The organism is Tardiphaga sp. vice154, from assembly GCF_007018645.1.
In the GTDB taxonomy this organism is placed as follows: domain Bacteria; phylum Pseudomonadota; class Alphaproteobacteria; order Rhizobiales; family Xanthobacteraceae; genus Tardiphaga.
Genome location: NZ_CP041399.1, coordinates 1,502,223 through 1,558,275, shown reverse-complemented (window position 1 = coordinate 1,558,275; position 56,053 = coordinate 1,502,223). Strand labels below are relative to the sequence as shown.

Below are 56,053 nucleotides of genomic sequence, written 5' to 3'. Positions count from 1 at the left end.
TGAACCCGCGGCGAAGCCTGACGCCTTCGACGAAGTCGGCATCGCCGAATAGAAACTCGATCCCCTTGCCTTCAAGCGCTTCCCGGATTGCCTTGAGTACGTTTCGCCGCCGCTCATCCGGGCGTCCGGGTGCATCGGTTTCGATCTTGGAAATCGTACGTCGGGACAACTTGGGCAACAGACACTCGCCGAGAGCGGTCTGGGAGAGGTTCAACAGCCCCCGCGCAGCGCGGATCATGGCTGCCGAAATGAAGGTGTCTGGCGGTATCGAAGGTTCGTTCATGTGTCCGTTCTAAAGCGAAACGTTAAGGTTAGCAAAAATTATCCTTCCCATTTTGAGAAGATTAAATTGACTGCCCGCCTACGAGAGGGCATGTTGATCCTCGACGAAAGGGACCAACATGACCTACCGCGAGTACATCCAGAGCAACGCTTGGCGGACCAATCCCGCCCGGCTCCGTGAATTCCAGGCTGCGCGGTTCGAGTGCCGCCTCTGCCCAGCGAAGGCCGACGAAGGTGCCACACTGGAATCGCATCACCGCGTCTACGACCGTCTCGGGTGCGAGCGTGACGGTGACCTGACGACGCTGTGCTCCGCCTGCCACCGCGAAGTGACGTCGTTCTTGCGAGCCCGCCACTACGCGCTGCTCGAGCCGCTGCGTGCCGATGTGAGGCCGATCCGCATCGACGCTCCGCTGGTCGATCCGACGCGCATGGAGGTGGCGTGATGAACGCCGAGAAGGTCCACATGCGTCTGACCGGCACCCGCCCGCTTCTGATGCACTCCTCCCGCCTAGCCGATCCGCTCGACCCGATCCGAGCGCGGCTCACGAAGATCACGTCCAAGCGCAGCAAGACCACCGCCGATCATCTTGAGATTTCGCGGATCGAATGGCACGGCGGCTTGTGGCTGTACGAAGGCCGCCCGTGCATTCCGGCGGAAGCTCTCCTGAAGACGTTCCAGTTGGCCGCGAGGGCCAGCAACAAGGGGCAAGAGGCCTCGGCAGGCATCCAGATCGAACGGCCGGCCTTCCTGGAATACGAAGGTCCGCGTGACCTCGACGAACTCGGCTGCGACGACCGCTTCGTGTTCCGGACGACGGTACGGGTGGGACGCGCCCGCACGATTCGGACGCGCGCCCGCTTCGATACCTGGGCCGTCGAGTTCGACGTGCTCTTCCTCCCGACGCTCCTGAACCGCGCCGAGGTTCTCGACACCTTCATGACGGCGGGCTTCACGAAAGGTCTCGGGGACTGGAGACCGACCTTCGGCACATATCTCGCCGAAGAACGCAAGGAATAGAAATTTGCAGCTCGGCGGGGCGTGGCCCGGCGAGGCAGGGCATTGGCCCGGCTTGGCGAGGCACGGGGAGCGCTTCTGAGTAAGCGCTCCCTCCACCAACCAAACTGAACAATACGGCCTGGAACGGACACAGCGCGCCCTTCGGCGCGAACGGAGAGCTATGACCATGCGTACCGACGAGAAAAAAGCGAAACCCGCCCGCGGCATCGCCCGCGCTCTGGAGATGTCCAAACCGCGTTCGATCGATGCGCACTTTCTCGGCGAGAAGCCGTCTGACTGGGAACACGCTCATCTGTTGTGGCGCTCCGTGCCTGCACACCGCTTCCATCGGGATCACCGCGCCGCCGTCAACGAGTGCATGCGCCGCACCTCGTCCACCATGGAGATCTGGCGCCTCGCGATCGCTGGAGACCCGGCCAGCGCCATCAATTTGGCGCTCAACATGGACATCCCGGACCAGATCACGATCCGTACCGACCTCACGATGACGGTGCTTCTGCACAACGTGCTGCGCGGAAGCTCCGGCGCCGCGCTGGTACTCTCCAATCTCATCAGGCGGATGCCGATCGACCGCGTAGACCGCCGCCGCTTCGCCACGTCGTGGCTCGCGCACAATTTCCGCGACGCCTGGCCGGAGCTCGACGAGCGCCTCAGGCGCAGCCACGGCGACGGTGAGAATCTGACGTGAGGGTCCAGGTCATGTCTGGTCTCCATGCCCAGTTCTACAGCACCGCGGCCATGCCCGAGCTACCCGCGCGATAGCACTAGCCTCCACCCCGCCTTCGTCATGGAGATCGCCGATGACTGAGCCCACGAACCGCCTCGCCATACTCCTCACGTTCCAAGTGCATCCACCCTAGCGGGCCGTCACCACCGACATGACTACCACAACCACCACCACCACCATGGAAAGACCGATGCCCCGACCCACGAAGCCCTTCGCCATAGCCCGGGATCCGCAGGTGCATCCGCCCTAGCGACCGCCATCAGACAGGACTGTCCCCGTGAATAACAAGCAACCGAAGACGAAGAAGAATAAGGGCAAGGCCGCGCGCGGCGGCGGGTCGCGTGGTGCCCCGGCCGAACAGACCGCCGCGATGGACTTAGTCGGCACGTGCCCGGTCATGGGACCCGTCGAAGCCGAGGTCCACCGCCGCGCGGTCGATGCTTCCCGGGCCTATCGCAAGAACATGGCCACTGCGAAGGCGCTGCGAGGCGAGCAGCTCGATGCTCCGGTCGCCGCTCCGCCGGTGAAGGGATTCAACGGGCTGGCAGCGCTGCGACGGCGTTCACATGAGGACGACGACGACAGCTTTGACGCCGGCAAGAACGACAAGATCGAAGCAGTGACGGCGGTCGACATCGCGGTCCGGCTCCTCCTTGCCAGGCAGATTGATCGCCGGGACGGGCTCGCGGGCGCCATCCGGACCGCAGCGCCGGTCGTGATCATCGACGTGCCCGATCCCGACGTGCTCGGGCGAATCGAGCGGGTGTGGAAGGACGTAGTCCTCCCGCCGGCCGCGATCTGCGCGAAGTTCAGCGGGGGCGGAACGCTTCGTCACGGTCAATACGATGCCGTTTTCGTCGTCGCCAAGATGCCTGCGAAGCCGAAAGATGCCGACGACATGCGACGGACGGCGTTGGACGCCCTGTCCATCGCCGTGCCGGTGTTCGCCTTCTCGCCGCGCGCCGAAGCCCATCTGCCGGCCGAGCTTCTGCTCGCCGCCACCGACAGGATCGCGATTCCCTCGCTTGACGCGACTGCGATCGTCCGGACGATCGAAGTGGTCACGGCGACGAAGTGCCGAAGGACTCCCGACGCGGCGACCGTCGCGCACACCGGATTGAGCGAACTGGCGATTGCCGTCCGCTTCGACCGCAAGCCGGCCGACTGCCTGCTACGCTTGACCGATCTGGCCGCCGGAAAAACAGCGCCGCGCAAGTCGCGCGACCTGCGGCTCGACCAGCTGCACGGCATGGACGCCGCCGTTACCTGGGCGCACGCGGCCATCGCCGACATCGCGGCATGGAGGCGAAACGAAATTTCCTGGAGTCTGGCGACCACGTCCGCGGCGCTGAACGGCCCGGCCGGGACGGGGAAGACCACATTCGCCCTGGTCTTCTCCCAAGCGGCGAAGTTGCCTATCGTCACAGCCAGCCTGTCAGGTTGGCAAGCCTCGGGGGAGGGACACTTAGGGCACCTTCTGAGAGCTATGAGACAGGACTTCGAAAAAGCGAGGAACCTTGCAGCTACACACGGAGGCTGCATTCTCTTCATCGACGAATTTGATTCTTTTCCCAATCGTGGAAAGTTGACGCACTCGCATGCGGACTATCAAATTGAGGTGGTCAATGCGATGCTCGAGCTCATCGATGGTCTGGGCGAAAAGGAAGGACTCGTTTTCATCGCCGCCTGCAATGACATCCGTCGCTGCGACCCCGCCTTGGTGCGCGCCGGCCGTCTGAACCCCGTGATCGAGATCGGCCTTCCCGGCCTCTCCGACCTCGAGAAAATGTTTCGCGTGAGGCTCGGCGGCGATCTTGAAAACGCCGACCTGACCGAGATCTGTGAACTGTCACTCGGCGGCGTTGGGGCCGACGTCGAGCGCATCGTGGCCGATGCCCGCCGCGTGGCGCGCAACGACGGCGGCCGGCCGCTTTCACTGGGCGACCTAAGCGGCGTCGTCAAGGGCGCCGATGACAGGCCGGAGCTGCTTCGCCGCCGTGCTGCCGTCCACGAAGCCGGACACATCTTGCTCGACGTGCTCTTCAACGGGGCTGCCGGCATTCATGCGACCATCACGCCCTCACAAGGTACTGGCGGCAGGGTAACGAGGACCGAGCGTGCCGAAGTGGCAGGGACCTACGACGACTACTTCCGCCGTTTGCAGGTTCTTCTGGCCGGACGAACTGCAGAAGCCTTGCTGCTATCACAGGCTAGTCATGGCGCTGGTGGCGGGCCCGGATCCGACCTCGAAGTGGCCGGATCGGCCGCCGCCGCGATGGTTGGGTCGTTCGGATTGGCCGGGTCTCGCCCCCTGCTCTACTTGGCGTCGCGCGAGCGCACCGAGGAACTGCTGGCATACTCGGAGGTGCGGCTCGCGGCCAACGAGGTTCTGACAAAGGCGTCGGAGGCCTGCCACACTCTTCTCCGGAAACACCAGGACGCGCTGCAGGCGGTGTCGGAAGTCCTCCTTGTGAAAGGCAGGATCGGCGGTGCAGAAGTCGCGCGGCTGTTGGCGGAGTATGGACGGGCCGTCGACCGTGATGCTCGGACGTTGCCGCCGAGCAGCCTGCGATGAGACAGTATCCGTGCGACCGGATCTGCGGCCGGCTAGTGCCGTTCGGATGGAAGGGGCACACGAGCTGATGAGCCTCGTCACGACGGCCGCAGGATTTTAGCCGCCCGGCCGCTTACCACGGCGTCGCTACGAACGCCGGGACCGGCTGGCTCTCCCACCGTGTGGAGCTGGCTCCGAAGTGGGATAGAGGCTTGTCGGCTTCGTTACTGGACAATGACGAAGATTGATCTGGGGTCCCATCGCGCTAGGTGTGCATACTCCCCGTTCGGCAATCGCAGCCCGACTATTATCCGCTGGGAGCGCGGTTACCCCCGCGTCGTCGAGACCGACTATCACATCATCCATGGGATGGCCGTGGCCCTGCTGCTGAACCGCGACGCTGATCACAATGCCAGGCTGGCCTGCCGCGCGCTCGTGCCGAAGCAGATGCGCGAGGTAATAGGCGACGACCGTGTCTTCGTAGGTGAAGCCCGCACCGCCTGTCAGCTCGGTGGAGGCCGGTTTTTGTTTAAGTGTGTCGGTCAAGGCGCCCCGTCCCACGAATCGATTTTATGGATTGGTCATTGTGTGGCGCGAGCAAGATGGTGCGGGGGCTTTGAACGTGATGGCTGCGAAAACGGCGCAACCTCTTTTCTCACAATCCACGGCATCAGATTTATGGCCTGATGCTCGAGATGATCGGTGATCACGGGAAGCTTCATGATGAACTCGAATAGCGTATCGAGCTCATGGGCTTCGCAGTAGCGTTCGCTCGTTTCGCTGTTGCCACCGTGCCCCATCAGGTCTGCGCGATCCTCTTCCGTCAACATCTTCTTCTTTAGCTGAGCGTTGAAGAGGTGCCGCACGGCGTGAGCGCCCAACCCCTCTTCCGTGATACCGGCTGACGTGAGGATCGGTCTGAATTGCTTGTAAAAACGATTTCCCAGCGGAGAGCGGCTGCTGGGAGAAAATAAATCGGGGAACAGCAACTTATAGCCAAGCGCCTTGATCGTCCTGACGTAATCGAGGAAGCCCAATCGGACCAACTCAGGATGAAGGGGCAAGTGTCGTTCGGACTGGACATTCTTGATGCGTCGCTGGTCGTTGGCCGCGATGTAGATGTACGGACGGCATTCCTCACGATCAAGAATAACGTCGTCCACCATTGCGCCGCACAGCTCCTCTCGCCGAGCACCCAAGTAGTAGATCAGGATCGGAACGAAATACAACGCGCAGTGAAATATCTGGCTCGCGCCTGCTTCACCCGGCGCGTCGAGATCGTCCCAGCCGGCGCAATTGGTGAACGGTGGCGTGCGAAAAATCGCTCGTGCACTCTCAATCGGCAATTTGGCTCTGGCATTGCGGGCACGTTTTGCGTCCTTCTTTTGCGCTTTGCCACGAAGTTTTTTCAGATTGATCGAATCGAAGCTTTTGATGCCGCGCGCACTACCGTGGCCGAATATTTGATCAAGGAACGTCAGATGTCGGTTCAGCGTATCTGCCCCGATGCCGCGCTTTTCCTCTGCGACCGACTTTCCTTTGTCGCGAAGCTCCTGAATGGTCGCCCTCTCGTCGCGCACCGACTTGCCGTAATGGACATAGATGTCATGGCGCAGGAAGTCGACAAATGCACCGACATGCTTCTGGAGCAGCAAGTTCACGTCAAGAATGCACTGATCCTGCACGATGAACTTGACGAACAGGTTCGAGATGCTTTTCGCCTGCCTCTGGGTCTTTTCGTCCCAATGACTGTCATTGGAGTTCTGCGCGATGACGCTCTCCGCAAATTGCGTGAAATCGCTGAAAGGAACAAATTGAGGAACAGTCGAGGCACGATCCTCGGAAAGAGGGTCGGCGAGACGATCCACCACCGGAGCTGCGGCCGCCCAAGGCGCCTTTGGTGGATCGTTTCGGGCCGCCATCATGCGATCCACCAAACCTTGATCCTCGACCCGTACTCCCCCGTAGCGGCGATCGATCTCGGCCAATGCCAACGCTATCCCGCGCAGGTACGTCCCTTGCGCGACATCAATGTTCATCGCAGTCGGCCGCGCCGCCACGGCTTGCAGCATCCGCTGCAGGATGTGGTGCTTGGTCGGGATCATTTCATTGATGCGCAGCAGGGCCAGATGGTCAATGACCGCCTCGATGTCGGCTTCGGAGAGACCGTCCGCGGACATCCGCAAGCGATCCTCGTCTCTGACGACGGCGGTAACGCCCTGGGCGTCCAGCAACGTGTAGGTCCAGAATGCCCTCTTGTCGTCGCGCTTCGACCGTTCCAGATCGAACCCCGGCCCACTTTTGTCGGCCAGCGCCACCCGTTCCAATTTGACCAGATGCGCATCGACGACGGCATGGAGCATGGCGTCGATTTGAGACCGTGACAGATGAATTTCAGCGGCGTCTGCGAGCATCGCGGCGTCTTCCAGGACGAGATCGAGCTGGGCCGCCAAGCGACGGGCGGTGGCGCGGCTCGTGGTTTTCAGGCTTAGAAAAACATGCGGGCGAACCAGGCAATTGACAAGAACGGCAGGTGTCCGACGTCTCCAATAGTAGGTGGCTTGCCTCCGAAAGATGTGGAAACCCATTGAGCGCAACACCCGTGCAGCAGCGACGTGTCGCAGCGCTGTGCATCAGCGCCCCAGCCAGGCCGATTTCATCAATGATTTCATGTCAGCAGGGCGGCCTGGCTGGCGACGCAGTACTGATCGCACCCGTCTCCACTGAAATTCCCAGCTAACAGGGAATTTTACAGGGAAATTTGCGGTTCCGAGGCTCCAAGCGCCGAGTCTGGAGCACGAAACCACTGCGCCGCAGCGGATTCTCTCGCAATTCCCTACTCAAATTAACAGGCAACATATTTCAAAGAACAGGGAATTTCTATTCGATAACAGGGAATTTCATCTCCGAAAATGATTTATGCTCTAGCGGCAAATTTTCAGCCCTATCCAAGTACGATCCGCAGCCGATGGATCGCGCCGTCGTCAACTAAAGGTATCCCCTCCGGGCGCGGCTGTAAGGCGGCACCTTCAAGCTCCGCACGGACGACGCCCCGGCTGACGCCGGACGGATTTTCAATAAAAATGTCGTAGCGGGCGGTTCGGTATCGAAGCGTGATTTCAAACCGCGGCCAGATCTTCGGAATGCAAGGATCTAAGTGCAGCGAGGTCCCAATGATGCGCAAGCCAAGAATGCTCTCAATACCGGCACGCTGCATCCATCCCGCGGAGCCGGTGTACCATGTCCACCCGCCGCGCCCGACATGCGGCTCTACCGCGTAGACATCTGCTGCGACAACGTAGGGCTCGACCTTGTAGCGATGCGCAGCGGCTGGGGCGCGTGCGTGATTGATCGGATTGAGAAGCGAAAACAGACTCGCCGCCTTGTCGCCCTCGCCCAGTTTCGCCAAAGCCATGACGGACCAAAGCGCCGCGTGTGTGTATTGGCCGCCATTCTCGCGAATGCCCGGCGGATACCCCTTTATGTAACCCGGATCGAGCGAGGTCTTGTCAAACGGAGGCCTGAACAGCAGCGCGATGCCATCCCGCACACGGACCAACTCTCGCTCAACTGCCATCATCGCTCGCGCAGCACGTTCGGAATCGGCCGCGCCCGAGATGACTGCCCATGACTGGGCGATCGAATCGATCTGACATTCATCGCTCGCTGCCGATCCCAAAGGCGTGCCATCGTCGAACCAACCGCGCCGATACCAGTCGCCGTCCCATGCCTCACGTTCGAGCGATGACTGCAGGGCCATAGCATGGGCTCGCCAGACAGAGGCGCGGCCAGTTTCACCGCGGGCATCGGCCAAGGGAGCAAATGCATTCAACGTCGCATACAACAACCAGCCCAGCCAGACGCTCTCGCCCTTGCCTGCTTCACCGACGCGATTCATTCCGTCGTTCCAGTCGCCAGTTCCGATTAGCGGTAGGCCATGTCCACCCAGGGCAAGGCTCTGGTCGAGTGCACGGGCGCAGTGTTCAAAGACAGTGGCGACCTCATCCGAGACCGTTGGCAGAAAGAAGCTGTCGTGTTCACGTGCAGCGAGCGTCTGGCCTTCCAGGAAAGGCACCATCGCATCCAATACAGCGGTATCGCCGCTGCCTTCGACGTAGTGCGCGGTGATGTAAGCCAACCACGCACGGTCGTCGGAAATGCGGGTCCGCACGCCTTGGCCGGAATGGGGCAGCCACCAATGTTGGACGTCGCCTTCAACGAATTGTCGTGAGGCTGCGCGTAGTAAGTGTTCTCGCGTCATCGCAGGGCGTGCCGCGACGAGCGCGGTGCCATCCTGAAGCTGGTCACGAAACCCGTAAGCACCGCTGGATTGATAGAATGCCGATCGCGCCCAGATGCGGCAGGCAAGCGTTTGATAAAGAAGCCAGCCGTTCAGCATGATATCCATTGAGCGATCGGGCGTTTTGACTTGAACGGCGCCGAGGAAATCATCCCAATATTGGACAATTTCGGACTGCACGGCGTCCAGGTCGGCCACTCGGTAACGTTCGATCAGGGTTCGCGCATCCTCCGCACTCGCCGCCTGGCCGATAAAGGCGACGAGCTCGATACTTTCCCCCGGGGCAAGCTTGATCGTCGTGGTCAGCGCGCTGCACGGATCGAGCCCGGCTCCTGTGCTTTTGGACAATGGTGTTCCGACACGCAATCCAGCAGGATTAGCAAGCGTCCCGTTGCGACTGTGAAAGCCGGAGCAATACTGCCTCACTGAAGCGGCCGATTTGTTTGGCTGCGCCGGAGTAAAACTGCGGCAGTTAGAGTCCTTTGTCTGGAACGGCAGGGGGCGGGGGATGAAGACAGTGGAGCTTTACGCGCGGGTCCGGCACGCCGTTCTGATCGAGGGGATCAGCGAGCGCGCTGCGGCAGATCGGTTCGGCATCAACGCCAGGACGGTCTCGAAGATGCTGAAGTTTTCGGTGCCGCCCGGATACGTGCGCAGGAAGCCACCGTTGCGGCCGAAGCTCGACGAGTTCAGCGGTATTATTGATGCGATTTTGGCGACCGACAAGGACCGGCCGAAGAAGCAGCGGCATACGTCCAAGCGGATTTTCGAGCGGCTCTTCGACGAGCACGGATTTACGGGCAAAATCACGATCGTGAAGGACTACGTTGCCGGCTGGCGCCAGCGGACGCAGGAGATGTTCGTGCCGCTTGCACATCCGCCAGGGCATGCCCAGGCCGACTTCGGCGAAGCGATCGGCGTCATCGGCGGCGTCGAGTGCAAGATCCACTTCTTCGCGATGGATTTGCCGCACTCCGACGCGATCTTCGTGGTGGGCTATCCGGCGGAGACGACGGAAGCGTTCTGCGACGGGCACGTGCGAGCATTCGCGTTCTTCGACGGCGTGCCGCAGTCGATTCTCTATGACAACACCAGGATCGCGGTTGCCCGCATTCTCGGCGATGGCAAGCGTCAGCGCACGCGCGTGTTCAGCGAGCTGCAATCGCATTACCTGTTCACGGATCGGTTTGGCCGCCCTGGCAAGGGTAACGACAAGGGCAAGGTCGAGGGGCTTGTGGGGTATGCGCGGCGGAACTTCCTGGTGCCGATCCCCGTATTCGCTGACTTCGAGGCCTTGAACGGGCATCTTCTAATTGGGTGCCGGAAGCGCCTTGCGGACCGGCTGCGCGGCCATGACGGCACGATTGGCGAGCGGCTGCAGCACGATCTCGCCGCGTTCCAGAAGCCGCTGCCGGCACCCTACGACGCTTGCGACAAGAAGCCGGGCAGCGTCAACTCGCTCTCGCTGGTGCGCTATCGGCTGAATGACTACTCGGTGCCGACGGCCTATGGGCACCAGAAGGTTCTGGTCCGTGGCTACGTGCACGAGGTCATCATCGCCTGCGGAGCCGAGGTGATTGCGCGCCATCCCCGCTCCTACGCGCGCGAGGACTTCGTGTTCAATCCGCTGCACTACCTGGCGCTCATCGAGCAGAAAATCAATGCGCTCGACCAGGCAGCCCCGCTCGCCGATTGGAAGTTGCCCGAGGAGTTCGCGACGCTGCGCCGCCTGCTGGAGGCCCGTATGGGCAGGTCCGGCAAGCGCGAGTTTGTGCAGGTGCTGCGGCTGATGGAGGTGTTCAAGGTTGACGACGTGGCCGCCGCCGTGCGCGACGCCATCGCGCGCGGTGCGGTCGGCTTCGATGCCGTGAAGCATCTGGTGCTGTGCCGTATCGAGCGGCGTCCGCCACGCCTCGACATGACGATCTATCCGTATTTGCCCAAAGCGACGGTCGCGACAACATCGGCGCGGTCGTACATGGATCTGTTGGCCGGAGTGGCGACATGACCGACACACCGCAGATCCTGCTCGCCCACCATCTGAAGGCGTTGAAGCTGCCGACGTTCCTGCGAGAGTACGACAAGGTCGCCCGGCTGTGTGCGGCTGAAGGCGTCGACCATCCGCGTTACCTGATGCGGCTGGCCGAGATGGAGATGATTGATCGCGAGCGACGTATGGTGGAGCGCCGGATCAAGGTGGCGCGGTTCCCGACCGTTAAAAGCCTCGACAGCTTCGACTTCCTGGCGTTGCCATCGCTAAACAAGATGTTGGTGCTGGAACTGGCGCGCTCCGACTACGTCGAGCGGCGCGAAAACATCATTGCTGTCGGCAACAGCGGCACGGGCAAGAGCCACATCGCGCTCGGGCTCGGCTTGGCGGCCTGCCAGAAGGGTCTATCGGTTGGCTTCATCACGGCGTCGGCTCTGGTCCACGAACTGCTCGAAGCGCGCGACGAAAAACGGCTACTGCGTCTTCAGCGTCAGCTCGCCGGCTACAAGCTGCTGATCATCGACGAACTCGGCTATGTACCACTCTCTGTGACCGGGGCCGAGCTGCTGTTCGAGGTCTTCAGCCAGCGCTACGAGCGAGGCAGCACGTTGGTCACGAGCAATCTGCCGTTCGACGAGTGGACGTCCGTGTTCGGCTCAGAGCGGCTCACCGGCGCGCTCCTCGACCGCCTCACGCATCACGTCCATATTCTCGAGATGAACGGCGACAGCTTCAGGCTCGCCGACTCCAGACGCCGGTCACGCCGAGCGCGGTCAGAACCGCCGTCGGACGCAGCCCCTCAGGAATGAAACGCGACAAGCAAGAAGGCCCCCGATCGGGGGCCTTCTTGCTTGCGTCCGTGCTGCACTTTTACTCCGGCCAGCCGCTGTAAAATCTCTCCGGCGTTGACATGCGACCGATGAATTCGTGGCGATCGCCGGTCCAGCCTGTCTGCCGGCCGCCCAAGTCAGCGAAGGCGATCCGCGATCCGAAAGCAGCGATCCAGGGATTTCGCGCGAACATTGCGCCGGTCGCAACATCGATCTCCGTTGCGACAAATGCCGCAGACGCCTGGCGCGAGGGGCCAAGAACTCATTCCACATAGGCCGCAACACAGAGGTCTCGCGCGCGGCCCGATTGATTGTGAAGCTTGAGGCGCGAGATCTTGATCGGATCGACCAACGGCACGAATTGCACCAGATCGACTGCGATGTCCCGGCCCGTATGTGTGAATCGACTGAATCCATGGCCATGACGTGCAACATATGTTACGCCCTCGGTCCGGATCGGCAACGCAGCGGCGCTCCAGAGTTCGCCGGTCTCGTTGTCGCGAAGATAAAACGCCTCGCCCGACCGATCGGTCACAGGATCGTTCGACCACGGCGTCAGCTGGTTTTCCCGGCTGTTGACCGACCAGGTACTGCCGCCACCTTCGGTTCCCACCTGGAATCCGAAGGTGGGATTGGCGATAACATTGATCCAGGGCGCCGGCGTCGATTGGCCCGGCGTAAGGATGGTGACATATTCCCGTCCCTGATCAGAAAATCCATCAAGTCCATTGAAGAACTCAAGATCCTTCGATGACGGTAAGGCCTCCGTCGAGGGCATCGTCGGCGGAGCAATACGCTTCGGATGCAGCGCTGCTGGCACCATCCTGCGGGCGGGCGCCAGGTATGCTCCCGAGGATGCTCACAAGCGGGTTCAAACGATTTCAAGGCCGGGGTCCGCCGACAGCGCATCCGTCACGATATTTTCGCGCTCGACCTCCGACCCGCTCATCTCAGTCCTCTCGCCCTGGCAAGGGCCTCATCGTCGTCGTCGGCGCACCTTGGGCGTTCGCGGCAACCACCGGGCCACCGCTCAGGGCGGATGACACATAGTAACGGTAACGAACGCCTTTCTTGACCGCATACATTGACGTCATCCGGTTGCCTCGGTCGTCGAAGATGAGGCCCATCGAGATCGAGTCCGAGGCCCGGGCCACGGTATGATTGTTCCGTTGCTGATCGAGCCTCTGCGTCTGGCGCTGGTAAGAGCGCTTCGCCGAGGAAGGTCTCATTGGCCTTCTGCGCGACAAGACGCGGCCCTCGCGCATCAAGCTGCTCGAACATGATGTTGCCGATCCTACATCTCGGAATTGGTCATGGTTCTTGTCCCCATGTCTCGCTTTACCATCGACGTCTCCTAAACCGTGCGCTGGTAGAAGGGTTTCTCGCCGGCCGCGTGGTCCGTCGTGTCCACGATGTCGACAATCTCCGGTGCCACCCTGCGCACCATGACCTCGAACCCCTGTCGCAAGGTGACGGAAGAGGCAGCGCAACCTTGGCAGCCTCCGCTCATCGCAATGAAGAGGTTGCCGTACCGAACGTCGACGATTGAGATCTTCCCGCCATGGTTTGCGATCGAACGATTCACTTCGCGATCCAGGAGTTCTTGAACGCACGCACGAATCTCGTCGTCGGTTCGGCCCCGCGCACCTGCGGTGCGAGGAGCCTCGAAGATCGCGGGCACACCTGTGAGCAGCTGCGTCCGGATGGCCGCGCCGATTGCCGATTTCAGCGCCGACCACGCGACACTCGGGTCCTTTCCAACCGTCACCACGGTCTCGGCCACGAGCACATGGCAAACGCCCGGAAGGGCGAAGAGTCGCTCGACGAGGGGCGAGCCGGATGCCCGATCCTTGCTGTCGAAAAAGAACGGGCCACCCGGATGCACTGTCCGGCTGACCGTAAACTTGCACGTGTCGGGGTCGGCCTGTGATGTCTCGGCGCGGACGGTGGTCGTCGGGTCTATGGATAGGACCTCAGACATCTTCCACAACCCTGGCTGCACCGCGTTCACCGAAGGCCCGCAGGTGCTCGAACGAGTAGATCCCCGTGCTGTGACCGTCGTTCCAGCTGATGGTGATGGCGTAGTTGCCCACGCTGGTGATCGTGCGGGGGGTTACGTCCGGTCGCACGCTCTTTGGATCCAGGAGAGGGCGCCCGCTCATCTCTTCGACACAGACGGCGCATCGGCACGCCAATCGGAGGTCCCGGACGTCGAAGTCGTTCCGCTGGCCGTCTTCCCAGAGCACGGACAGCGTGCGAGTGTCGCGCAGGCGGAAGCCAATCGCCGTCGTTCGCGAGCCCGATGGTCGGATCGCACTCTCGACCCAGCGAGGCTCGTCCTTGCCGGTTTCCCAGGTCCACGCGAACGGCTTCAGCCCCGTGGTTGGAAGTCCCTGGAGGTGGCCGGCCAATTCCGTGGCGATTGCCTGGTAAGCCATAGCAGCCACTGAGTTCGGCTTTTCCAGGACAATCGGGCGGCCGTTATCGCCGCCCATGACGATGTCTGCGTCCAAGGGGATTGCGCCCAGGAACGGCACGCCGAGCTCCCTGCTCATCCGCTCACCGCCGCCACTGCGGAACACGTCTGTGCCCTTTCCGCAGTGAGGACACGTGAAGGTGCTCATGTTCTCAATGATGCCGAGTATGGGGACATGAACGGTCTCGAACATCCGCAAACCGCGACGGGCGATCTTCAAGCTCACGTCCTGCGGCGTTGTCACGATGATCGCACCTGACAAAGGGTAGCTCTGCGCCAGCGTCAGCTGGGTGTCACCGGTCCCGGGCGGGAGGTCGAGAATCAAGTAGTCTAGGCGTCCCCACTGCACGGTACCGATGAACATCTTCAGGTACTTGCCCACCATCGGTCCGCGCAAGATGACCGGGCTGTCGTCCCCCGTCAGCATGCCCATCGACATTACTTTCAGGTTGTGGCGATCGGCGGGGACGATCTTGCCGTCCGGGGTGGTCGTGGGCGGCTGACCGACCGGAAGCCCCAGCATGCCAGGGATGCTCGGGCCGAGGATGTCCGCATCTACGAGCCCGATCCTGCCCCCGATCTGTTGGAGCGCGAACGCGAGATTCACGCTGACCGTGGACTTGCCCACGCCGCCCTTGCCGCTGCCGACCGCGATGACGTGGCGGATCCCAGGTAGCTTCTCTGGGCTGGCGGATGCTTGGGACGACGCGCCAGGCGCGTGCTGGTCGTCGTCGTGCGGGTCGGTCGTCTGCATTCCTCAGTTCCTTTCTTTTCTCACCGTGCTCGGTGGCTGCTCCTACGCCTCGACCTCGATGTCGGTTCTCGTCACGCGAACGCCGTATCGCACAACGGCTCGCTGGGCCGGCGGACCTACGACTTCGCCGGTCTGAACGTCGAATGTGGCGCCGTGCCAGGACAGGTCACTTCTCCATCAGCGCGAGGCTCGCCGCGGTGAGTGTAGGTGTTGTCGAGCGCGAAGAACTGGCTGTCGTTGAACAGGGCAATCTGCTTGCCCATTACCTCGACCAGAGGCGCCTGACCCGGCTAGATCTCAGTTGTCCTCGCTGCCTTCACAAAGTCAGCCATCGATCTTTTCCTCCTATCTATGTATTCCCCCGGTAAAGGCGTTTTCGGGTTTTGACGGAGCCTGCTAAGTGATTGAAAGTGCTATTGCGCCATGGAACGAAACTGGTGGAGCTTGGAAGCAAATCCCGTTAACGTGACAATGTCCGTAAAACGCACCCAAAGCGACATGTCCATCGGCAGTTTCTCCCATCACGGGAGAGGTCGGAAGCTAATGCACCGGCAGCGCCGCTAGGCTTTCCATCGCCGCGATGCGGTTCTTGACCGCCTTCTGCACTTTCTCAAACGCGCGAATCTCGATCTGCCGCACGCGTTCGCGCGACACGCCGAATTCGGGGGCGAGATCTGCCAGCGTCATCGGCTCGTCGGAGAGACGTCGCGCCTCGAAGATGCGGCGCTCGCGGTCGTTGAGCACGCCCATTGCGCCGTTGAGCGCGTTGCGGCGGTGATCGAACTCCTCGTGCTCGGCGAGGATGGCTTCCTGGTTGGGCGAATGATCGACCAGCCAGTCCTGCCATTCGCCGGGTTCGCCGTCGTCGCGGATCGGCGCGTTGAGCGATGCGTCGCCGCCGAGACGCCGGTTCATATCAACAACGTCCTGCTCGGTGACGCCGAGCCGGGTCGCAATGGCCTTCACATGATCGGGGTGCATATCACCCTCTTCAAGCGCGGAGATCTTGCTCTTGGCCTTGCGCAGGTTGAAGAATAGCTTCTTCTGGTTCGCGGTAGTGCCCATTTTCACGAGCGACCACGAACGCAGGATGTATTCCTGGATCGACGCCTTGATCCACCACATCGCGTAGGTGGTGAGACGGAAGCACTTCTCGGGCTCGAACCGCTTCACCGCCTGCATCAGGCCGACATTGCCCTCGGAGACAACTTCGGAAATCGGCAGACCATAGCCGCGATAGCCCATGGCGATCTTGGCCACGAGTCGCAGATGGCTGGTGACAAGGTGGTGCGCCCCGTCGCGATCGTCATGCTCGCGCCAACGCTTGGCGTGCGTATATTCTTCCTGGCGCCCCAACATCGGGAACCGCCGGATTTCCTCAAGATAATGGGTGAGGCCGCGTTCAGTCGTAAGGATCGGCACGGCCGCGGTGTGGACCATAATTAGCACCCTCCGATAGGTTCGAAACAAAACTATCAATATCTAATCGGTTGTCAAGTTGATTTCGAAACACTACTATGTTCGAATAGGCAATTCTTCGAAGAGGCAATCATGTCAGTGCGCGAAACGGCGGAACTCCTGCTGCTGATGGGACGGCGCGTGCAAGCCGAGGGTTATGACGGCGAACTCAGTCCCGCCCAATGGATGACGCTCCGCTACTTCGCCCGCGCGAACAAGTTCTCCCGGAACCCATCGGCACTCGCGGAGTTTCAAGCGACCACCCGTGGCACCGCATCGCAAACCATCAAGGCACTTGAGGCAGGTGGGTACTTGGTCCGACGCCGATCCGCGGCGGATGGGCGAAGCGTCAATCTCCGATTGACGGGCAAAGGTAATAAAGCGGTTGCGCGCGATCCGTTCGAAGTTCTGGTGCGCGCCGTGAATTCGCTCGACGCGGAAGAGCAAACTGCGATGCACCACCCCCTGCACCAAGTGCTGACCACTGTAGCTGCGAGTGGGGCGCATCGGCGCTTCGGTGTTTGCCAGGACTGCGCGTGCCTCGGTGGAGAAACCTGCTGCGACTCAACGAACGCGACCCTCTCGTCCCTCAAATGTCTACTGTTCGGCGTTCCGATCGAGCCCGAGGACGCCGGTCTTCTATGCGTCCATTTTCAGCCAACGAGCGAGCACCACGATGGCGCATATGGTGAATGAGTTGACCTCTGCAATCTGCTGGAAGGAGGCCTGATTGACCTACATCGTCAACGAAGAATGCATCAAGTGCAAGTACATGGACTGCGTCGAGGTGTGTCCTGTGGACTGCTTCTACGAGGGCGAGAACATGCTCGTCATCCACCCGGACGAATGCATCGATTGCGGTGTTTGCGAGCCGGAATGCCCAGTTGAGGCGATCAAACCCGACACCGCGCCCGGACTCGAAAAATGGCTCGTCATCAATGCCGAATTTGCTCGGGTTTGGCCGAACATCATCGCAAAGCGGGAGCCGCCGCCAGATGCAAAGGAGTGGGAAAGCGTGCCGGGCAAGTATGAAAAATACTTTTCGCCCAAGCCCGGCGACAGCGACATCGGGACTGGCGCAGAGGCCGGGGCTGCCGACGTGATATCCCCTGTCGCAGATGAGATGGAAAACCCATGACGCTCGAGAACATCCTCGCGGACTTCCAGCTGCTGGATGACTGGGAGGACCGCTATCGCTACGTTATTGAGCTCGGCCGCAACCCTGTCCCCGCTGCCGGAATCGGCGCGAACGGTGGCAAACAAAGTTCGCGGCTGCGCCAGTCAGGTCTGGCTCGCGACCGAGGTCAATGGCGCCCCCGCCGCGGCCGCGTCGTGCCTCATCCTCAGGGGCGACAGTGACGCCCATATCGTGCGGGGCCTCATTGCCATGCTCTTTGCGATCTACTCGGGCCGTTGCGCGGATGAAATTGTTCGGGTCGATGTGCAGGGCGTGTTCCGGCGTCTCGGGTTGGCCGAGCACTTGACGCCGCAGCGCTCGAATGGATTCGCCTCGATGGTCGAGCGCATCTGCACCGACGCCCGCCGCGCCATGAGCGGAGAGGCGAGGACGGCTTGAGCCGCGCACCGCACCAACAAATAACGATCAAGTGAGTCTGTTCAATCTTGTGAGGAAGGCGTCATGACATTTATACCAGAAGACCTCGCTGTAACGACGAACACCGATGGGAACCGCCTTCAGACGATCGCTTCACGGCTTCGGAAGCACCTTCAAAAGATTGCCGAGCGGCGGGTTCCGATCACCTATCAGGAGCTTGCCAAGGCACTGGGGCTGACGCCCCCGAACACCATTCATCAGGTGGCGGAGGCGTTGGAGCATCTCATGGCAGAGGATGCGGCGACCGCCCGCCCCTTCATCGCGGCCATCGCCATCAGCAAGGCGCGGGGCGGCCTGCCGGCCCCAGGGTTCTTCGACTGCGCGGCGCGGCTCGGACGCTTCGACGGCGATGAAGCAGGACTCGAGGCGTGGGCCTTCCATGCGCGGGAGTTCGCCGCCGCGGTCGCGTTCTGGGCGGCAACGGCAACCACTGGCAAGAGCGGGTAAAGAGGCATGGGCCTTCACTCGGATCAGGCATCGGATTCGACCCGGTTGAGGCTCGTGTCGCGCGGCAGCGCGGGCGGCCGGCCGCACGTGGTCATTGTTGGCGCCGGGTTCGGCGGCCTGACCGCCGCGAAACGGCTCGCCAAGGCAGCCGTCGAGGTCACTCTGATCGACCGCGAGAACCACCACCTCTTTCAGCCGCTGCTATACCAGGTGGCGACGGCCGGACTGTCGCCGGCCGACATCGCCTGGCCTATTCGAGGTCTGGTCCGAGACCAGCGCAACACAAGCGTGCTGCTGGGCGCGGTCACCGGGGTCGATCGTGTGCGCAAACGCGTAATCATGGCAGATCGCAACATTAGCTATGACGTTCTGGTGCTCGCGACCGGGGCGACGCATGGCTATTTCGGCAATGATAGCTGGGCCGCCCACGCGCCCGGCCTGAAGGCGATCGACGACGCCACGGAGATCCGCCGCCGTCTGCTGCTCGCCTTCGAGCGTGCGGAGATGGAAGCCGATGCGCGCGAGCGCGAACGGTTCCTGACGATCGTCATCGTCGGCGGCGGGCCGACCGGAGTCGAGATGGCCGGCGCCGTCGTCGAGCTGGCGCGCAAGGCGCTCGCGGCCGACTTCCGCGCCATCGATCCACGGCAGACGCGCGTGCTGCTGGTTGAGGCCGGACCACGGTTACTGCCAAGCTTTCCGGAACCGCTGTCGCGCTATGCTGAGCAGGTGCTTCGGCGCCTCGGCGTGGATGTCCGCCTGAAACAGGCGGTCACGCGTTGCAGTGCGACCGGGGTCACGCTGGGCGACCAGAACGTGTCCGCGGGCACGGTGATCTGGGCGGCGGGGATCGCCGCCTCGCCGGTTGCCGCCTGGCTCGCCGTGGAGGGTGATCGCGTTGGCCGTGTGTTGGTCGGAACCGATTTGCGGCCGCCCGGCATGGACGACGTTTTCGTCATCGGCGACACGGCGCTCGCTCATGACAATGCGGGCGAGCCATTCCCTGGCATCGCCCCGGTCGCCAAGCAGCAGGGCGCTTATGTAGCCGAAGCTATCAAGGCGCGCCTGATCGGCAAGGCCGAGCCACCCCCCTTCCGCTATCGGGACCGAGGCCAGCTCGCGACGGTCGGCCGCAAGGCAGCCGTCATCGCGTTCGGGCGCTTGCGGCTCAAGGGACGGCTTGCGTGGTGGATCTGGGGCATCGCCCACATCTACTTCCTGATGAGTCTGCGCAATCGGCTGATCGTCATGACGCAGTGGCTCTGGTCCTATGTCAGCTTCGAGCGCGGCGCGCGACTCATCACCGGCATGCGCACCACCCTCGAACCCGACGGGATAGGCAGTCGAGACGACGACGATGCTCGCCCGCCGGACGGACAAAGAGCAGCTTGAACAACCTGCGACGTACTGGGAGTCGCCGATGACCACCCACATATCCATCTCAACATGGGCAACAGAAGTGATCGGGTTTTTCAATGACATTAACGACTGATAGCCGGCCCCGTCACCCGGAAAAGGCGCACAAGCCGGACAATCCGATTCAGCGCACGCCTGCCTGGATCCGGGTCAAGGCGCCGACCTCGTCCACCTACCACGAGACGCGCAGGATTATCCGCGAAAACAATCTCCGCACGGTGTGCGAGGAAGCGGCCTGTCCCAATATCGGGGAATGCTGGTCCAAGAAACACGCCACCATGATGATCATGGGCGCGCTCTGCACGCGGGCCTGCACCTTTTGCAATGTTGCGACCGGGAAGCCGGGCGCGCTCGACCCCTTCGAGCCGACCAATGTCGGCTCCGCCGTGGCCCGCCTCGGGCTTGCGCATGTCGTGATTACGTCGGTCGATCGTGACGATCTGGCCGATGGTGGGGCGGGACATTTCGCGGCAGTGATTCAAGCCATCCGCGTAGCGACCCCGAACACGACCATCGAGGTGCTGACCCCGGACTTCCTGCGCAAGCACGGTGCGGAAGAGACCGTCGTTGCGGCCAAGCCGGATATCTTCAATCACAACCTGGAGACCGTGCCGCGGCTCTATGCCTCGGTGCGGCCGGGCGCGCGCTATTTCAATTCGTTGCGCCTGCTCGATCGGGTCAAGCAATTGGATCCCGCGATGTTCACCAAGTCCGGCATCATGGTCGGCCTGGGAGAGAGCGAGGTCGAGGTCCGCCAGGTCATGGACGACCTGCGCGCGGCCGATGTCGATTTCCTGACCATCGGCCAGTATCTACAGCCGAACCCAAGCATCATGTCGTCGATCGTTTCGTCACGCCGGAGGAGTTCAAGCGCTTTGAGTCCATGGCCTATGTCATGGGCTTCTTCATGGTCTCGGCCTCGCCTCTGACGCGTTCCTCTTATCACGCTGCCGAAGATTTCGCGCGTCTACGGGCCGCGCGCGAGGCGCTACTTCTTCCGGCCCAAGGTGACCCTTAACTATCCATATCACTCAAAGGATTTACAGCATGAAAACCGGAGGCGACAAAATCGAAGCATTCAGCGTGGCCGGCGTGAAGCAGGCTTCAACGAACACGAGGAGAACGGCCAATCGGCGTTCGAGATGAAACACCGAGCAGTCGTTCCCGGGCAAGAAACGTGAGCATTTCTTTAGCACGTCTTCCAAGGTCGCGCTGCCGACGAGGTCGGCGCGAATCCTGGCTTCGATGGCGGTGAGCTGCTTGGCCTTCGTCAGCACTAAGCCCATTCCGTCCACCGGGGATCCATGCATCAACGCCCATACGCGGGCGCCCTGCCGGACCAATAGATAATGAATTTGAGGAAGCATTTATGCCGTACCGCTACTCCCCAAGAACGCTCCGTTTTCTCGGGAGGAGATTGGCGTTTTGAACAAGGTCGTGGCGCGAACGACGCCGCTGCAGCGAAGCTGGCTCGCTGGCTTTTTCGCGGGCTTCGAGGCGGTGCAGGGCGCTCTGGCGGCACCGGCGGCTGCGCTAAGCCGCGGGCGTCTCTCACGGTCCTCTACGCCTCCGAGAGTGGCAATGCCGAAGGCCTCGCCATAAAGGCGAAGAAGGCCGCACAGAAGCACGGCCTCGATGCACGCGTCATCGACATGGCGGACGCCGACATGGGCATCCTCGCCAATGCGAAGAACCTCATCGTCTATGTGGCGACGTGGGGCGAGGGCGAACCGCCGGGCCGCGCGGCCGACTTCTATCATGCTCTGATGAGCGACGGTGCGCCGCGGCTCGATGACGTCCGGTTCGCGGTGCTCGCGCTGGGCGACACGGCTTATACGCAATTCTGCGCGACCGGCAACGCGATCGATGCGCGCCTCGAGGCGCTGGGCGCCTCTCGTGCGGCCGACCGCATCGATCTCGATCTCGACTTCGCGAAGCAGGCAGTCGAGTGGACGCAGGGCGCGCCACCAAGCTTGCGCCGGCCGATGCGCCGTCGTTGACGGTCGTGCACGTTGACTTCAATAGCTCTGCGCAACCGGCGGACGAGGACGAGCCGCTCTACACGCGACGACCCCGCTCGAAGCCGAGATCACGGCGTTGATTAACCTCAATGGCACCAGCTCGACGCGCGAGACTTGGCACGTCGAACTCGCCTCCGATGCTCCTGGCTTCACCTATGTGCCGGGTGACGCTATCGGCATAGTCTTGAGAACGATCCCGACCTCGTCGCCGAGGTCGCCGCGGCGGCAGGGCTCGGTTCGCAGGCCGTGGTTTTGCAGAAGTTGCGCCAGAGGTACGACGTTACGACGCTGTCGCGGCCGCTGGTCGAGGCGTATGCAAAGCTGACCGGCCGCGCCGATGTGGCCAAGCTCAAGGAGCAGGAGGCGTTCGCCAAGTTCGCGGCCGGTCGCCAGCTGATAGATCTCCTCCAAGCATTTCCCGAGAAGCTGTCAGCGGACCAGCTCTTCGGCCTCCTGAGGCCGCTGCCGGGCCGGCTCTACTCGGTCGCATCGAGCCAGAAGGCGCACCCTGGCGAGACGCATCTTCTCGTCGGCGCGGTGCGGTGGGACTCGTACGGCAAGGCGCGCAAGGGCGTCGCTTCGACCCATCTCGGAGACCGGCGCCGCATTGGTGATACCGCCAAGATCTACGTGAATCCGAACCGCCATTTCCGCCTGCCGTTAGACGGTGCACGTCCGATCATCATGATCGGTGCTGGCATGGGCGTTGCCCCCTATCGCGCTTTTGTCGAGGAGCGGTTCGAGACCGGAGCCAAGGGTCCGAGCTGGCTGTTCTTCGGTGAGCGCAACTACACGTTTGACTTCCTATACCAGCTCGAATGGCAGGATTACTTGTCGATCGGCGCGCTCACTCGCATCGACGTCGCCTTCTCACGCAATCAGCCGGAGAAGATTTACGTCCAGCAGCGCCTGCAAGAGGTTCGGTCTTTGGTAGAGCCGGTCCGGTAGCGGCGTGAGCAATCCCCTGCATATGGAGCGCTTCGTTGTGCCGGGGAAAACCATTGCTGGCCATCGGGCGGAGCGGCCTGGAGGTGGCGATGGCGGGAGAGCCCTTTTACGTCAAATAGTGAAACGAGGGAACGTCATTTTGCCGGCGACTTGGCGTCAGCGCTAATTTGAAATCGCGCTGGAAGCATGATCTACGTTTGCGTCTATAGTACCAAGCGCTTATTATTGCTTTATCGTTTGAGTTCTGAAACCGAGGTTACCGCTATGCCGAAGAAAAAGGAGACGCGCGAGCAGCACCAGGACCTCCACGAACAGCTTAATCGAGAACTTGAACAAACCTTTCCTGCGAGCGATCCCTTAACGATCACGCGCAGCTTTCCTGACAGTCAAATGGCACCGTTTCGGAATGTCGAGGACAAAAAGGCCGATAAGTAATACCAAAGGCCTCAGGGATTGACCGTCGCCCAAGTTCTGGATGTGATTGAGGCCACGCGTTCGGGGTCATCGGCGAAGAAGCGCCAGGCGGCGCAGGACTTGTCGACGATGTCGTCGTAGCTTTCGAATACGGTGATGGGAGCTTGTTGCGGCGGAGATATTCCCAGACATTCTCGACTGGGTTTAGCTAAGGAGCGTAGGGCGGCAGGCGGACGAGCGTGATGTTGTCTGGAACGGCGAGGCGCGCCGCGACGTGATAGTTTGCGCCATCGATGACGAGCGCAGCATGCGCTCCCGGTGCGACACGGCGGCCGATTTCGGCGAGATGCATGGACATTGCATCGGTATCGGCGACGGGCAGGACGAGCGCCGCCGTTGCGCGGCGCTGCGGACAAACGGCGCCGAAGATGTAGGCCCACTGGTAGCGTTGGTCACGCGGCGCACGCGGTCGGGTTCTCCGTCTGGCCCAAACCCGGGTTAGCGTCCCCTGCTGGCCGATTCGAGCCTCGTCCTGGAACCAGATTTCGATGGGGTTTGTCTTTGGCGTCGTCGGGGAGCCGCGCCGCAATCGCGATCTTTGCGGCAGAGTTTTTTTAAACGCCTCCCGGGGCTTCTTCGTCGGCTTGGAGATGGCGCGGACGCACCGACAACCGACGGTGGCCGAGCTTGGCCAGCAGCTTACCGACCGAGCGTTCGTGCAGCACGAAGCCGAACCGTCGTTCCAACTCGTCACGCAAATCCACACGCCGCCAGCGCACCACCCCATGACGGGCCGGATCGGGACTTGGGACCTCTGGCGTCGTCAAATCGTGCAGGCCGCGCAAGCCCTCGGCGTTGTAGCGATGCACCCAATCCCGCAGGGTCTGGCGATCCATGCCGCAGCTCTCCGCCGCCGACTTCCGATCCGCCCCATCGAGCACCATGGCAAGAGCCAGCATCCGCCGCGCCGCGGAACCATTCTTCTCTCGGCTCGCCGCCGCACGGAGCTCCTTTGCCGTCAAATCAAATCGAGTCAGAGTTTCCCCGATTTGGGAATCCCAAAATGAGTCAAAACCCGCGGCCGTTGGTAGAAGACCGAGCGCCCGATGACGCCGCGCGAGGTGGAAATGGTGCTGGCGGGCAGCCTGATAAATCTGGTTCGGCAAAAAAGGGCTTGAGTGTCCGATGTCGCTTGCGACCTGTTGTCCCTGCACCGGCGCCCGCGGCAAGCTTGTTGTGCAGGTCGACGAACTTCTTCACGGCTGCTACGATCTTCCGGCACCTCCGTACGAACAAAGAAGCTCGGACAACTGCCGCCTTTACGGCAGTTTCAATTTTTTGACCCTCCGGCATCTTTTCCGCCGGCGCGTAAGCTTGGATGGTGAGGGCGTGGACCCGGCCTTTCAACTCGGCGGCGAGCGTGTCGTTGACCAGCCGGTGGCGGTCGACCCGCGATTTGCCGGCGAACTCGGGCGACATCACGAGCACGCGGAAATGGCTTTCGCCCGTGCCGGGCGAGCTCCGGTGGCCCGCATGCACATGCGACTCGTTGATCACGTCGAGCCGGGTCGGCCGGAGCGCGATCATCAGTTTCTCTCGGATGGTCGCCGCGATAGACATTCAGGAAGCTCTCAAGCATTGGCGCGAGTGTCGAGCACGCGAGTGTGCCCGTGACGGATCGGCTTCAGACCGAGAAGCTCGTGCCGCAGCCGCAGGCGGCGGTCGCGTTCGGATTCTTGATCTTGAACGACGCGCTTATCAGGTCGTCGACGTAGTCGATCTCCGAGCCCGCCAGATAGACGAGCGAGAGCGAATCGACCAGGACCTTCGCATCAGCGTGCTCGATCACGGCGTCTTCGGGCTCCGCCTTGGGCACGAGATCGAAGCGGTACTCGAAGCCCGAACAGCCGCCGCCCTCGACGCTGATCCGAAACATCTTTTTGTCAGGTTCGTTGCAGACGATCTGCGCGATGCGCTCGACCGCGCGCTCGGTGACGGTGATGGATGTGGTCGTCATGGCTCGTGATTCCCTTTTTTGCGATACGGGTTGCGAGGGACGGTGGCCTTGCGGCTGGCCGTCAATCAGGCGGCAGGACTCCGCCCATGGATAGGATTTCGGCCCCGGCCACGCGCCGTGCCGTCGGCACTCCCTTTTGGTTTAACAGCTCCTGCAGCTCGCCCGATTGAAACATTTCGCGGACGATATCGCAGCCGCCGACGAACTCGCCTTTGACGTAGAGCCGCGGGATTGTGGGCCAGTTCGTGTAGGACTTGGTACCCTCGCGGACTCTTGGATCGTCGAGCACGTTGATGTCTTTGTAGTCGACGCCCAGATGGCCAAGGATCTGTGCGACCTGGCCCGAGAACCCGCACTGCGGGAATTGCTTGGTGCCCTTCATGAACAGCACGATGTCATTACTGGTGACCTGCTTGCGGATCAAATCGTGGGCTTCCTGCTCGCTCATGGCGTTCCTTTCTCCGTGACTCGGTGCTACGGCCTGATCGGCGTTTAAGCGTCTTTGGGTATATATAGAGGTCTGCAGTGCGAGCGCATGCAGCGCACTGCCCATGCGGCCCTCAAGCGCGTCGTAGACTGTCTTGTGCTGTTGCTCGCGCGTCTTGTCTTTAAGAGCTTCGAGCCGACATGCGCCTCGTAATGGTCGCCGTCACAAGCCAGATTCCGGATTATCACCTGGGCATCCGGCAGTCCGGCCTTGATGAGGCGCTCGATCTCCAGTGCATCCATGGCCATGCGAACTCGTCTCCTTTGCTCCGTCAAACTGTCACGCGCGACATCGCCGTTCGGCCAGCCCACAGTCGTTTTCGACCTGACATGGCTGCGCCCACAATCACCCCCCGGTCACGGACATATGCCGCGCAACGGCTGGCTTCTTCGTGCGCCGGTCGATGACGAAGTCATGGCCCTTGGGCTTGCGCGAGATCGCCTCGTCGATGGCATCGAACAGTGCCACATCGTCACCGTTCGCGCGAAGCGATTTTCTCAGATCTGCCGCGTCATCCTGACCGAGGCACATGTAGAGGATGCCCGTGCAGGTGAGGCGCACGCGATTACAGCTTTCGCAGAAGTTGTGCGTCATTGGCGTGATGAAGCCGACGCAACCGCCGGTCTCCTTAATCTCGACGTAGCGCGCCGGGCCGCCGGTCTTGTAAGGGATGTCGGTCAGCGTCCATCGGTCCATCAGCCGCGCCCGGATGATGGAGAGCGGCAGGTACTGGTCGGTGCGGTCGCCGTCGATGTCGCCGAGCGGCATCGTTTCGATCAGCGTCAGGTCCATGCCGCGGCCGTGCGCGAATTGGATCAGGTCCTCGATCTCGTCCTCGTTGACGCCCTTGAGGGCGACAACATTGAGCTTGATCTTGAGCCCCGCCTTCTCCGCGGCTTCGATGCCCGCCATTACCTGCGAGAAATCTCCCCACCGCGTGATGGCGCGGAAACGGTCGGGCTGCAGCGTGTCAAGCGAGATATTGATGCGCCGAACGCCGCAATCCTTGAGGGCCTGCGCATACGTCGGGAGCTGGCTACCATTCGTGGTCAGCGTCAACTCTTCAAGCGCGCCGGTTTTCAGGTGCCGGGAAAGGGCCTCAAACAGCCAAAGGATATTCTTGCGCGCAAGCGGCTCGCCGCCAGTGATCCGAAGCTTCTTCACGCCTTTCGCCACGAATGCACTGCACAGCCGATCGAGTTCCTCGAGCGTCAGGAGCTCCTTCTTTGGCAGAAAGGTCATGTGTTCCGACATGCAGTAGACGCAGCGAAAGTCGCAGCGATCGGTCACCGACACGCGCAGATAGCTGACGGTGCGCCCGAAAGGGTCGACCATTGATGTGTTGGTTAGGCCTGGTGACAGCTGGGCGTTCATGGATCTAGTGGCTCCTACGCTCACGCGTCAGCGTGCAGCCAGAGGCCGCACGCTGACGCGCAATGGCTCGGCTTGGCAGCGGGTTACGCTGTGGTTTGTACTTGTCGCGCCCAAGCCTCGAAATCGGCATCACTGTAGCCGCAAGACGCTGGCTCTGCTTCGCGTAAGCCCAAACTAGGATCGAAGCGGAATAGCGACGCGCAATAGGGGCAAACGATCTCATTGGCATTACCCATGTTAAGATAGACGTGCGGATGATCTTGTGGCGGCATTGTCGCAATGCACTTGAACTCACGTCAGCCAATGCGCACGATTGGCGCTCCGGCCTCGTTATGAAACTTCGGATAACTGTCCGTCTCCATCGCGCTCTGCTCGATCATGAGTTGCAGTCCATATTGGTGATTGAGCGAGTGCCCTCTCTGCGGTCCAGTGCCCGTGGCATGGCACGCGTCTTGTTTCGTTGCCTGCTACACGACGTTCCAGAACCCACAGGTCAGCTTAGTTAGCAACCAGTCCCTGCCGCCGACAGGCTCTCTAACCTGCATTTCTCCTGGCCTTCAATTCCTTGACCAGTCGTAAGAAATTCCGATGAGCGGCTCTATTCCTTGTGACCGTGAGAAATGCCGGCTAAACTGAACGAACCTCCGTGACCTCCGGCAAGTAGTGACGCAGCATGTTTTCGATGCCAGTCTTGAGCGTCGCGGTCGAGCTCGGGCATCCGGCGCAACTGCCTTGCAGATGCAGATAGACAACCCCGTCTTGGAAGCTGCGGAAGACGATGTCGCCACCGTCTTGAGCGACGGCGGGGCGTACGCGCGTGTCCAGAAGCTCTTTTATTTGGTTGACGAGATCGCTGTCTTCCTCTGCTGCCGAGTGACCGGTCTCTGCCGTTTCGACATCAAACAGAGGATCATCTGCGACGTAGTGCTCCATAATTGCACCGAACACCGCGGGCTTGACGGTCGGCCAGTCGACTGCGTCTGTCTTGGTCGCTGTGATGAAATCGGGTCCGAAGAAGACTGCCGTAATCTGGTCGATGGCGAACAGGCGCCGGGCAAGCGGCGAGCCGGCTGCAGCGGAGCGATCGGAAAACTGGTGTGTACAGTCGCCGCCGACCATCCGACCAGGATTGAATTTCAAGGTTGCTGGGTTGGGTGTCGCTTCGGTTTCGATGAGCATCGCATATCCCTTCGCTGCGCTCTTCAGCACTTTGTTGTCTGCTTGATCAGTGCAGAGCTCATCCGATGAGGGATGGGACGGCTCGGCGAATGAGTGCGGTCGGCAGGTGTGGTCGCTGCGTCAGGCAGCAGGTCGGCGAGCCTGACCCCGCGCAGGAAAATCAGAATATAGGTCTTGAGCGCCGCTTGAAGCAGATTTACCCCGATTACCGCGTCCCCGGGTCGGAGATCCGGAGATATCGCCGGCAAGGCCGGGTCGCACTTCCCCCCGCTCACGGCTTCGAAAATATCCGCAGCCGAGATCAACGCAGCCGGTCGCGCCAAGCGGTAACCGCGCCTGTGGATTGCCGCTCCGCAATCGAGCCAACAGCGCCTCCGTGGATGACGGCGAACGGGCCACTAGGGCGAGCTCGGCTGCTGTTACGTGGGGATCAGTGACAGCCAGCCGAACCATGAGCTCGACGGCATCGTCGACAACTGGACTGGTGTTCATTCCCGCCTCAACTCATTTCGAAACCAAACTAACAACCGCCAGACCACTTGTCAATATGATTTCGAACGACTACTACTTTGTCGGAAAGGTCAACATGTCAGCACGCGAAACGGCGGCCCTTCTGCTGCAAGCAGCGCGGATCATGCAGGGGGAAGGCTATTACGGCGAGGTGAGCCCGGCCCAATGGATGGCGCTCCGCTTCTTCGCCGGGGCCAAGCTCTCCCGCACTCCCTCAGCCTTCGCTGAGCAGTCGATCACACGCGGCACCGCGACACAAAGGCATCAAAGCGCTTGTGGCCGGCGGCTACCTGCACCGGCAGAAGTCGGAGATCGATGGACGCAGCGTCAGTCTGCAACTGACCGACAATGGTCGCGATGCACTCGCCGCGACCCGTTCGAAGTTCTAATGCGGGGAGTCGCGGCCCCCGATACAAAACAGCGCGCCGCCGTTCACGCCCTGCAACAAGTGCTGACTGCCGTAGCCGCGAGCGGGTCGCATCGGCGCTTTGGCGTCTGCCGGGATTGCTGCTACATCGGCGGAGACATCTGCTGCAGCTTAACAAACATGCCTTCATCGGTCCTCGAATGCCTGCTGCTCGGCGTTCCAATGCAGCCTGACGAAACGGAACTCCCGTGCGTCAAACTTTCAGCCAAGGAGCGAGCGCGCTCATGACCGACACGGCGAATGAGATCGCCACCAGCATCCGCGTGCCGGAGGGCGCCGTCGAGGTCGATGCGACGCCGGTCGCCCGGGGTCTCAAACTGCCGGTTGAGCAGCTCATGGTCGAGATGCGACGCGGCATCGTCTACAGCACGAGCGAGCGCGGTATCGGTGAGGACGAGGGCCGCTTCCGCCTGACCTTTCGTTATCGAGATCGGGTATTCCGGCTTATTGTCACGACGACCGGCGAGGTCGTCAGCGAGGACAGCTCTTGAGCGAGGAACTTGATCGGAGTTGCATGTTGAAAGAACGTCTCCGCCAAGCTCTCATAGATCAGGCCCAGACCGGGAACCTCACGACTTACAAAGAACTCGCCGACCGCCTCGGACTTGAGCCGTCGCAGACAATTCATCTTATCGGTGAGGCACTTGAGACCCTCATGGAGGACGACGTCGCCGCCGGTCGCCTGATGTTGGCTGCACTTTGCGTCAGCAAGATGCGGCCCGGCATTCTCGTCTGCGGGTTCTTCTTGGCGGCCCAGGTTCTGGGGGCTTTTCTGGCGATCCGACGAGCCCGGAGGCGCGTGTGCCTTCCACGCGATCGAGCTGCGGCGTGTGCTTTCATTCTATGGAAGCTCGCGTCCGCATCTGGTGCCCGTTGCTTCGTAAAGAAGGCAATCGAGATCCGAGGCATCGAGCAAGTCCAGGAGGAGACCAAGAGCTTCTTTGAGCGCCTGAAGACAGAGGCGTCCGCCGAGTGGCGCGCCTACACCGAGCACCTGTCCCTACTTAACCGACATAAACCACGACGAGGATCATTGCGAGGAATTCGGCGCCCATCAGCACGAACAGGCCGGATGCGTTGACCAACGCCAGAATGAGAAAGAGCACCGAGTGCACGAGATTGCGCGACGCAATCACCATTCACCGGCGGATGCAACGCATACGCCGGCGAACAGATAGAAGAACAGCGCGGGAAGGATCATGCCCTCACCTCACCGGTAGGGCGAATCAAGTTCTATGCTTTTCGCAATCTCGCGCTCCCAGCGATCGCCATTGGCGAGAAGTTTCGCCTTGTCATAGTACAGCTCCTCGCGCGTCTCGGTCGCGAATTCGAAATTTGGCCCCTCGACAATGGCATCGACGGGACATGCCTCTTGGCACAATCCGCAATAGATGCACTTCACCATATCGATGTCGTAACGCACGGCGCGGCGGGTTCCGTCATTGCGGCGCGGACCGGCCTCGATGGTGATGGCCAGCGCCGGGCAGATCGCCTCGCAAAGCTTGCACGCGATGCAGCGCTCCTCGCCATTGGGGTAACGGCGTAGTGCATGTTCACCGCGGAAGCGCGGCGAGATCGGCCCCTTCTCGAACGGATAGTTCAGCGTCGGCTTCGGCTTGAAGAAATAACGCATGGCGAGAAAAAACGCCGACACGAATTCGGTCAGCAAAAGCGAACGGGCTGTGACGTTGACACTCATGATGTCCTCATTTCGCCGGAAGGCGGCAACATCTCGCGGATGTCGTCCGCGTCAATCGAAAGACGCCTTGTCGAAATTAGTGCGTTTCGGTCGCCGGAGTGAGTTGAACCGATTCGCCGCAGCCGCAGGCGGACGTCTGGTTCGGGTTGTTGAACACGAACTGTGCCGTCAATTTCTCGACCTTGTAGCCCATCTCGGTGCCGAGCAGGAACAGCACCGCCTTGGGGTCGATCAGGACGCGCACGCCCTTGTCCTCGACCACCTCGTCGAACGGCCCGGCCTTCTCCGCATATTCCATGGTGTAGGCCATGCCGGCGCAGCCACCCTTCTTGACGCCCACGCGCACGCCAACGATCGGTCGGCCGGCATTAGCCATCACGGATTTGATGCGGTCTGCGGCAGCATCCGTAAGCCGCATCATCTGGGGTCTCAGCGGGGCTGTGGCCATCATGTTCTCCGAGCCAGTTGAAAATTGCAACAGGTTGAATTTAACAAACGATTGCTCCCTCAATGTGGGGGCTTCAGGCCGAGGATTAGGTTACCACATGTTGAGGACGACGCGCGCTTCTTCCGACATCCGGCTCGGATCCCAGGGCGGGTCCCAGACCACCGCCACGTTGGCTTCCTTGACGCCCGCCACGCTGGCAACGGCGTTCTCCACCATCACCGGCAGTTCCTGCGCCGACGGGCAACCGGGCGAGGTCAGCGACATGTCGACTTTCACCGTGCGGTCGTCGGCGATGTCGATGCGGTAAATCAGGCCGATCTCGTAGATGTCGGCCGGAATTTCTGGGTCGTAGACGGTCTTGAGCGCGGTCACGATCTCGTCGGTGAGCCGGGTGATCTCGGCCTCCGGCAGCGCGGAAGGTTTTCCGGCCGGCGCGGGCTGCGCGCCAGTCGCGAGCTTTTCTGTGGTGGGCTTTTCAACGGTGGGCGTGTCGTCACTCATGCGAAAACCTCTCGTGCCTTGACCATGGACTCGGCCAGCGTATCGACCTCAGCGCCGGGAAGTCCTCCCGCACACGCGCGACATCGTATGAGCCGTTTGCGACCGCCGGATGCATCGTCAGCCTCGCGCCGCCAGCCATCGCTCCGCGACGACAACAGCGATATCGCGCAGATTATCATCGACGATGGACTCGATCGCCTCGCCGACAAACGCCGCGATCAGTAGCGCCTGCGCTTCCTTCTCGGAAAGGCCGCGCGCGCGCAGATAGAACAATAGGCTTTGGTCGAGCGCGCCGGTCGTCGCACCGTGACCACAGGTCACGTCGTCAGCGAAAATTTCCAGCTCGGGCTTGCTCTCGGATTCGGCCTCATCCGAGAGCAACAACGCGCGCGTCATCATCTTGGCGTCGGTCTTCTGCGCATGGGAACGTACGACGATGCGGCCCTGAAACACCGAATGGGCGCGATCGTCTAGTACCGCGCGGAACACTTCGCGGCTCGCGCAATTCGGCACGGCATGATCGAGAAACAGCGTGGTGTCGCCATGCTGGGTGCCGTTGAGCAGGTTGACTCCGTTGGTCTCAACGCGGGAATGCTCGCCCGCAAACGTGATGAACGCCTGATAGCGGCTGAGGTTGCCGCCGCCCGTCAGGTTGAACGTGTTGAAATGGGATTTCGCACCGAGCGTAACAAGGATAGTCGAGATATTGAAGGCGTCGCGAGCATCTTGCATCAGACGCACATGATCGAGCCGCGCATTCGCGCCGAGGGATACCACCAGCGCGTCGTGGACCTGATAGGCTTTTGCGCCTTCCGCCGCGATAAAACTCTCGATCAGCGTAACCTTTGTATTGTCACCGGCGCTCAGAAGTGAGCGTGTGACCATCGCCGCAGGGCTTCCGCCGCTGGCGAAATGGACAATATGCAGCGGCTGCACCAGTTCAGCTCCATCGCCGACCTCGACGACAACGCCGTCAGTCATCAGCGCCGTGTTCAGCGCGATCATCGGATCAGAGGAAGTGCCGGACTGCAAAAGCTGACTTCGGATAACATCGTTTCCGGACTCCAGCACATCGCGCAGCGCGCGGATGGTAAGGCCCTTTTCCAGCTTTCCGAGATTGGACAACTGCGGCGCGAATAGGCCATCGACCAGAACAAGTTGACGTGCGCCTTCCACTGGCAGCGACTTCAAGGCAGAAGCGGCTCGCGTCAATGCCGCCTGATCCGGGGGCGCCGCGAGCGGAAGCACCTCGCGCATAGAGACGCGCAAGTCCGTGTATTTCCAGTCCTCGACGCGGCGATGCGGCAGGCCCAATCGCCCGAAATCCTCGAACGCCTTCCGTCGCGCATCCATGACCATGCCCGAACCGGGCAGCCGCTCGCGCTCGACGGTGAATGCTTCGCCAAGCGCCCGGCCGGTGTTTGTCTTTGCCACTGCAACGTTCATCATTCAAACCGTTCTATCAATTACGCGTATTCCACTTATAAAACTGGCGCTCACTTTTGCGGCTTACGCGTCAAGCCGCCACGTCTTCGAACTGGGCGTAACCGGATTTCTCCAGCTCCAGCGCCAGTTCCTTACAGCCGCTCTTCACGACGCGTCCTTTCGACATCACATGCACGAAGTCGGGAATGATGTAATTCAGCAGCCGCTGGTAATGCGTAATAATGACCATCGCACGATCCTTCGAGCGCAAAGCATTGACGCCGTCGGCGGCGACGCGCAGCGCATCGATATCCAGGCCTGAATCCATTTCATCCAGGATGCACAGGCTCGGCTCAAACAGTGCCATCTGCAAAATTTCGTTGCGCTTCTTCTCGCCGCCTGAGAAGCCGACGTTGACGCCACGACGCAGCATGTCCTGCGGAATGTTCAGCTTGCCCGCGACCTCGCGGACTTTCTTCAGAAATTCAGGCGTCGAGAATTCGCTCTCTCCACGCGCCTTGCGCTGGGCGTTCAGCGCGGTGCGTAGGAACGTCATCGTCGCCACGCCCGGAATTTCCACCGGATACTGGAACGCGAGGAACACGCCCTTGGCGGCGCGCACATCCGGCGCCATTTCGAAGAGGTCCTCGCCTTTGAACAGTATCTCGCCGCCGGTAACTTCATAGCCCGGCTTGCCGGCGATGACATGGCTCAGCGTCGATTTGCCGGAGCCGTTCGGCCCCATGATGGCGTGCACTTCGCCCGCGTTCACGGTGAGCGTCAGCCCATGCAGAATCTCGTTGTCCTCGACCTGAACCTTGAGATTTTTGACTTCGAGCAACGCGGTCATCCAACACTCCCTTCCAGCGAGATCGAGATCAGCTTCTGCGCCTCGACCGCAAACTCCATCGGTAGTTGCTGCAGCACGTCCTTGACGAAGCCGTTGACGACGAGACCGACGGCCTCTTCCTGCGACAGCCCGCGCTGCACGCAATAGAACAGCACGTCTTCGGAGATCTTCGACGTGGTGGCTTCGTGCTCGAACAGCGCGGAAGAGTTCTTCGCCTCGATATAGGGCACGGTATGTGCGCCACACTTGTCGCCGATTAGCAGCGAGTCACAGGCGGTGAAGTTACGCGCGCCGGTGGCCTTGCGATGCGCGGTGACGAGGCCGCGATAGGTGTTCTGCGAGACGCCCGCCGCGATGCCCTTGGAGATGATCCGGCTGGTGGTGTTCTTGCCCAGATGGATCATCTTGGTGCCGGAATCGACCTGCTGGTAGCCGTTGGAAATCGCGATCGAATAGAACTCGCCGCGCGAATTGTCGCCGCGCAGGATGCAGCTCGGATATTTCCAGGTGATCGCCGAGCCCGTCTCGACCTGCGTCCACGAAATTTTTGAGTTTTTGCCACGGCAATCGCCACGCTTGGTGACGAAATTGTAGATGCCGCCTTTGCCTTCGGAGTTGCCCGGATACCAATTCTGCACCGTCGAGTATTTAATCTCGGCATCGTCGTGGGTGACGAGTTCGACCACGGCGGCATGCAACTGGTTCTCGTCGCGCTGCGGCGCAGTGCAGCCTTCGAGATAGCTCACATAAGCGCCCTTGTCGGCGATGATCAGCGTGCGCTCGAACTGGCCGGTGTTTGCCTCGTTGATGCGGAAGTAAGTCGACAGCTCCATCGGGCAGCGCACGCCCGGCGGCAAGTAAACGAACGAGCCATCGGAGAACACCGCCGAATTCAATGTCGCGAAATAATTGTCGGTGGTCGGCACCACCGTGCCGAGATATTTCTTCACGAGGTCCGGATGCTCACGGATCGCTTCCGAGATCGGCATGAAAATGACGCCAGCTGCTTTCAGCTCGGCCTGAAACGTCGTTGCGACCGAAACAGAATCGAACACAGCGTCTACAGCTACGCGGCGCTCGCTTTCGGGGCGCACGACACCGGCGAGCATCTCCTGTTCGCGAAGAGAAATTCCGAGCTTCTCGTAGGTTTTTAGGATTTCCGGATCAACTTCGTCGAGCGAAGCCAGCTCTTTGCGCTTCGGCGCCGAGTAGTAATACAGATCCTGATAGTCGATCCTCGGATAGTGGACACGCGCCCAAGTCGGCTCTTCCATGGTCAGCCAGCGGCGATAGGCTTCCAGCCGCCAGGCCAGCATCCAGGCCGGTTCGTTCTTCTTGGCCGAGATGAAACGAACGGTATCTTCAGAAAGCCCTTTCGGGGCCTTGTCGGACTCGATATCGGTAACGAACCCGTACTTGTACTGGTCGACATTGAGGTGACGGACTCGCTCGATGGTCTCTTGAACTGCCGGCATTTTTCTTCCTCCGCTGCGGTTTCAAGGACCGCGGGTTGGCATTGTCACGTTGAGAGAATTTGCTTTCAAACTCCGCCAGTTTCGTTCCATGGCGCTGTACCATTTTCATTCACTTAACGGGCTCCGTCTAAACCCGAAAACTCTTTTGCTGCGCTAACGTGACAATACCGGTACGAGATTTCTCTTCTGTCGTTCTTAATTAGCTTCTCTGTCGCTCTAATTACTTTCGAAACAAAACTATTTGTCATCCAATCAGTTGTCAAGTTGAATTCGAAACGCTATTATCCTTGTACGGATTCATCGAAGAGGCAATCATGTTAGCGCGTGAAACGGCGGAACTCCTGATACTGGTGGGGCGGCTCGTGCAAGCCGAGGGCTATGACGGCGAACTCAGTCCCGCCCAATGGATGGCGCTCCGCTACTTCGCCCGCGCCAATCAATACTCCCGGAATCCATCGGCATTCGCGGAGTTTCAAGCGACCACCCGTGGCACGGCAACGCAAACCATTAAGGCGCTTGAGGCAGGTGGGTACTTGGTCCGACGCCGATCCGCGGCGGATGGGCGAAGCGTCAATCTCCGATTGACGGGCAAAGGTAATAAAGCGGTTGCGCGCGATCCGTTCGAAGTTCTAGTGCGCGCCGTGAATTCGCTCGACGCGGAAGAGCAGACTGCGATGCACCATGCCCTGCACCAAGTGCTGACCACTGTCGCTGCGAGTGGGGCACATCGGCGCTTCGGGGTTTGCCAGGACTGCGCGCACCTCGGTGGAAAAACCTGCTGCGACGAAACGAACGCACCCCTCTCGTCCCTCAAATGTCTACTGTTCGGCGTTCCGATCGAGCCCGAGGACACGGGTCTTCTATGCGTCCATTATCAGCCAACGAGCGAGCATCGCGATGGCGCACATGGTGAATGAGTTGACCTCTGCAATCTGCCGGAAGGAGGCCTGATTGACCTACATCGTCAACGACGAATGCATCAAGTGCAAGTACATGGACTGCGTCGAGGTGGCATTGCCACGTTAACGAGATTTCCAAGACTCCGTCAGTTTCATTCTATGGCGTTGTAGCATTCTCAACTTAGCGGGCTCCGTCAAAACCCGAAAACGCCTGCGCTAACGTGATAATGCCAGCTGCGGCAAAGGAGGCAATCGGAATCCGAGGCATCAAGCAAGTCCAGCTTATCAATCCCGTTTCAATCAGTTGCTGGCGAACAATCGATCAACCTTGGAACCCTACTGATGGCAACTATATCCAAAACGTCTAGTAACGAGGCATTGACGCCTCTGGAGACATCCAGCCGAATTTTCGCTTGGAACACGCACGCTTCGCTCTGGTTCAGCCTTGGCGTTGGCTTGCTGGTGATGCAAATTGGTGCCTATCTTGTGCCTGCGGTCGGCACACACGACGCCGCGATGGCCGTTGTGCTGGGCTCCCTGATCGGTGGGGGTCTGCTGGCTTGGACCGCCAGCTTGGGCTGCGACAGCGGTCTGTCGAGTGCAGGATTGATGCACCGCACCTACGGCAGCATGTTTGCACGGCTGCCTGTGATGCTCAATATCGCGCAGCTGATTGGCTGGACCACATTTGAGCTGGTAATCATGCGCGAGGGCACTGCGGCCATTGGCAAGCAAAGCCTGGGCCTATCGCTCGACGATCCACCAGGCATGGTGCTGACCACATTGCTGTGGGGCGGCGTGCTGACGGCGCTGATGGCCGGCTCGATGGTCACACTGGTACGCCGCTTTGTGAGCCGCTTTGGTCTGCCGCTGGTGATTGCGTCGCTGCTGTGGCTGACGTGGCAATTTGGCTCGAAGTTGCATGCTCAAGGGTTTGATGTGTTTTGGGCTCGCCCGGGCAATGGCAGCATGGGCCTAATGTCGGCGATGGATCTAGTGATTGCCATGCCGGTGTCTTGGCTGCCACTGGTGGCCGACTATGCCCGCTATGGCCGCAGTCGCCGCGGCACTTTTGGCGGAACTTGGTTGGGTTATGCGATGGCCAACATTTGGTGCTACACTTTAGGTGTGATGGTTGTGAGCGTAGCCGAGCCCGGCACCCATCTCGTCGGCGCCCTGCTGCTTGCACAAGGCGGCCTAATTGCCCTTGGCTTGATCCTGATCGACGAGTTGGACAACGCCTATGGCGATGTGTATTCGGGTTCGGTGTCTGCGCACAGCCTTAAGCCCGCTTGGAGCATCCGCCGCTGGGGTCTGCTGCTGGCCGTGCTGTGTACGGGTCTGGCACTGGTACTTCCCATACACAGCCTCGAGCCCTTTTTGCTCATGTTGAGCTCTGTTTTTGTGCCCCTGTATGGCGTGATACTAGGCCGGCTCGGCTCGGGGAAACCCGAGTTTGAGCTTTCATCGCGCAAAGTAGACATCACGGCCGCACTGCTGTGGCTCGCCGGGATTGCGCTCTACCATACGCTCACCAAATGGGCGCCCCAGTGGGGCTCAGCCCTGCCCACGCTGGCGTTAACGTTTGTTCTGGCTTGGTTGACTCGCCCCGGAAAGCCCTGGGCCTTTAGCGACGGCAACAACTGTTCAAACGGCCCGGGCCACCAACCAGCAGAATGGCTGACTCGCTGATCCGGATTGAACGAAGCCGTGCCTCCGGCGGAATGTACTGAACGTCGTTCGTCATCGTGTAATCGTGCACCGGGCGATGATCGATCGTAAGCGCTGTTCTTAGGTCACGGCCTTGAGGTATTGCGTTCTGTAGGCCCACGGCAGCAGTTAATCGATATCGGGTGACCATCGACGATACGCATGAGGACGTCGGTCAGATAGACATGACGAACCTCAATCGTTCGCCACCAATGAATCAGAGCGAAACTGATTTGGGAATCGTCAACGAGTCACAATTTCTGAGATTTGGTATAAGAGGTAAAGGGTGTGCCTTCCTCAATGATGAATGACAGAAGTTAGGGACGATAGGTGAACAAGTGGAAAGTCGCGGCATCGTTGGCCGTTGTCGCGATCGGCGGATATTTTTGTTTCAGCAAATTAGCCATTCGCCATGAATCGCTGGAGTTGCATGATCAAGTGCGAAACCGCGACGTCATGGTGGATGTGGCCGTCCGCCGCGACGCCGAAATCAAGGCTGACGCCGGCTACTCGACGCTGCCTGTCGCGGTGATCAGCCAAGGCAATACTGTCAAGAACACCGAATATTCCTTCATCGCGAACGCGCTGGCGGCCCGGGGGTATCTCGTGCTCAGCATCCAGCACGACCTGCCGAGCGATGCCCCCTTGGTCACCGTGAAGGGCGCGTTATATGCGGGGCGGCTGCAGATCTACGAGCGGGGCGAGGCCAACATCGACTTCGTGCTCGGCGAAATGGAAAAACGGCAGCCCCACGCGGACTACGGCGACCTTACATTGTTGGGCCATTCGAATGGCGGCGACATCTCGATGTACTACGCGAAGCAGCACGCCTCGCGGGTGAAACAAGTCGTTACCTTGGACAACCTTCGTGTTCCGTTCGTGACGGACGCCCGCCTCAAGATCCTGTCCTTCCGGTCGCACGACAACGTCTTCAAGGCGGATCCCGGCGTGGTCCCGGACGAGGAGGCGGCGAAAGCCGCCGGAATCGACATCGTCCAGACCGATGCTCGGCACACCGACATGAGCGACCGGGGTCCCGATCTTGTGAAAGAGTCGATCGAGGCGACGCTGGACCGCTTTCTCAGCGACAATTCATCGAGCGACCTTACATCGGCGGTTACGCGAAGATTGGCCGTGTTCGACCCTCAAACGATGGTGCCTTGAGCACGCCTAGAGAGGTCTGATCGGATCGAGAGGAGCGAGATGGATCTCCTCCCCGGTCTCGTCGGTGACAGGATCTTGAAACCGCGGTCCCGGAGCTCGGGACGGGCGACAATCAGGTCATGCGCGCCATGCCGGCCGCAGCGGCCACAGCCTGCTTGTCCTGTTCGAAAGGCTGTTCGCCTTGGTCGGCGACGGTGGTCGCATCGACCAGCTGGAAACGAAAATTCGGCATCTATTTTCCTGCGAATGGGGCTTGTTCGAACTGCAACTTGCCCGATTTGACGGCTAAGTGTGTGGCCCGAACCATGTTCAGCCGTTCCCGCCACGCTTGGAACCAGGGTTCGGTCGTGGCGGCGGTCACCGCCCCAGTCTATGACGGCGGACTGGCCGCAGCGCAGCCTCAGCAGGGCAAGGAACTCACCACGCAAAGCCGGCTGGTACTTGATATGGTTCGCAACCAGGCTCGCACAGCCGCCACCGCGGCCTGGGTCTCCAACGAAGGCGCCAAGGCCGCAGTCAGCGCTGCCGAATCCGAAGTTCGCGCCGCTGGCGTCGCCCTGGCTGGCGTGCAACGCGAGGGCGGCGGCGGCCAGCGCACGACGGTGGACGTCCTGAACGCCCAGCAAGATCTGGTGTCGGCAAAAGCACGGCGATGAATGTCAACGCGCTCTGGCAGAGCGTAGAAGGAACCTGGAAGACTGTCCGCCGGGTGGCCGACTCTGCCGGTTAATATAGTTCCAGTCGCTGGAACTTCGTGCGATCGCTCAGGTTGTCGCGCGAAGCCTTAGCTCCTCCCGAGGCTTCTCTTGGCCCGTCTGATTGTGGCCCCCTCCCGGTCAGACGGGTGCTTTTCTAAGGTTACTAAATCGCAATCAGTACGGCGGACGCCTGAGAAGATCAGGAAGCCGCGATATCGCTTTTGCAATCCTCCGCGACTCGTCCCGTGAGAGAAACTGTTGGGCGTATTGGTAGCCCCGGACGTGCAAGTCTTCGCGATGCGGGACCGTCAGCAAGAACAATCCAGAGCCGTCACGGACGGTGAAGCCGTGGTCACACTCCTCCATAGTCCAGGGCGGAAAACGCCGCAGGTTGTCCATCACGCCCTGCTCCGGGCTGGAGTCCCCTTCACAATCTTCCCGAGCCGGAGGCGTTGCTCCCCCACAAGACGTTCCCGCTCGGCGCAAAGCCCGTCCACCTTGTCCTGCATCCGGGACAGCAGGGCCTCGGCCGACGTGATGTCGATACCCGCCCGCTGAAGGCGAAGGATGTCAGAGCGCTGGCGGCGAATTTGCAGCCGCATGTGTTCAATTTCCAGCGGATATAATCGAGTCCCATGGCAAACCTTGTTTTGCCCTGATAAGAATAAATGGTTAACATAAGGCAAGGCGGAACTTTCGGTTCCGTGATAGAACTCTTGGAGGAACCCGGGGTTCAGTCTCTTTAAATCGGGGCCGAAATGACCGAGACACCGAGATGTCCACGTTGCCAGGGGCGCATGGAGTTCCAGCGGGTAGATCCCGGCGTCAGGGGTTTTGAGAGCCACGTCTATGAATGCGGACGCTGCTACACGATGAAGACTGAATCGGTCAGTCTTGGGCAATCGGATTCCGTGTCGGCACAGTGGGTGGAGACTTCTCTCCGGGCGCCGAGATGAGCGAATATTGGGAGCTTGATGCCAAGGCACATGATGCCCTTGAGGCGGCGCGTCAGCTTCCACACGGCCCTGCCCGTTCAAAAGCGATGAAGGAAGCCGGTCAGCTTCGTGTCGCGGCGGACAAGAAACGGTCGGATTAGGAACATCCCTCAGGTCCAGGCATTGCACCGCGCGGAGGACATATGCCCAGATTCCACTTCCCTATCGTAGACGGCACGAAGCTCGACGACCTTATAGGGGTGGAGCTAAGAAACGAAGAACAAGCCAAGAAGCAGGCCGAACTCATTGCCCACCAGCTCGCACTTATTCAGGCGAGCAAGGACGCCCGCAACGTCGTTGTAATCGACGAGGACGGAGACGAAGTTCACAAGGTGCCGTTCTAAAGATGCAAGAGGCGTATCTCGCGAGAGGCGGCGTTGAGTGGACTGCTGCCGGTCTCGTGGACAAAATCCCAGCCTCATGCCGCGGCGCTTTCGAACGCCTCGGGACTGACGCCGCCCAGATGGCTGTGACGGCGGGTTCGGTTGTAGAACACCTCAATGTAATCGAAGATGTCGGCTCGGGCCAGATCTCGGGTTTTGTAGACGCGTTTGCGGACACGTTCCTTTTTTAAACTGCTGAAGAAGGACTCCGCTACAGCATTGTCCCAGCAATTGCCTCGCCTGCTCATACTTGGCTCGAGGTTATGCGCCTGACAAAATCGACGGAAGTCATCACTGCCAAACTGACTGCCCTGGTCGGAATGCACGATGACCCGTCTGTCAGGCTTCCTGCGCCATACGGCCATGAGCAGCGCGTCCAGGGCCAGTTCTCGCGAGAGACTGGCACTCATCGACCAGCCCACGACCCTGCGAGCAAACAAGTCAACCACCACTGCCAGGTACAGCCGGCCCTGCCATGTTCGGATATAGGTGATGTCGGTCACCCAGGCCGTGTTGGGCGCATCTACGGTGAACGCGCGCTGCAGATGATTGGGCGCAATGATTGACGGGCGACCAACGATCGCGCGTGGCGATTTATAGCCACGTACGGCCTTGATCTTGTGTTTGCGCATGAGGCGCTCGACACGATGAAGACCGCAGCTTTCGCCAGCTTCCCGCAAATCGCCGAACACCCGCCGTGCGCCATAGACCCCGCGGCTGGCCAGGTACGATGCACGGATCAGGACGAGCAATCGCGTATCTTCCTTTGCGTGATCGCAAACAGACTCTTGCAGCCACGCATAGAAACCGGCACGGGCGACACGAAGCACCCGGCACATCAGCGTCATCGCGTAATCATGCCGATGCTCGATCATGAAGCGGTACTTCACTCTGGCTCCCTGGCAAAGTACCGCGCGGCTTTTTTTAGCAGATCGCGCTCCTCCTCCACCCGCCGTACCTGCGCGCGGAGGCGTAAGATCTCGCTCTTGGCTTCGAGCAGCTCTTTCGAGTGCTGCTCGGATTTGTCGGAGGAAACGGCCTTCACCCATTTGTAAAGACTGTGCGCTGAAACGCCCAGACGGGCCGCGACTTCTGGCACGCCATAGCCTCGGTCGATGACCTGCTTGACGGCTTCTTCCTTGAATTCCGGGGTAAATCTCTGTGTACTCACAAGCTGCCTCCTATGCTCAAAGGATAGGCCGGGCTTGTCTACGGATATAGGGGCAGTCCAAACACCTAACTTGGTGTCTTCGGAACCGGGTGCAGCTCAGTCCTGAAGTATCACGATGGAAGGACTAAACCTCGGCGAAGTTGTCGAGGTCGATCACTAGGACGAACTCGGCCCGGTGTTGCCTGAGTGCCTCAGCGGCCTCCACCTTGGCTTTTTCCAAAGGCCCGGCGTGAGTCGTGATGCCCCGCCGCCCGCCATCCTTGTGAATTTCAGTTACGTAAGACACCATCGGTGCAGGCTCGCGTTTCGTCAATGGTCACGCCCGTGCGGCGCTGCGACGTGGTGCAGGTTCAAGCTGTTTGAATCAAAGCCACCGGCCGACGGCGCCGTCGACTTCGATCTTTCAGGCGGACGATCCTGAGTGGTGAAAGCGGCCGTTCTGCTTCCGGGACGATCCCCAACCTAGGCACCGCTGCGCATTGCATATCCGGAACCGGCGCTTCCATCACGTGCAGAACGTCTCGGCCGGCGTCGGTTAGCTGCCACCCAGCGTCGTCACGCGTGACCATGCCTTGACCGAAAATATCGAGATCCGGGACGCGCGCCGCGAGCCGCTTAAGCCTCTCGGTCCAACCCGGTCCAGCACCGGCGAGAATCGCAAGGTCACAGTTTATCGAGGCGACCGTGGCGCGGCCGTCGGGATAGCTTGCCAGTACCTTCACAATCGCCACTTGCAGCGACACACTCCCGCTCCGTTTTCGACCGACCTGCGCGATCCCGTTTAGACTGTGACGGTATCTGCGTCGAATGTCAGATGTCCACAGATCCGGAAGTTGTGCACAGCGGACCAATCGGAAGCGGGTCGTCTCCAAGCGCGCTACTGGCGGCACCAAGTGATTCGAGGGGAAGGTCACGTTACGACCGGCCCCTCCGCGGCTGCCGTTTGCAGAGCGGCAATTGCTGCGTGCGATGCGGCGATGGAGAGCACCCCATCCTTTCAGCCTTCGATGGGCGCAGATCGCGGGCGCCACGTTGACTTTGGATTTGAACGGTCGATATCGAATAGGTCATCGACCGCGACGGCAAGATGGTCATGATTGGATTGACGGCCATCAAGACCGCGGAATTCGATCAGTGGAGTGCATTATAACCGCCGCTATCCCGCTGGGCGGCCGCGACGTTGACCTCCCCGCGACCGTACACTCCGGCTCGGCTAAGTTCCAAGGGAACCGTCCAGCTCTGCGCGAGTTGAAAGCGCCCAACACTAACTCGTGAGGAAACATATGAAACGTTTTATGTCGATGACCGTAATAGCGGTCTTAGCTTCTGGCGTAGCATTTGCTCAGGCACCGACCGCGAAAGATGGGCCAGGCAATAACCCCATCAATAGCGATCAAAAAAATTCTGACGCGCCCGTAGCGGGTCGGAATTCCTTCACCGAAGGACAGGCGAAAAGCGCGATCGAGAAGGCCGGCTACTCAGACGTCACCGACCTTAAGAAAGACGACAATGGCGTCTGGCGGGGCAAAGCAAACAAAGCCGGCTCGGCAAGCTCCATTAGCGTGGACTTTCAGGGCAACGTAAACGCTGCCAAATAATCAGGAGATTATGATGACCGTAACCATCTCGCGACTCTATGATACTTATGCCGCAGCCCAACAGGCAGTTACAGGCCTTGAGGCCGCTGGCGTACCACATTCAGAAATAAGCATTGTCGCCAATAATTCAGACAATTGGTATGGCGGCAAAAAAGATCGTGACGGCGACGGGGTCGATGACCGTGCTGAAGCCGCTGGTACCGGAGCAGGTGTCGGTGCAGGTCTCGGTGGCGCAGCCGGGTTGCTGGCGGGCCTCGGTCTTCTAGCAATTCCAGGTCTCGGCCCTGTCGTCGCCGCTGGCTGGCTTGCTGCAACCGCCGTCGGCGCAGCCGCGGGTGCGTTAACGGGTGGCGTAGTCGGCGCATTGACCGAGGCCGGAGTACCGAAAGATGAGGCGCCGCTATATGCGGAAGGCGTCCGCCGAGGGGGCACCCTGGTGTCAGCTAAGGTGCCGGATGCCGAGCGGAGTCGGTTTGACACCATCCTAAACCAGTCGTCAGTTAACCTGCGCGATCGGAGCACGGCTTGGCAGAAGAGCGGCTGGACCGGGTACGATCCGGCAAGCAAGCCCTATGGTGCGGACGAGGTTCGTAAAGAGCGTGAACTGTACGGCCCGCGCTAATATACAAAAGGCCCGCTTCGGCGGGCCTTTTTTATTGCTGCGCTTTAGGCAACTCAACGATTGTAAAAGCCGGAGCAATACTGCCTCACTGAAGCGGCCGATTTGATTGGCTGCGCCGGAGTAAAACTGCGGCAGTTAGAGTCCTTTGTCAGGAACGGCAGGGGACGGGGGATGAAGACAGTGGAGCTTTACGCGCGGGTCCGGCACGCCGTTCTGATCGAGGGGATCAGCGAGCGCGCTGCGGCAGACCGGTTCGGCATCAACGCCAGGACGGTCTCGAAGATGCTGAAGTTCTCGGTGCCGCCCGGGTACGTGCGCAGGAAGCCGCCTTTACGGCCGAAGCTCGACGAGTTCAGCGGTGTTATTGATGCGATTCTGGCGACCGACAAGGACCGGCCGAAGAAGCAGCGGCATACCTCGAAGCGGATCTTCGAGCGGCTCCGCGACGAGCACGGGTTTACGGGCAAGACCACGATCGTGAAGGACTACGTTGCCGGCTGGCGGCAGCGGACGCAGGAGATGTTCGTGCCGCTTGCGCATCCGCCGGGGCATGCCCAGGCCGACTTCGGCGAAGCGATCGGCGTCATCGGCGGCGTCGAGTGCAAGATCCACTTCTTCGCGATGGACTTGCCGCACTCCGACGCGATCTTCGTGGTGGGCTATCCGGCGGAGACGACGGAAGCGTTCTGCGACGGGCACGTGCGAGCATTCGCGTTCTTCGACGGGGTGCCGCAGTCGATCCTCTATGACAACACCAGGATCGCGGTTGCCCGCATTCTCGGCGATGGCAAGCGTCAGCGCACGCGCGTGTTCAGCGAGCTGCAATCGCATTACCTGTTCACGGATCGGTTTGGCCGCCCTGGCAAGGGTAACGACAAGGGCAAGGTCGAGGGGCTTGTGGGGTATGCGCGGCGGAACTTCCTGGTGCCGATCCCCGTGTTCGCTGACTTCGAGGCCTTGAACGGGCATCTTCTGGAGGGGTGCCGGAGGCGCCTTGCGGAACGGCTGCGCGGCCATGACGGCACGATTGGCGAGCGGCTGCAGCACGATCTCGCCGCGTTCCAGAAGCCGCTGCCGGCACCCTACGACGCTTGCGACAAGAAGCCGGGCAGCGTCAACTCGCTCTCGCTGGTGCGCTATCGGCTGAATGACTACTCGGTGCCGACGGCCTATGGGCACCAGAAGGTTCTGGTCCGTGGCTACGTGCACGAGGTCATCATCGCCTGCGGAGCCGAGGTGATTGCGCGCCATCCCCGCTCCTACGCGCGCGAGGACTTCGTGTTCAATCCGCTGCATTACCTGGCGCTCATCGAGCAGAAAACCAATGCGCTCGACCAGGCAGCCCCGCTCGCCGATTGGAAGTTGCCCGAGGAGTTCGCGACGTTGCGCCGCCTGCTTGAGGCCCGTATGGGCAGGTCCGGCAAGCGCGAGTTTGTGCAGGTGCTGCGGCTGATCGAGGTGTTCAAGGTCGACGACGTGGCGGCCGCCGTGCGCGACGCCATCGTGCGTGGAGCGGTCGGCTTCGATGCCGTGAAGCATCTGGTGCTATGCCGCATCGAGCGGCGTCCGCCACGCCTCGACATGACGATCTATCCGTATTTGCCCAAAGCGACGGTCGCGACAACATCGGCGCGGTCGTACATGGATCTGTTGGCCGGTGCGGCGGTATGACCGACGCGCCGCAGATCCTGCTCGCCCACCATCTGAAGGCGTTGAAGCTGCCGACGTTCCTGCGGGAGTACGACAAGGTCGCCCGGCTGTGTGCGGCTGAAGGCGTCGACCATCCGCGTTACCTGATGCGGCTGGCCGAGATGGAGATGATTGATCGCGAGCGACGCATGGTGGAGCGCCGGATCAAGGCGGCGCGGTTCCCGACCGTTAAAAGCCTCGATAGCTTCGACTTCCTGGCGTTGCCATCGCTGAACAAGATGTTGGTGCTGGAACTGGCGCGCTCGGACTACGTCGATCGGCGCGAGAATATCATCGCCGTCGGCAACAGCGGAACGGGCAAGAGCCACATCGCGCTCGGCCTCGGCTTGGCGGCCTGCCAGAAAGGTCTATCGGTTGGCTTCATCACGGCGTCGGCTCTGGTCCACGAACTGCTCGAAGCGCGCGACGAAAGACGGCTACTGCGTCTTCAGCGTCAGCTTGCCGGTTACAAGCTGCTGATCATCGACGAGCTCGGCTATGAACCACTCTCTGTGACCGGGGCTGAGCTGCTGTTCGAGGTCTTCAGCCAGCGCTACGAGCGAGGCAGCACGTTGGTCACGAGCAATCTGCCGTTCGACGAGTGGACGTCCGTGTTCGGCTCAGAGCGGCTCACCGGCGCGCTCCTCGACCGCCTCACGCATCACGTCCATATTCTCGAGATGAACGGCGACAGCTTCAGGCTCGCCGACTCCAGGCGCCGGTCACGCCGAGCGCGGTCAGAACCGCCGTCGGACGCGGCCCCTCAGGAATGAAACGCGACAAGCAAGAAGGCCCCCGATCGGGGGCCTTCTTGCTTGCGTCCGTGCTGCACTTTTATTCCGGCCAGCCGCTGTAAAATCTCTCCGGCGTTGACAATGTCGAAGATGAGCCTACAGATTTAGCCCTTATCAAGCTTCGACAGTGCGTTGAAAGTCTGACGTCAGCTTTGGACAGCTGAACAAGACTTGCTGGCTTCAAGCATTGCCCAAGAGCGCGCAGCGTCCAGCGGGCGTCCCGGCGTTAGATAACAGACTCGGTCCGCGAGGGCTACTGCTATCCATCCGGCAATTTGATACCATACCCCCCGCACAGGTAGCTTTCTGCATTCAATTAGGTTTCTTCTAACCTCTCCGTGGTACTTCTCTCCTTACGACGCAGCCAGAACGTGCTGCGTCGTGCGGACACCCGGCGGGAGGCGTCATGGTGATTTGCGACCAGCAAGGGCGTAAGTTGAGATGACAGACTGGCTTGGATTGATCGGCCGCTTTCGCCGGGATCAGCGTGGCAGCATCGCGCTGCTCTTCGGCATCACGGTCGTTCCGTTAATCATCGCCATCGGATGCGCGGTGGATTACAGCCGCGCTGCCAGCGTGCGCTCGGCGCTGCAGAGCGCCGCGGACGCGGCCGGCGTCGCCGCGGTTTCCGCGAAGTCCCCGGGTTTCCTCGCCGCGCAGGCGATGATGACCGACGGCACGGTCAGCGCCGGCGGCGACGACGCCACTAAATTCTTCGGGGGTCGGACATCGACGATCGCCGGCGTTACCAACCTGACGCCCACCATCACCGTGATCAAGGACGGCAAATTCGTAAGGGCTTCGGTCCAGTTCACCGCCAAGGTGGCGACCACCTTCATGGCGATTGCCGGCTGGCGCACCATGACCGTTTCGGGGTCGTCAAGTTCGGAGGCATCGCTGCCGACCTTTCTCGATTTCTATCTGATGCTCGACGTGTCGGGATCGATGGGTTTGCCATCAACCGACGCCGAACAGACCCGGCTCGCCGCCATTAATCCGGATAATTACAAATCCTATCCGAATGGCTGCACCTTCGCCTGTCATTTCACCGGCGCCAACGCCTGTGCGGATTCCGACCAGAAATATTCCACCGGCGGCAAGTGCATGGGATTTTCGCTCTCGCGCACGGCCGGAAAATCCTTCAACACTCCGGTCACGGCATGCTCGACACCGGGCACGTCCGCCTGCATTCAGCTGCGCGCGGACGCAGTCGGTTATGCCGTGCAGCAGCTGCTCATCACCGCCAACACCACGGCGAAGGTGGCGAACCAGTTCCGGATCGGACTGTATCCCTACATCCAAAATCTGTACGCCTATTTCGGGCTGACGAGCGCCATTTCGGGATCGTCCAGCAACACATCCACGATCAACTACGCCGCGGCCAATCTGGCGAGCCTGCTAGACACCGGACAGAATGCCACGCTCGGCTCCGGCGGCACGCATTTCGAGAACGCATTTCCGCGAATGAACACGCTCATCACCAGCGTCGGTACGGGTTCGACCGCGACCGACACGCTGCCCTTCGTCTTTCTGATCACGGACGGCGCGCAGAACAACCAGATTCAGTGGGGCGGCAACTGGTCTGGCGACAATCACGCCACTGTGGTGGACAAGAATCTTTGCACGGCGATGAAGAACCGCGGCATCACGATCTCGGTGCTCTATATCCCGTACCAGCCGATCCAGAATCCGACCAGCTTTGGCAATAACGAAGACTATTACGTCAACGCCATCATCCCCTCTATCCCCGGTGCGTTGACGCAATGCGCGTCGCCGGGCTTCTTCTTCACAGCCAACACCCCGGACGATATCACCGCCGCGCTGAATGCGATGTTCAAGCAGGCGCTGATATCGGCGCATATCATCAATTGATCATCGTGACGTGCCTCGCCGGTCGGAGATGCCGCGTCCTATCAGTCGATCGTCGCTCAAGATTACGGCGGGATGATCAAGCCGCCGTCATCTTAATAGTCGAAACTGGCCAATTCCCATCGTGCCCATCAATGGTGATTCGAAGACCGTGATCCTCATCGAGATTCACGCTCCCGACCGTTCCCGCCTTTCCATCGGTTAGAACAACCGCTCTGCCAATCAAGTTTGATTGGGCCTCCGCGAGCGCCGCCAGAATTGCGCCTGCGCAGTTTACCGCTCGTGACATATTTGCCAACCTAGGTCCGTGGATTGTGCCAAGCGTGTTTCACGGAAACACGAAGATACTGCGGCCTCGCGGCGTGCAAATCACGACCTAAGCAGGGCTTAAAGACGCGGGCTTTGGCCGCAATTTTCTTTTGCATGGCTGTAAGCTTGCCAGCTTCATCCGCGTCGATGAAAACGCCGCCGATTTTTGGTAGCAATTCCGCCGGGTAACCAAAAGCTTTCCCGCTTTTCATTGTCCGAAACTCGATCTGGCTCGACGTCACGTACAACTCATTAGGAATAAAGGGTTTTAAGATCTTTGCCGAAATAAATGCCGGCAAGTTGACGTTACCCTCGTATTGACTGCGACCTTTGGCTTGGCGGGCGCGGCCCCTCAGGAATGAAACGCGACAAGCAAGAAGGCCCCCGATCGGGGGCCTTCTTGCTTGCGTCCGTGCTGCACTTTTACTCCGGCCAGCCGCTGCAAAATCTCTCCGGCGTTGACAGCAGCGACAGATCGGAGCCGCGCGGGAGATACTACGTCGAGCGGCGCGAAAACATCATTGCTGTCGGCAACAGCGGCACGGGCAAGAGCCACATCGCGCTCGGGCTCGGCTTGGCGGCCTGCCAGAAGGGTCTATCGGTTGGCTTCATCACGGCGTCGGCTCTGGTCCACGAACTGCTCGAAGCGCGCGACGAAAAACGGCTACTGCGTCTTCAGCGTCAGCTCGCCGGCTACAAGCTGCTGATCATCGACGAACTCGGCTATGTACCACTCTCTGTGACCGGGGCCGAGCTGCTGTTCGAGGTCTTCAGCCAGCGCTACGAGCGAGGCAGCACGTTGGTCACGAGCAATCTGCCGTTCGACGAGTGGACATCCGTGTTCGGCTCCGAGCGGCTCACCGGCGCGCTCCTCGACCGCCTCACGCATCACGTCCATATCCTCGAAATGAACGGCGACAGCTTCAGGCTCGCCGACTCCAGGCGCCGGTCACGCCGAGCGCGGTCAGAACCGCCGGCGGACGCGGCCCCTCAGGAATAAAACGCGAAAAGCAAGAAGGCCCCCGATCGGGGGCCTTCTTGCTTGCGTCCGTGCTGCACTTTTACTCCGGCCAGCCGCTGTAAAATCTCTCCGGCGTTGACAGATCTGCGACGTTTCAGTTCTTTGCAACCGCTAGGCTTAGAATGGACACAGTGGATAGTGCTATCACCAAGCCGGTTCGCCGGCTGGAGGTGTTCTCCGGTGCGGGACGCCGTCGGACATGGAGTGACGAGGAGTAGGCGCGAGTCGTCGCGGAGGTCGAGGCCAGCGGCGACACGGTTTCCGCGGTGGCACGCCGGCACGGATTGTCGCCGCAGCAATTGTTTGGCTGGCGCCGGCAGGTCAAAGAAGCTCGAGCGGTCGTTTCCAGGGATGACAAACTGCAGTTCGTCCCTGCGGTCATCGATGCGGCACCGTCCGGCACGGCTGGACACCTGCAGCGCAAGACGCGGCGACAGCATCGGGATGAACCGTCCGCCGGAACGATCGAGGTTGCGATCGACGGCGTGACGGTACGCATCGGCGCGGGCGCTCCGTCGGACACCATCGCCGCGGTATTGCGGGCGCTGAAAGCCGGCGCGTGATCGGCCCGACCGGCGCGGTCCGCGTCATGGTCGCGACCAGACCTGTAGACTTCCGCAAGAGCGCCGATGGGCTGGCGGCACTGGTGCGCGAGAGCATGGCGGCGGATCCGTTCTCTGGCGCGGTCTACGTGTTCCGCGCCAAGCGCGCGGATCGGATCAAGCTGGTGTATTGGGACGGCACGGGTCTGTGCCTGTTCTCCAAGCGGCTGGAGGATGGCATCTTCCGCTGGCCAAAGATGGAAGACGGCGTGATCCATTTATCGGCCGCGCAATTGTCGGCGCTGCTCGAAGGGCTAGATTGGCGGCGTGTTCACACGGCGCGCGAGACGGTGACGCCGGCACAGCCGGGTTGATAGCTGGCACTGCGACGAATTGAATCAGTCGCGTCGGACGTGTCGCAAAATGTCGGTAAATATGATCTGATTTGATCATGCCGCGCGACGCATTGCCCGATGATTCCGAGACGCTGAAAGCGATGCTGCTCGCCGAGCGGGCGCAGAACGATCGGCTGCGCCAGATCATCAGGGACCTGCAACGCCACCAGTTCGGCCGCCGGGCGGAGACGCTGCCCGAGGAGCAGATGCTGCTCGGTCTGGAAGAGGTTGAGCAGGCGGCGGCGCATGACGCAGCAGAAGCTGAGCAGGCGGCACCGGCCGCACGACAGGCGGGAGCTGCGAAGCGACGGGCCAATCGCGGCGCGCTGCCGGCGCATCTGCCGCGGATTGAGACCACCATCGACATCGACGACAAGACCTGCCGCTGCTGCCAAGGCGCGTTGCACCGGATCGGGGAGGACAAGAGCGAGCGGCTGGATATCGTGCCGGCGCAGTTCCGGGTGCTGGTCACGATCCGGCCGAAATACGCTTGTCGCCAATGCGAAGATGGCGTCTTACAGGCCGCGGCGCCGGCGCGGCTGATCGAGGCGGGCTGCCAACCGAAGCCACCATCGCCCAGGTGCTCGTCTCCAAATATGCCGACCATCTGTCGCTCTATCGGCAGGCGCAGATTTACGCTCGACAGAGCGCCAACCTCGACCGATCCACGCTGGCAGACTGGGTGGGCCATGCCGCCTGGCATCTGCGTCCGCTGCACCAACGCCTGCTCGACAAGCTCAAAGCGCGGCCCAAACTGTTTGCCGACGAGACCACGTTGCCGGTGCTGGATCCTGGCCGCGGTCGCACCAAGACCGGATAATTGTGGGCCTATGCCGCCGACGATCGGCCATGGAACGGATCCGATCCGCCGGGCGTGGCCTATGTCTACGCCCCAGACCGCAAGCCGAGCGGCCGATCGCCCATCTCGACAGCTTCAAGGGCATCTTGCAGGTCGATGGCTATGCCGGCTACCGCCGGCTGGCCGAGCGCGGCGACGTGCAACTGGCATTCTGCTGGGTCCATGTGCGGCGTAACTTCTACAAGCTGGCCACCCCCGGACCTGCGCCGATCGCCAGCGAAGCGCTACAGCGCATCGCCGCGCTGTACGCGATCGAGAACGACATCCGCGGCCGCAGTGCCGTGGAGCGTCAGATTGTGCGGCAGCAGAAGAGCCGCCCGCTGATCGACGCATTGGAGCCATGGCTGCGCGCAAAACTCGGGCTGGTCAGCCAGAAGGGCAAGCTCGCCGAAGCAATCCGCTATGCGCTGTCGCGCTGGGAGGGCCTGACCCGCTTCCTCGACGACGGCCGCATCGAGCTCGACAATAACGCCGTCGAGCGTTCCATCCGCCCGATCACGCTGAATCGGAAAAACGCCTTGTTCGCGGGCTCCGACGGTGGTGCCGAGCACTGGGCAACCATCGCCTCCCTGATCGAGACCTGCAAACTCAACGACATCGATCCGCTTAGCTATCTAACCGACGTCCTCAGCATGATCGCCAACGGTCACCCCAACCGCGATATCGAAGCGCTATTGCCGTGGGCCTACATAGAGCAAGACCTCAGAGCCGTGGCCTGAGGACGACGCTTACGGCTCAGCGGACATAGCCGAGGGCTCGTCCGTCGGATTCTGCGGGGGCAACGATCCGACGTGTTTCGTATTCGAGAGAGCTCCCTCGAACGTCATCTGCAATGGCTCGATGCGCAATGGCTTGCCGGTCATCACAATGGTGCCGAGCTGTGGCGCCGCCTCAAGACGCGAGGGTTCAGAGGCTCACTGCGGGTCGTTGCAGAATGGGCGACACGTCGCCGGCGCGCAGAAACGGTCGATGACCAGGCGCTGCACCGACTGCCGTCGGCCAGAACCGTCGCTCGGCTGATGACCACCGGCCGCGATACGCTATCAAAAGCGGAGACCGTGACTGTCGCGGCGGTAGAGTCCGGTGTTCCTCAGCTGGTCGAAGCGCGTGAAATCATCACGGCGTTCCATGCGAAGATCCGCAAGAAGTCTCACGCAGACCTTGAACCCTGGCTAGAGCGTGCAACCGGCAGCCTGGTCGCGTCGTTCGCCAACGGCGTCACCAGGGACAAGTCCGCGGTCAGCGCTGCAATAACATCGGCATGGTCCAACGGGCAGACCGAAGGGCAAATAACAAAACTCAAGCTCGTTAAGCGTCAGATGTATGGACGCGCCAAGCTCGACTTGCTCCAAGCCCGACTAATCGGCGCTCCATGATCCGCCTGCACCAAAATTGCGTCAGAGCCAATATTGCAGGCCGAATGACAGTCATGGCGCGGAGGCCGTTCGCGACGCGATCGCTCGTACCGTCGTAACTTTGCCCGAACAACTCCGTCGCTCGCTGACCTGGGATTAGGGAGCCGAGATGGCACAGCACGCCCGATTGAAAATCGATGCTGGCGTGCAGGTCTACTCTGTGATCCGCAAAGTCCGTGGCAGCGAGGAACGAACGAAAGTAACAACGGATTGCTGCGGCAGTATTTTCCCAAGGGGACCGATCTCAGCGTGCACGGCACCGACACGCTTGCTGCTGTTGCCGAGACCCTCAACACTAGACCGCGCAAGACGTTCGGCTGGAAGACACCCGCGGAGGCGCTTGACCGGAACCTCCAATCCGCTAACCATGGCCCTGTTGCGACGACCGATTGAATCCGCCCGGCTTTTTTTGGGATGTCGCGTTCAGCCTTCAGTTTGGCAACCTCGCGCCTGAGACGCGTAATCTCCTGCTGCTCCGGCTTCATTTGACCTTGGCCGGGAAACACATATTGTGGGTCGTCGGCGAACTTCTTGACCCATTCACGCAGCTGCGTCGGATGAACGCCGAGGTCTTCGGCAGCCTGGGCGTAGGACACGCCCCGATCCTTGATCAGCTTGACCGCCTCAAGCTTGTACTCTCGCGTAAACTTCCGTCTCTCCATCACACACCTCCAGCTCCATAAAACACTTAACTTGGTGTCTTCGGAACCGGGTGCAGCTCACGACAGACCCATATCGGCAAGACGCATAGTGGCTCCGCAGGGTTTCCATTGCCTAAATTTCGCGGGCGATCATCACTTCAACTGAAGCCGGCACTTGAAGCACAACGTTTATCTGAGGCTGCGCCTCGTAGGAGACGAAGCATCAATTTGCATAGGGATCACTGGCCCGAAATGGCGTTTGCTAAAGATGCCCGAGGCCGCATGAAACGAAAAAAGCCGCGCCACCCCGAAGGATGACGCGGCCCTTTTCAGGCTTAGCTGACCGTTTCCGGACCACATGGGCCGACCAGTAACCAAGGATTTTGGGTACTGGCCTAGTTCGGCCCTCAGTGGCCTATTTTGATTTTGGCAGTGGCCTAGTTTGAAATGGCCCATCCAGTCAGCGTCGTCACGCTTAGTTTCAAACCTCCGCGGCAGAGCGGATAACAGCAGAATTATTGTACGGAACCGGACATGAATAGAAACATTATGCCGGTGTCGAGATTCCTCGGCATTGGAGAGAAGTAATGTTTAAAGCAATACTTGGAGTTGTTGCGGTGTCGGCTTTGTTTTCGATTGCGCCAGCCTCGGCGCAAATGATGGATTGCACTGATGCGAACATGACGAAGGCCAGCGCCGACATGGACAAGATGCCGTCCGGCGAAAAGAAGACCATGGCTATGAAGGAGATGACCATGGCGAAGGACATGATGGGCAAGAAGGACATGGCTGCTTGCAAAACGCACATGAATAAAGCCATGGAAATGGGAATGTCCAAGTAAATAACGAATTGCCACTGAGAGGCCGCCTCAGTGGGCGGCCTCTTTCATTTAGTACTGAGGCGGCTTGATCGCTGTGGCGTTCGCGCCGTCGTCATCGTCCGGGCCTTCATCCTGATCGGCCAAGATTTCCTTGTCGATCTGGAGATTCTGGATCAGCGGGTCGATCTCCTTGACGCCGATCGGGCCGGACACGATCAGGCGAAAGTTAGCCCCCTTCGCTGCTCGACGGGCTGCCACCTGCCAAGGCTCTCGTCGCCGACCGCGGCTACGACGCCAAGACCATCGTCGAGATGGTGCACCAGCACGGCGGAGAGCCCCACATTCCGACCCAGCGCGACCGCAAGGTTCAGCGTTCGGTCGATCCCGGGCTCTATGGCAACGCAATCTGATCGAGCGGTTCTTCTGCAAAGTCAAACACTTCAGACGCATTGCCACCCGCTTCGACAAACTCGCCAGAAACTTCCTCGCCGCTGTTCTCATCGCATCGACCAGGCTTTGGCTCAGAGCTTATGAGTCCACCACCTAGTTCCGCGACGGTCGATGTGAAACTGCAAGTCCCAGAAGTACCGCTTTATGTTGCGTCGCACAATTTCTTTTGCTTAAGGCGTAAGCATGTGCCAGAACAAGTTTCAGTTGCACGGAGATGGCTCTGGCAATACTAGAATGGGATTTCCAATGACGGATTTTACTAGCGTCCAAAAGAATTTCGCGGCCATCGCTACAGCACATTCCGATTATGCAAAGTCTTCTATGGAAGCAGGCAAGACCTACTTTGAAAAGCTCGCGACCTTG

52 protein-coding genes and 17 pseudogenes (2 of these 69 only partly in view) are annotated in these 56,053 nt (G+C 60.7%); 37 read left to right on the top strand and 32 right to left on the bottom strand.

Going from position 1 to position 56,053, the window contains the following annotated elements; all coding sequences use genetic code 11:
* Positions 1-283, bottom strand: the 5' portion of a protein-coding gene (locus tag FIU28_RS07285; RefSeq protein WP_143572306.1) for a transcriptional regulator. It extends 5 nt beyond the left edge of the window; only the first 283 of its 288 coding nucleotides appear in the window; it begins with the start codon at positions 281-283; its stop codon lies off the left edge, out of view.
* Positions 284-401: 118 nt separating this feature from the next.
* Here FIU28_RS07285 and FIU28_RS07280 point away from each other — a divergent pair, with 118 nt between their 5' ends.
* The 4 genes from FIU28_RS07280 (at position 402) to FIU28_RS07265 (ending at position 4,605) form a co-directional block, all read left to right on the top strand.
* On the top strand, positions 402-728 hold the full coding sequence (locus FIU28_RS07280) for a hypothetical protein (RefSeq protein WP_143572305.1): 327 nt from the start codon (positions 402-404) through the stop codon (positions 726-728).
* Positions 728-1,303, top strand: a complete 576-nt coding sequence (locus FIU28_RS07275; RefSeq protein WP_143572304.1) for a hypothetical protein — start codon at positions 728-730, stop codon at positions 1,301-1,303. Before FIU28_RS07280 ends, FIU28_RS07275 begins: the two co-directional genes overlap by 1 nt.
* A 166-nt stretch (positions 1,304-1,469) precedes the next feature.
* Positions 1,470-1,991, top strand: coding sequence for a hypothetical protein (locus FIU28_RS07270; protein WP_143572303.1), 522 nt, complete (start codon positions 1,470-1,472; stop codon positions 1,989-1,991).
* A gap of 316 nt (positions 1,992-2,307) precedes the next feature.
* Positions 2,308-4,605: an AAA family ATPase gene (locus FIU28_RS07265; protein ID WP_143572302.1), complete on the top strand. Its 2,298-nt coding sequence runs from the start codon at positions 2,308-2,310 to the stop codon at positions 4,603-4,605.
* Positions 4,606-5,165: 560 nt separating this feature from the next.
* Here FIU28_RS07265 and FIU28_RS07260 read toward each other — a convergent pair.
* Positions 5,166-7,172: a DUF6538 domain-containing protein gene (locus tag FIU28_RS07260; RefSeq protein WP_143572301.1), complete on the bottom strand. Its 2,007-nt coding sequence runs from the start codon at positions 7,170-7,172 to the stop codon at positions 5,166-5,168.
* A 356-nt stretch (positions 7,173-7,528) separates the two neighbouring features.
* A pseudogene (locus FIU28_RS07255) lies at positions 7,529-9,289 on the bottom strand (GH36-type glycosyl hydrolase domain-containing protein); the annotation flags it as partial.
* Between the two features lie 103 nt (positions 9,290-9,392).
* Here FIU28_RS07255 and istA (FIU28_RS07250) point away from each other — a divergent pair.
* Together istA (FIU28_RS07250) and istB (FIU28_RS07245) are read left to right on the top strand one after the other, a co-directional pair.
* Entirely contained in the window at positions 9,393-10,892 is a 1,500-nt protein-coding gene (gene istA, locus FIU28_RS07250; protein WP_143572299.1) for an IS21 family transposase, read from the top strand.
* Complete coding sequence (gene istB / locus FIU28_RS07245) at positions 10,889-11,683, top strand: IS21-like element helper ATPase IstB (protein WP_143571963.1); 795 nt, start codon at positions 10,889-10,891, stop codon at positions 11,681-11,683. The genes istA (FIU28_RS07250) and istB (FIU28_RS07245) overlap by 4 nt, the downstream gene beginning before the upstream one ends.
* 61 nt (positions 11,684-11,744) lie before the next feature.
* On the opposite strand, the pseudogene FIU28_RS07240 reads toward istB (FIU28_RS07245), so the two are convergent.
* From FIU28_RS07240 to rpoH, 5 genes and pseudogenes are all read right to left on the bottom strand, one after another.
* A pseudogene (locus tag FIU28_RS07240) lies at positions 11,745-12,482 on the bottom strand (hypothetical protein).
* Positions 12,483-13,058: 576 nt separating this feature from the next.
* Positions 13,059-13,685: a NifU family protein gene (locus FIU28_RS07235; RefSeq protein WP_143572298.1), complete on the bottom strand. Its 627-nt coding sequence runs from the start codon at positions 13,683-13,685 to the stop codon at positions 13,059-13,061.
* Positions 13,678-14,934: a P-loop NTPase gene (locus tag FIU28_RS07230; protein WP_143572297.1), complete on the bottom strand. Its 1,257-nt coding sequence runs from the start codon at positions 14,932-14,934 to the stop codon at positions 13,678-13,680. The genes FIU28_RS07235 and FIU28_RS07230 overlap by 8 nt, the downstream gene beginning before the upstream one ends.
* Positions 14,935-15,050: 116 nt before the next feature.
* Positions 15,051-15,197, bottom strand: a complete 147-nt coding sequence (locus tag FIU28_RS07225; RefSeq protein WP_143572296.1) for a Rieske (2Fe-2S) protein — start codon at positions 15,195-15,197, stop codon at positions 15,051-15,053.
* Between the two features lie 277 nt (positions 15,198-15,474).
* Positions 15,475-16,374, bottom strand: a complete 900-nt coding sequence (gene rpoH, locus FIU28_RS07220) for an RNA polymerase sigma factor RpoH (protein WP_143572295.1) — start codon at positions 16,372-16,374, stop codon at positions 15,475-15,477.
* 111 nt (positions 16,375-16,485) lie between these two features.
* On the opposite strand from rpoH, the gene FIU28_RS07215 reads away from it, so the two are divergent.
* The 6 genes and pseudogenes from FIU28_RS07215 to lipA all read left to right on the top strand — a co-directional run bounded on the left by FIU28_RS07215 (position 16,486) and on the right by lipA (position 20,888).
* Positions 16,486-17,088, top strand: coding sequence for a MarR family winged helix-turn-helix transcriptional regulator (locus FIU28_RS07215; RefSeq protein ID WP_143572294.1), 603 nt, complete (start codon positions 16,486-16,488; stop codon positions 17,086-17,088).
* A gap of 34 nt (positions 17,089-17,122) precedes the next feature.
* A pseudogene (gene fdxA / locus FIU28_RS07210) lies at positions 17,123-17,458 on the top strand (ferredoxin FdxA); the annotation flags it as partial.
* A gap of 68 nt (positions 17,459-17,526) precedes the next feature.
* A pseudogene (locus tag FIU28_RS07205) lies at positions 17,527-17,968 on the top strand (SufE family protein).
* 63 nt (positions 17,969-18,031) lie between these two features.
* Entirely contained in the window at positions 18,032-18,454 is a 423-nt protein-coding gene (locus FIU28_RS07200) for a hypothetical protein (RefSeq protein WP_210245488.1), read from the top strand.
* 6 nt (positions 18,455-18,460) lie between these two features.
* Entirely contained in the window at positions 18,461-19,846 is a 1,386-nt protein-coding gene (locus FIU28_RS07195) for an NAD(P)/FAD-dependent oxidoreductase (RefSeq protein WP_143572292.1), read from the top strand.
* An 83-nt stretch (positions 19,847-19,929) separates the two neighbouring features.
* A pseudogene (gene lipA, locus FIU28_RS07190) lies at positions 19,930-20,888 on the top strand (lipoyl synthase).
* Between the two features lie 22 nt (positions 20,889-20,910).
* Here the strand turns inward: lipA and FIU28_RS07185 are convergent.
* On the bottom strand, positions 20,911-21,147 hold the full coding sequence (locus FIU28_RS07185) for a hypothetical protein (RefSeq protein WP_168209938.1): 237 nt from the start codon (positions 21,145-21,147) through the stop codon (positions 20,911-20,913).
* A gap of 72 nt (positions 21,148-21,219) precedes the next feature.
* Between FIU28_RS07185 and FIU28_RS26880 the strand changes: the two genes are divergently transcribed.
* The 3 genes from FIU28_RS26880 to FIU28_RS26345 all read left to right on the top strand — a co-directional run bounded on the left by FIU28_RS26880 (position 21,220) and on the right by FIU28_RS26345 (position 23,274).
* Complete coding sequence (locus FIU28_RS26880) at positions 21,220-21,870, top strand: flavodoxin domain-containing protein (protein ID WP_246660901.1); 651 nt, start codon at positions 21,220-21,222, stop codon at positions 21,868-21,870.
* Between the two features lie 273 nt (positions 21,871-22,143).
* A complete protein-coding gene (locus FIU28_RS26875; protein ID WP_246660900.1) occupies positions 22,144-22,839 on the top strand; it encodes a hypothetical protein in 696 nt (231 codons plus the stop codon).
* 264 nt (positions 22,840-23,103) lie between these two features.
* Complete coding sequence (locus FIU28_RS26345; protein WP_168202810.1) at positions 23,104-23,274, top strand: hypothetical protein; 171 nt, start codon at positions 23,104-23,106, stop codon at positions 23,272-23,274.
* A gap of 11 nt (positions 23,275-23,285) precedes the next feature.
* Here FIU28_RS26345 and FIU28_RS07175 read toward each other — a convergent pair.
* From FIU28_RS07175 to FIU28_RS07140, 8 genes and pseudogenes are all read right to left on the bottom strand, one after another.
* A pseudogene (locus FIU28_RS07175) lies at positions 23,286-24,302 on the bottom strand (IS630 family transposase).
* A 304-nt stretch (positions 24,303-24,606) separates the two neighbouring features.
* Positions 24,607-24,873: pseudogene (locus FIU28_RS26870) on the bottom strand (BolA family protein); the annotation flags it as partial.
* Between the two features lie 64 nt (positions 24,874-24,937).
* Entirely contained in the window at positions 24,938-25,270 is a 333-nt protein-coding gene (gene erpA, locus FIU28_RS07165) for an iron-sulfur cluster insertion protein ErpA (protein WP_143572289.1), read from the bottom strand.
* Positions 25,271-25,331: 61 nt separating this feature from the next.
* Entirely contained in the window at positions 25,332-25,718 is a 387-nt protein-coding gene (grxD, locus tag FIU28_RS07160; RefSeq protein ID WP_143576084.1) for a Grx4 family monothiol glutaredoxin, read from the bottom strand.
* Between the two features lie 63 nt (positions 25,719-25,781).
* Positions 25,782-26,005 (bottom strand): annotated as a pseudogene (locus FIU28_RS07155) (BolA/IbaG family iron-sulfur metabolism protein); the annotation flags it as partial.
* Positions 26,006-26,102: 97 nt separating this feature from the next.
* Positions 26,103-27,131, bottom strand: coding sequence for a GTP 3',8-cyclase MoaA (gene moaA, locus FIU28_RS07150; protein ID WP_246660899.1), 1,029 nt, complete (start codon positions 27,129-27,131; stop codon positions 26,103-26,105).
* A gap of 83 nt (positions 27,132-27,214) precedes the next feature.
* A pseudogene (locus tag FIU28_RS07145) lies at positions 27,215-27,493 on the bottom strand (zinc-finger domain-containing protein).
* Positions 27,494-27,758: 265 nt separating this feature from the next.
* Positions 27,759-28,310: a NifU family protein gene (locus tag FIU28_RS07140; RefSeq protein WP_143572288.1), complete on the bottom strand. Its 552-nt coding sequence runs from the start codon at positions 28,308-28,310 to the stop codon at positions 27,759-27,761.
* A gap of 451 nt (positions 28,311-28,761) precedes the next feature.
* Between FIU28_RS07140 and FIU28_RS26865 the strand changes: the two genes are divergently transcribed.
* Positions 28,762-29,475 carry a hypothetical protein gene (locus tag FIU28_RS26865; protein ID WP_246660898.1) on the top strand — a complete coding sequence of 238 codons (714 nt, stop codon included), beginning with the start codon at positions 28,762-28,764 and terminating at the stop codon, positions 29,473-29,475.
* Positions 29,472-29,738 carry a DUF6522 family protein gene (locus FIU28_RS07130; RefSeq protein ID WP_143572287.1) on the top strand — a complete coding sequence of 89 codons (267 nt, stop codon included), beginning with the start codon at positions 29,472-29,474 and terminating at the stop codon, positions 29,736-29,738. The genes FIU28_RS26865 and FIU28_RS07130 overlap by 4 nt, the downstream gene beginning before the upstream one ends.
* Before the next feature lie 516 nt (positions 29,739-30,254).
* Here the strand turns inward: FIU28_RS07130 and FIU28_RS07125 are convergent.
* The 7 genes and pseudogenes from FIU28_RS07125 to sufB form a co-directional block, all read right to left on the bottom strand.
* Positions 30,255-30,448: pseudogene (locus FIU28_RS07125) on the bottom strand (NADH-quinone oxidoreductase subunit J); the annotation flags it as partial.
* 9 nt (positions 30,449-30,457) lie between these two features.
* The gene (nuoI, locus tag FIU28_RS07120) at positions 30,458-30,946 is read right to left on the bottom strand and encodes an NADH-quinone oxidoreductase subunit NuoI (RefSeq protein ID WP_143572286.1); all 489 of its coding nucleotides are present in this window, start codon (positions 30,944-30,946) and stop codon (positions 30,458-30,460) included.
* A gap of 76 nt (positions 30,947-31,022) precedes the next feature.
* Positions 31,023-31,394, bottom strand: a complete 372-nt coding sequence (locus FIU28_RS07115; protein WP_143572285.1) for a HesB/IscA family protein — start codon at positions 31,392-31,394, stop codon at positions 31,023-31,025.
* Positions 31,395-31,484: 90 nt separating this feature from the next.
* Positions 31,485-31,895: an SUF system Fe-S cluster assembly protein gene (locus FIU28_RS07110; RefSeq protein WP_143572284.1), complete on the bottom strand. Its 411-nt coding sequence runs from the start codon at positions 31,893-31,895 to the stop codon at positions 31,485-31,487.
* Positions 31,896-32,012: 117 nt separating this feature from the next.
* A complete protein-coding gene (gene sufD / locus FIU28_RS07105; RefSeq protein WP_143576081.1) occupies positions 32,013-33,341 on the bottom strand; it encodes a Fe-S cluster assembly protein SufD in 1,329 nt (442 codons plus the stop codon).
* Between the two features lie 70 nt (positions 33,342-33,411).
* Positions 33,412-34,170: a Fe-S cluster assembly ATPase SufC gene (sufC, locus tag FIU28_RS07100; protein WP_143572283.1), complete on the bottom strand. Its 759-nt coding sequence runs from the start codon at positions 34,168-34,170 to the stop codon at positions 33,412-33,414.
* Positions 34,167-35,645: a Fe-S cluster assembly protein SufB gene (sufB, locus tag FIU28_RS07095; RefSeq protein WP_143572282.1), complete on the bottom strand. Its 1,479-nt coding sequence runs from the start codon at positions 35,643-35,645 to the stop codon at positions 34,167-34,169. Before sufB ends, sufC begins: the two co-directional genes overlap by 4 nt.
* 314 nt (positions 35,646-35,959) lie before the next feature.
* On the opposite strand from sufB, the gene FIU28_RS07090 reads away from it, so the two are divergent.
* The 4 genes and pseudogenes from FIU28_RS07090 to FIU28_RS26860 all read left to right on the top strand — a co-directional run.
* Positions 35,960-36,562, top strand: coding sequence for a MarR family winged helix-turn-helix transcriptional regulator (locus FIU28_RS07090; protein WP_143572281.1), 603 nt, complete (start codon positions 35,960-35,962; stop codon positions 36,560-36,562).
* A gap of 324 nt (positions 36,563-36,886) precedes the next feature.
* Entirely contained in the window at positions 36,887-38,236 is a 1,350-nt protein-coding gene (locus FIU28_RS07085) for a purine-cytosine permease family protein (protein ID WP_143572280.1), read from the top strand.
* A 348-nt stretch (positions 38,237-38,584) separates the two neighbouring features.
* Entirely contained in the window at positions 38,585-39,418 is an 834-nt protein-coding gene (locus FIU28_RS07075; RefSeq protein WP_143572278.1) for an alpha/beta fold hydrolase, read from the top strand.
* 326 nt (positions 39,419-39,744) lie between these two features.
* Positions 39,745-40,068 (top strand): annotated as a pseudogene (locus FIU28_RS26860) (TolC family protein); the annotation flags it as partial.
* A gap of 446 nt (positions 40,069-40,514) precedes the next feature.
* Here FIU28_RS26860 and FIU28_RS07060 read toward each other — a convergent pair.
* Positions 40,515-40,718: a hypothetical protein gene (locus FIU28_RS07060; RefSeq protein ID WP_143572276.1), complete on the bottom strand. Its 204-nt coding sequence runs from the start codon at positions 40,716-40,718 to the stop codon at positions 40,515-40,517.
* Between the two features lie 350 nt (positions 40,719-41,068).
* Here FIU28_RS07060 and FIU28_RS26340 point away from each other — a divergent pair, with 350 nt between their 5' ends.
* Together FIU28_RS26340 and FIU28_RS07055 are read left to right on the top strand one after the other, a co-directional pair.
* Positions 41,069-41,212, top strand: coding sequence for a hypothetical protein (locus tag FIU28_RS26340; RefSeq protein ID WP_168202878.1), 144 nt, complete (start codon positions 41,069-41,071; stop codon positions 41,210-41,212).
* A 42-nt stretch (positions 41,213-41,254) separates the two neighbouring features.
* Positions 41,255-41,455: a DUF6894 family protein gene (locus FIU28_RS07055; protein ID WP_143572275.1), complete on the top strand. Its 201-nt coding sequence runs from the start codon at positions 41,255-41,257 to the stop codon at positions 41,453-41,455.
* Between the two features lie 74 nt (positions 41,456-41,529).
* Here the strand turns inward: FIU28_RS07055 and FIU28_RS07050 are convergent.
* The 3 genes from FIU28_RS07050 to FIU28_RS07035 all read right to left on the bottom strand — a co-directional run bounded on the left by FIU28_RS07050 (position 41,530) and on the right by FIU28_RS07035 (position 43,408).
* Positions 41,530-42,665 (bottom strand): IS3 family transposase gene (locus FIU28_RS07050; protein WP_210245486.1). Its coding sequence is split into 2 segments (ribosomal slippage): positions 41,530-42,413 and positions 42,413-42,665, totalling 1,137 coding nucleotides; the frame shifts between segments, so codons are not numbered across the junction.
* Between the two features lie 124 nt (positions 42,666-42,789).
* Positions 42,790-42,978 carry a hypothetical protein gene (locus tag FIU28_RS07040; RefSeq protein ID WP_143572273.1) on the bottom strand — a complete coding sequence of 63 codons (189 nt, stop codon included), beginning with the start codon at positions 42,976-42,978 and terminating at the stop codon, positions 42,790-42,792.
* 37 nt (positions 42,979-43,015) lie between these two features.
* Positions 43,016-43,408 (bottom strand): hypothetical protein, encoded by a 393-nt coding sequence (locus tag FIU28_RS07035; RefSeq protein ID WP_143572272.1) that lies wholly within the window; start codon positions 43,406-43,408, stop codon positions 43,016-43,018.
* A 540-nt stretch (positions 43,409-43,948) separates the two neighbouring features.
* On the opposite strand from FIU28_RS07035, the gene FIU28_RS07030 reads away from it, so the two are divergent.
* The 5 genes from FIU28_RS07030 to FIU28_RS07010 all read left to right on the top strand — a co-directional run bounded on the left by FIU28_RS07030 (position 43,949) and on the right by FIU28_RS07010 (position 49,240).
* On the top strand, positions 43,949-44,263 hold the full coding sequence (locus tag FIU28_RS07030) for a PepSY domain-containing protein (protein WP_143572271.1): 315 nt from the start codon (positions 43,949-43,951) through the stop codon (positions 44,261-44,263).
* Positions 44,264-44,276: 13 nt separating this feature from the next.
* Positions 44,277-44,885: a general stress protein gene (locus FIU28_RS07025; RefSeq protein WP_143572270.1), complete on the top strand. Its 609-nt coding sequence runs from the start codon at positions 44,277-44,279 to the stop codon at positions 44,883-44,885.
* A gap of 171 nt (positions 44,886-45,056) precedes the next feature.
* Entirely contained in the window at positions 45,057-46,556 is a 1,500-nt protein-coding gene (gene istA, locus FIU28_RS07020) for an IS21 family transposase (RefSeq protein ID WP_143572269.1), read from the top strand.
* Positions 46,553-47,347, top strand: a complete 795-nt coding sequence (gene istB, locus FIU28_RS07015; RefSeq protein WP_143572268.1) for an IS21-like element helper ATPase IstB — start codon at positions 46,553-46,555, stop codon at positions 47,345-47,347. Before istA (FIU28_RS07020) ends, istB (FIU28_RS07015) begins: the two co-directional genes overlap by 4 nt.
* A gap of 462 nt (positions 47,348-47,809) precedes the next feature.
* Positions 47,810-49,240, top strand: a complete 1,431-nt coding sequence (locus FIU28_RS07010) for a TadE/TadG family type IV pilus assembly protein (RefSeq protein ID WP_143572267.1) — start codon at positions 47,810-47,812, stop codon at positions 49,238-49,240.
* A gap of 76 nt (positions 49,241-49,316) precedes the next feature.
* Here FIU28_RS07010 and FIU28_RS26855 read toward each other — a convergent pair whose 3' ends face one another.
* Together FIU28_RS26855 and FIU28_RS07000 are read right to left on the bottom strand one after the other, a co-directional pair.
* Complete coding sequence (locus tag FIU28_RS26855; protein ID WP_143572266.1) at positions 49,317-49,526, bottom strand: PRC-barrel domain containing protein; 210 nt, start codon at positions 49,524-49,526, stop codon at positions 49,317-49,319.
* Between the two features lie 10 nt (positions 49,527-49,536).
* Positions 49,537-49,845: a hypothetical protein gene (locus FIU28_RS07000; RefSeq protein ID WP_143572265.1), complete on the bottom strand. Its 309-nt coding sequence runs from the start codon at positions 49,843-49,845 to the stop codon at positions 49,537-49,539.
* A 59-nt stretch (positions 49,846-49,904) separates the two neighbouring features.
* On the opposite strand from FIU28_RS07000, the gene FIU28_RS06995 reads away from it, so the two are divergent.
* The 6 genes and pseudogenes from FIU28_RS06995 to FIU28_RS06970 all read left to right on the top strand — a co-directional run.
* Complete coding sequence (locus FIU28_RS06995; RefSeq protein ID WP_143572264.1) at positions 49,905-50,546, top strand: ATP-binding protein; 642 nt, start codon at positions 49,905-49,907, stop codon at positions 50,544-50,546.
* A 251-nt stretch (positions 50,547-50,797) separates the two neighbouring features.
* Positions 50,798-51,130 (top strand): annotated as a pseudogene (locus FIU28_RS06990) (transposase); the annotation flags it as partial.
* A complete protein-coding gene (gene tnpB, locus FIU28_RS06985; RefSeq protein WP_143572263.1) occupies positions 51,127-51,483 on the top strand; it encodes an IS66 family insertion sequence element accessory protein TnpB in 357 nt (118 codons plus the stop codon). The pseudogene FIU28_RS06990 and the gene tnpB, both read left to right, overlap by 4 nt.
* Positions 51,484-51,560: 77 nt before the next feature.
* A pseudogene (gene tnpC, locus FIU28_RS06980) lies at positions 51,561-53,082 on the top strand (IS66 family transposase).
* Positions 53,083-53,739: pseudogene (locus tag FIU28_RS06975) on the top strand (transposase); the annotation flags it as partial.
* 52 nt (positions 53,740-53,791) lie between these two features.
* A pseudogene (locus FIU28_RS06970) lies at positions 53,792-54,171 on the top strand (IS30 family transposase); the annotation flags it as partial.
* 11 nt (positions 54,172-54,182) lie between these two features.
* Here FIU28_RS06970 and FIU28_RS06965 read toward each other — a convergent pair.
* Positions 54,183-54,440 (bottom strand): annotated as a pseudogene (locus FIU28_RS06965) (transposase); the annotation flags it as partial.
* A gap of 566 nt (positions 54,441-55,006) precedes the next feature.
* Here FIU28_RS06965 and FIU28_RS06960 point away from each other — a divergent pair.
* On the top strand, positions 55,007-55,261 hold the full coding sequence (locus FIU28_RS06960) for a hypothetical protein (protein WP_143572262.1): 255 nt from the start codon (positions 55,007-55,009) through the stop codon (positions 55,259-55,261).
* A gap of 48 nt (positions 55,262-55,309) precedes the next feature.
* Here the strand turns inward: FIU28_RS06960 and FIU28_RS26335 are convergent, their stop codons facing one another.
* A complete protein-coding gene (locus FIU28_RS26335; protein WP_168202876.1) occupies positions 55,310-55,453 on the bottom strand; it encodes a hypothetical protein in 144 nt (47 codons plus the stop codon).
* Positions 55,454-55,629: 176 nt separating this feature from the next.
* Between FIU28_RS26335 and FIU28_RS26845 the strand changes: the two are divergent.
* Positions 55,630-55,787 (top strand): annotated as a pseudogene (locus tag FIU28_RS26845) (IS5/IS1182 family transposase); the annotation flags it as partial.
* A 149-nt stretch (positions 55,788-55,936) separates the two neighbouring features.
* Positions 55,937-56,053 carry the 5' portion of a phasin family protein gene (locus tag FIU28_RS06950; RefSeq protein ID WP_168202874.1) on the top strand. The gene runs 132 nt beyond the window's last position, so 117 of the gene's 249 nt are visible here — the first part of the coding sequence; the start codon lies at positions 55,937-55,939; its stop codon lies off the right edge, out of view.

Coding starts and splice junctions, on each gene's coding strand:
- FIU28_RS07280 (WP_143572305.1), top strand. CDS start 402: ATGACCTACCGCGAGTACATCCAGAGCAACGCTTGGCGGACCAATCCC.
- FIU28_RS07275 (WP_143572304.1), top strand. CDS start 728: ATGAACGCCGAGAAGGTCCACATGCGTCTGACCGGCACCCGCCCGCTT.
- FIU28_RS07270 (WP_143572303.1), top strand. CDS start 1,470: ATGCGTACCGACGAGAAAAAAGCGAAACCCGCCCGCGGCATCGCCCGC.
- FIU28_RS07260 (WP_143572301.1), bottom strand. CDS start 7,172: ATGGGTTTCCACATCTTTCGGAGGCAAGCCACCTACTATTGGAGACGT.
- istA (WP_143572299.1), top strand. CDS start 9,393: ATGAAGACAGTGGAGCTTTACGCGCGGGTCCGGCACGCCGTTCTGATC.
- istB (WP_143571963.1), top strand. CDS start 10,889: ATGACCGACACACCGCAGATCCTGCTCGCCCACCATCTGAAGGCGTTG.
- FIU28_RS07235 (WP_143572298.1), bottom strand. CDS start 13,685: ATGTCTGAGGTCCTATCCATAGACCCGACGACCACCGTCCGCGCCGAG.
- FIU28_RS07230 (WP_143572297.1), bottom strand. CDS start 14,934: ATGCAGACGACCGACCCGCACGACGACGACCAGCACGCGCCTGGCGCG.
- FIU28_RS07225 (WP_143572296.1), bottom strand. CDS start 15,197: ATGGGCAAGCAGATTGCCCTGTTCAACGACAGCCAGTTCTTCGCGCTC.
- rpoH (WP_143572295.1), bottom strand. CDS start 16,374: ATGGTCCACACCGCGGCCGTGCCGATCCTTACGACTGAACGCGGCCTC.
- FIU28_RS07215 (WP_143572294.1), top strand. CDS start 16,486: ATGTCAGTGCGCGAAACGGCGGAACTCCTGCTGCTGATGGGACGGCGC.
- FIU28_RS07200 (WP_210245488.1), top strand. CDS start 18,032: ATGACATTTATACCAGAAGACCTCGCTGTAACGACGAACACCGATGGG.
- FIU28_RS07195 (WP_143572292.1), top strand. CDS start 18,461: ATGGGCCTTCACTCGGATCAGGCATCGGATTCGACCCGGTTGAGGCTC.
- FIU28_RS26880 (WP_246660901.1), top strand. CDS start 21,220: ATGAATTTGAGGAAGCATTTATGCCGTACCGCTACTCCCCAAGAACGC.
- FIU28_RS26345 (WP_168202810.1), top strand. CDS start 23,104: ATGCCGAAGAAAAAGGAGACGCGCGAGCAGCACCAGGACCTCCACGAA.
- erpA (WP_143572289.1), bottom strand. CDS start 25,270: ATGACGACCACATCCATCACCGTCACCGAGCGCGCGGTCGAGCGCATC.
- grxD (WP_143576084.1), bottom strand. CDS start 25,718: ATGAGCGAGCAGGAAGCCCACGATTTGATCCGCAAGCAGGTCACCAGT.
- moaA (WP_246660899.1), bottom strand. CDS start 27,131: ATGAACGCCCAGCTGTCACCAGGCCTAACCAACACATCAATGGTCGAC.
- FIU28_RS07140 (WP_143572288.1), bottom strand. CDS start 28,310: ATGCTCATCGAAACCGAAGCGACACCCAACCCAGCAACCTTGAAATTC.
- FIU28_RS26865 (WP_246660898.1), top strand. CDS start 28,762: ATGAGCTCGACGGCATCGTCGACAACTGGACTGGTGTTCATTCCCGCC.
- FIU28_RS07130 (WP_143572287.1), top strand. CDS start 29,472: ATGACCGACACGGCGAATGAGATCGCCACCAGCATCCGCGTGCCGGAG.
- nuoI (WP_143572286.1), bottom strand. CDS start 30,946: ATGAGTGTCAACGTCACAGCCCGTTCGCTTTTGCTGACCGAATTCGTG.
- FIU28_RS07115 (WP_143572285.1), bottom strand. CDS start 31,394: ATGGCCACAGCCCCGCTGAGACCCCAGATGATGCGGCTTACGGATGCT.
- FIU28_RS07110 (WP_143572284.1), bottom strand. CDS start 31,895: ATGAGTGACGACACGCCCACCGTTGAAAAGCCCACCACAGAAAAGCTC.
- sufD (WP_143576081.1), bottom strand. CDS start 33,341: ATGAACGTTGCAGTGGCAAAGACAAACACCGGCCGGGCGCTTGGCGAA.
- sufC (WP_143572283.1), bottom strand. CDS start 34,170: ATGACCGCGTTGCTCGAAGTCAAAAATCTCAAGGTTCAGGTCGAGGAC.
- sufB (WP_143572282.1), bottom strand. CDS start 35,645: ATGCCGGCAGTTCAAGAGACCATCGAGCGAGTCCGTCACCTCAATGTC.
- FIU28_RS07090 (WP_143572281.1), top strand. CDS start 35,960: ATGTTAGCGCGTGAAACGGCGGAACTCCTGATACTGGTGGGGCGGCTC.
- FIU28_RS07085 (WP_143572280.1), top strand. CDS start 36,887: ATGGCAACTATATCCAAAACGTCTAGTAACGAGGCATTGACGCCTCTG.
- FIU28_RS07060 (WP_143572276.1), bottom strand. CDS start 40,718: ATGCGGCTGCAAATTCGCCGCCAGCGCTCTGACATCCTTCGCCTTCAG.
- FIU28_RS26340 (WP_168202878.1), top strand. CDS start 41,069: ATGAGCGAATATTGGGAGCTTGATGCCAAGGCACATGATGCCCTTGAG.
- FIU28_RS07055 (WP_143572275.1), top strand. CDS start 41,255: ATGCCCAGATTCCACTTCCCTATCGTAGACGGCACGAAGCTCGACGAC.
- FIU28_RS07030 (WP_143572271.1), top strand. CDS start 43,949: ATGAAACGTTTTATGTCGATGACCGTAATAGCGGTCTTAGCTTCTGGC.
- FIU28_RS07025 (WP_143572270.1), top strand. CDS start 44,277: ATGACCGTAACCATCTCGCGACTCTATGATACTTATGCCGCAGCCCAA.
- istA (WP_143572269.1), top strand. CDS start 45,057: ATGAAGACAGTGGAGCTTTACGCGCGGGTCCGGCACGCCGTTCTGATC.
- istB (WP_143572268.1), top strand. CDS start 46,553: ATGACCGACGCGCCGCAGATCCTGCTCGCCCACCATCTGAAGGCGTTG.
- FIU28_RS07010 (WP_143572267.1), top strand. CDS start 47,810: ATGACAGACTGGCTTGGATTGATCGGCCGCTTTCGCCGGGATCAGCGT.
- FIU28_RS26855 (WP_143572266.1), bottom strand. CDS start 49,526: ATGTCACGAGCGGTAAACTGCGCAGGCGCAATTCTGGCGGCGCTCGCG.
- FIU28_RS06995 (WP_143572264.1), top strand. CDS start 49,905: ATGAAACGCGACAAGCAAGAAGGCCCCCGATCGGGGGCCTTCTTGCTT.
- FIU28_RS06960 (WP_143572262.1), top strand. CDS start 55,007: ATGTTTAAAGCAATACTTGGAGTTGTTGCGGTGTCGGCTTTGTTTTCG.